The sequence below is a fragment of the Neisseria basseii genome, from assembly GCF_962707005.1.
In the GTDB taxonomy this organism is placed as follows: domain Bacteria; phylum Pseudomonadota; class Gammaproteobacteria; order Burkholderiales; family Neisseriaceae; genus Neisseria; species Neisseria bergeri.
Genome location: NZ_CAUIXH010000011.1, coordinates 1 through 57,541, shown reverse-complemented (window position 1 = coordinate 57,541; position 57,541 = coordinate 1). Strand labels below are relative to the sequence as shown.

Sequence of the window (57,541 nt, the reverse complement as noted above, 5' to 3'; positions counted from 1 at the left end):
GTTCGGGCATCCGATATGAGCGGGTATTTGCCGATATCGCCGTCGACAATGGCGTTGAATATCAGCAGGATGGCGGCGTAGCTGGCATAGAGCAGGGGGTAACGCCCGTAGCTGAGCAGGCAGGAGCAGACGACGAAGGGCAGGATCAGGATGCCGAAGCCGGAGTCGATGCCGCCGAACAGATAGGTCAGCACGCCGATCATCGTGATGTCCGCCACCGCGCTGAAACGCGGCATTTTCAGCGACTGCCATTGCCAATGCGGATGGATGATGGAAAAGAAAATCAGCCAGCAGGCAATGGCGAGCCAAACATAAAACGCCCACGCCGTCCACGAAGCGTGCAGGTTCGCACGGCTGCCGGTTTCCAGCCCGAGGATGTGCATAATCATCAGCGGGAAAACGATGGCGACGCGGATGATGTTGATCAGATTGGGAATCCGGTCTTTGAGTTTTTCAAGTTCGCGGGGGTTGGAAATCACCATAATATGTGCGGAACCGGGTTTATTTGGGGGAAGAAAGCTGTTTCAGGCTGCCCGATATGGGCAATAGTCTGCCTTTTTTGCCGCGTTTTGCCTCAATCAGGGTGACGGGGATGCGGTCTTTGTGCGCCGCGCCGCGCCTGCCTTCGCTTTCAATCAGGATTTCCGGCTCGGAAGAAACGGCGGTATGCGTCATCGATTCGCCGGTGTTTAATCCGATGATTTGCAGCCCTTTGCCTTTCGCCATAATTTTCAATTCGCCGATGGGGAAGGCGAGGGCGCGGTTTTGACTGGTGGCGGCAATGATTTTGCAGTCGGGGTTGATGAACGAGGAGGCATAGACGGCAACGGGCGGCAGGACGGTTTCGCCGCTGTCTGCGGTCATCACCACTTTGCCCGCTTTCACGCGTCCGACCATATCGGCCAACTTGGTAATAAAGCCGTAGCCGCCGCTGCCTGAGAGCAGGTAGTGCTGTTCGGGCTGGCCGGTGAGCATGGCGACGGGTTTGGCGCCGTTTTGCAGCTCGATTAAGGATGAAACCGGTACGCCGTCGCCGCGTCCGCCGGGGATTTCGGCGGCATCGAGCGTGTAGGTTCTACCCAATGAGTCGAGAATGACGACGGGCAAAACGGTGCGGCCTTCAAGGGTTTGTTTGAGGCGGTCGCCTTCTTTGAACGCGGTCTGGCTCAAATCGAGGTTGTGTCCGGCACGGCTGCGTATCCAGCCTTTTTCCGACAGAATCAGCGTGATGGGTTCATCGGCGGTGGTTTGCGTCAGAACAGCGCGTCCGGCTTCTTCCACCAGCGTGCGGCGCGCGTCGCCGAACTGCTTCATGTCCGCCTGCATCTCTTTGATAATCAGCTTGCGTTTTTCGTTTTCGTCGCCCAAAAGGATATTCAGACGGCCTTGTTCCTCGCGCAACTCGTTCAATTCTTTTTCGAGTTTGAAACCTTCCAAACGCGCCAACTGGCGCAGGCGGATTTCCAAAATATCTTCCGCTTGGATTTCGGTCAGCCCGAACGCCGCCATCAAATCGGCTTTCGGGTCGTCCGATTCGCGGATGACTTTAATCACTTCGTCGATGTGCAGAAAGACTTTCAGACGGCCTTCAAGGATGTGCAGCCGTTTTTCCACTTGGTTCAAACGGAATTTCAGACGACGTGTTACGGTCACGACGCGGAAATCCAGCCATTCCTGCAAAATCGTTTTCAGGTTTTTCTGCGCGGGACGGTTGTCCAGCCCCATCATCACCAAGTTCATGGACACATTGCCTTCCAGCGAAGTTTGCGCCATCAGCGTGTTGATGAAGGTATCGGTATCGATGCGGCTGGATTTCGGCTCGAACACCAGACGCACGGGATGTTCGCCGTCGGACTCGTCGCGCACGCGGTCGATTAAATCCAGCATCAGCTTTTTGGTGTTGAGCTGGTCTTGGTTGAGCTGCTTTTTGCCCGCTTTCGGTTTCGGGTTGGTTTGCTCTTCGATTTCGGCAAGGATTTTGGCGGAATTGGCGTTCGGCGGCAGTTCGGTCACAATCACGCGCCATTGTCCGCGCGCCAGCTTCTCGATTTCGTAACGCGCACGCACGCGCACGCTGCCTTTGCCGGTTTCGTAAATCCGGCACAATTCGTCCGCAGGCGTGATGATTTGACCGCCGCCGGCAAAATCGGGCGCGGGAATATATTGCATCAGGTCGGCGGTTTCCAGCGTCGGCTTTTTCAACAGCGCAATCGCCGCCTGCGTCACTTCGTTTAAATTGTGTGATGGGATTTCGGTCGCCATGCCCACCGCGATGCCCGACGCGCCGTTGAGCAACACCATAGGCAGGCGGGCGGGCAGGTGCAGCGGTTCGTCAAACGCGCCGTCGTAGTTCGGCACGAAATCCACCGTCCCCTGATTGATTTCGGACAACAGCAATTCCGCAATCGGCGTGAGCCGCGCTTCGGTGTAACGCATCGCCGCCGCCCCATCGCCGTCGCGCGAACCGAAGTTGCCGATGCCGTCGATTAAGGGATAGCGCAAGGTAAAATCCTGCGCCATGCGCACCATCGCTTCATAGGCGGAACTGTCGCCGTGCGGGTGGTATTTACCCAAAATCTCGCCGACCACGCGCGCCGATTTCACCGGCTTTGCCCCCGCCGTCAAACCCATATCGTGCATGGCAAACAAAATGCGCCGCTGCACGGGCTTCTGGCCGTCTGAAACTTCAGGCAGCGCGCGGCCTTTGACCACGCTCATGGCGTATTCGAGATAGGCGCGTTCGGCGTATTGACCGAGTATCAGCGTATTGGAATCGGTATGTGGGGCGTGCGCTTGCGTGTTCATTGTGTATGCGGAATGTAAAACAAAGGGCATTATTGTAAATCAAAACGGCAAACCATAGTGGGCGCGTGTCTGAATCTGAATCAAATACGGGAAATGTGAAAATATGTTATAAATACCGTTTTCCCACTTTCACACATTGGAGACGATATGGAACTGGTATTTATCCGCCACGGACAAAGCGAATGGAACGCGAAAAACCTGTTTACAGGCTGGCGCGACGTGAAGCTGAGCGAGCAGGGGCTTGCCGAGGCCGCCGCCGCCGGTAAAAAACTGAAAGAAAACGGCTATGAGTTCGACATCGCCTTCACATCCGTCCTGACCCGCGCGATCAAGACCTGCAACATCGTTTTGGAAGAATCCGACCAACTGTTCGTGCCGCAAATCAAAACGTGGCGGCTGAACGAACGCCACTACGGCCGGCTGCAAGGTCTGGACAAAAAACAAACCGCCGAAAAATACGGCGACGAGCAAGTCCGCATCTGGCGGCGCAGCTACGACACCCTGCCGCCGCTTTTGGACAAAGACGACGCGTTTTCCGCACACAAAGACCGCCGCTATGCCCATCTGGCTGCCGATGTCGTACCCGACGGCGAAAACCTGAAAGTAACGCTGAATCGCGTATTGCCGTTTTGGGAAGACCAAATCGCCCCCGCGATTTTGAGCGGCAAACGCGTCTTGGTAGCGGCGCACGGCAACTCCTTGCGCGCGCTGGCAAAACACATCGAGGGCATTTCCGACGAAGACATTATGGGCTTGGAAATCCCGACCGGTCAGCCGCTGGTGTACAAATTGGATGACAATCTGAGAGTCATCGAAAAATTCTACCTGTAAGGGTTTGAAATAAAAAATGCCGTCTGAAGGCTTGGGCGTTCAGACGGCATTTTTGACGGTACCGAAACCGAACGCCCTAGATTCCCGCCTGCGCGGGAATGACGAGATTTTAAGTTACGGTAAGTTATCAGAAAAACAGAAACTTCTCCGCCGTCATTTCTGTGAAATCGGGAATCCGGACACCCGAAACCGTAGGAATTTATTCGAAACAACAGCAACCTCCGCCGTCATTCCCGCGAAGGCGGGAATCTAGAACCTCTTAATTTTCAGACAACCTTTGAATATTGCCGCTGCCCCGCATCCTAGATTCCCGCCTGCGAGAGAATGACGATTCATCAGTTTCCCGAAATTCCAACATAACCGAAATCCGACGGTAACCATAGGGTGGGCTTCAGTCCGCCAATTAATAATCGGAAATGAAGAAACGGAGGGTTGAAGCCCATCCTACGCAACTGCGTGCGGAAAAAATGCCGTCTGAAGGCTTGGGCGTTCAGACGGCATTTTGCTTCGGCAGAGGGATTACGCCAGTTTGGCTTTTACCCATTCTTCCGCGCTTGCCAGCATTTCGGGCAATTTGCCGGCATCCGTACCGCCGGCTTGCGCCAAGTCGGGACGACCGCCGCCTTTGCCGCCGACTTGTTCGGCTGCAAATTTAACCAGATCGCCTGCTTTGACTTTGCCAGTCAACGGTTTGGATACGCCTGCGCACAGGGAAACTTTGCCGTCGTTGACTGCGGCGAGCAATACGATGGCTTGTTCTGATTTGCCGGTTAAGTCGGTAACGATTTCGCGCAGGGCGGCTGCGTCGGCTTCGATTTGGGCGGCAACGAGTTTGGCTGCGCCCAGGTCTTTTGCATCGTCCAAGAGTTTTGCGCCTGCGTGGACGGCAAGTTCGGCTTTGGCGCGTGCCAATTCTTTTTCCAATGCTTTGGCGTGTGCCGCGCCTGCTTGGATTTTTGCTAGTACGTCTTTTTCGGTTTGGGCTTTGGTTTCGGCAATAATGTCTTTCACCAAACGTTCTTGCTCTTGCGCCCATTTGAGTGCGTTCAGGCCGGTGATGGCTTCGATACGGCGTACGCCTGCGGCAATACCGCCTTCGCTGATGATTTTGAAGAGGCCGATGTCGCCGGTGCGTGAAACGTGTGTACCGCCGCACAATTCGGTAGAGAAACCGCCCATTTGCAATACGCGCACTTCGTCGCCGTATTTTTCGCCGAAAAGCATCATGGCGCCGGTTTTTTGGGCGTCTTCCATGCTCATAATGGCGGCGTTGACGGCAACGTTCGCCAAAATGGCTTCGTTGACGCGGCGTTCGACTTCGGCGATTTCTTCGGCAGTTACCGCTTGGGGATGGGAAATGTCGAAACGGGTGGATTCGGCGGTAACCAAAGAGCCTTTTTGTTCGACGTGTCCGCCCAATACATCGCGCAGGGCTTTGTGCATCAGGTGGGTCGCGCTGTGGTTGCGCATATTGGCATTGCGGATTTCGTCGTCCACTTTGGCGGTAACGCTGTCGCCGACTTTCAGACGGCCTGAGGTTTGTACACCGAATTGTCCGAATACGGCCGCTTTGATTTTTTGGGTATCGCGTACTTCAAAGCGATTTTCGCCTGCGAAGATATAGCCGACATCGCCGACTTGGCCGCCGGATTCTGCATAGAACGGGGTAAAGTCGATAACGACTGCGCCGCTGTCGCCTTCGTTCAATTCATTGACTTGTTCGCCGTCTTTGTAGAGGGCGAGGACTTTGGATTCGGTTTGGCGTTCGCTATAACCTTTAAACTCGGTGTCTTGACCGTCGTAAGGCAGTTGGGCGTTGGCTTTGAAGCTTTGTGCGGCGCGTGCGCGTGCACGTTGGGCTTCCATTTCGCGCTCAAAGCCTGCTTCGTCCAGTTCGATATTGCGTTCGCGGCAGATGTCGGCGGTCAAATCGTATGGGAAACCGTAGGTATCGTAGAGTTTGAAGATGATTTCGCCGTCGAGTGTTTTGCCGCCTTTGGCCAGTGCATTTTCCAACAAAGCCATACCAGTTTCCAGAGTTTGGGCAAAACGGCTTTCTTCGTTTTTCAACGCTTCTTCGATTTGGGCCTGTTTTTCTTTCAATTCAGGGTAGGCACTGCCCATCTCTTTGACCAAATCGGCAACGAGTTTGTGGAAGAACGGTTTGCTTTGACCCAGTTTGTAACCGTGGCGCACGGCGCGGCGGATAATGCGGCGCAATACGTAGCCGCGGCCTTCGTTGGAAGGCAATACGCCGTCTGCAATCAGGAAGGAGCAGGAGCGGATGTGGTCGGCGATGACTTTCAGGCTGGGTTCTTCCATGCTGAAAGCTGCGCCGGTTTCGCGGGCAACGGCTTTGAGCAGGTCTTGGAACAAGTCGATTTCGTAGTTGCTGTGGACGTGCTGCATCACGGCGGCCATGCGTTCCAAACCCATGCCGGTATCGACGGAAGGCTTAGGCAGCGGATTCATATTGCCTTGTTCGTCGCGGTTGAACTGCATAAATACGCAGTTCCAAATTTCAATCCAGCGGTCGCCGTCTTCTTCAGGACTGCCCGGAATGCCGCCCCAGATTTCTTCGCCGTGGTCGTAGAAAATTTCGGAGCAGGGTCCGCAGGGTCCGGTGTCGCCCATTTGCCAGAAGTTGTCAGACGCGTATTTCGCGCCTTTGTTGTCGCCGATGCGGACGATGCGCTCGGACGGCATACCGATTTCGTTTAACCAGATGTTGTAGGCTTCGTCGTCTTCTGCGTAAACGGTCGCCAACAGTTTGTCTTTGGGGATGTTCAACCATTCAGGGGAAGTCAGGAATTCCCAAGCGAAGTGGATCGCGTCGCGCTTGAAGTAGTCGCCGAAGGAGAAGTTGCCCATCATTTCAAAGAAGGTGTGGTGGCGGGCGGTGTAGCCGACGTTTTCCAAGTCGTTGTGCTTGCCGCCTGCGCGTACGCATTTTTGCGCGGTAGTGGCACGGCTGTACGGGCGTTTGTCGAAACCTAAAAATACGTCTTTAAACTGGTTCATGCCCGCGTTGGTAAACAGCAGGGTCGGGTCGTCGTGCGGCACGAGGCTGGAGGAGCGGACGACGGTGTGGCCTTTGGTTTCGAAAAATTTTAGGAATTTTTGGCGCAGTTCGGAAGTTTTCATAATTTTTTCAATGTCTCTCAAATGTCTTGTCATGGTAAAAGCAGGGAAAACGAACGGCGGTATCTTACCGCAAATCCCTGTTTCTAGCTATGGAAACGGCGGCTTTCAGACGGCATTGCGGGATTTTGAATGCCGTCTGAAGCCCTGTTACCAATATCGGCTATAATGGCCGCTTTCTCCAACCCGATATGCAAGGAATGATAATGGCCAAACATCTGCCACTCGCCGTCCTGACTGCTTTGCTGCTTGCAGCGTGCGGCGGTTCGGACAAACCGCCTGCCGAAAAACCGGCACCGGCGGAAAACCAAAACGTATTGAAAATTTACAACTGGTCGGAATACGTCGATCCGGAAACCGTTGCCGATTTTGAAAAGAAAAACGGCATCAAGGTTACTTATGATGTGTACGACAGCGATGAAACGCTGGAAAGCAAGGTGCTGACAGGCAAATCTGGTTACGACATTGTCGCGCCGTCCAATGCGTTTGTGGGTAGGCAGATTAAGGCAGGTGCGTATCAGAAAATCGATAAGTCGCTGATTCCCAATTATAAACACCTCAATCCCGAAATGATGAGGCTGATGGACGGGGTCGATCCCGGCCACGAATACGCCGTGCCGTTTTATTGGGGGACAAATACCTTCGCCATCAATACCGAACGCGTGAAAAAGGCTTTGGGTACGGACAAGCTGCCGGACAACCAGTGGGATTTGGTGTTTAACCCCGAATACACGTCCAAACTCAAACAATGCGGTATCAGTTATTTAGACAGCGCGGCGGAAATTTATCCTATGGTGTTGAACTACATGGGTAAAAATCCAAACAGCAGCGAAACGGCGGATATTAAGGCGGCAACTGCCTTGCTTAAGAAAAACCGTCCGTACATCAAGCGTTTTACCTCGTCCGGCTTTATCGATGATTTGGCACGCGGCGATACCTGCGTAACGATTGGCTTCGGCGGCGATTTGAACATTGCCAAACGCCGTGCCGAAGAAGCAGGCGGCAAGGAAAAAATCCGCGTGATGATGCCGAAAGAGGGCGTGGGGATTTGGGTGGATTCTTTCGTGATTCCGAAAGATGCGAAAAACGTCGCCAACGCGCACAAATACATCAACGACTTCCTCGACCCGGAAGTGTCGGCGAAAAACGGCAATTTCGTTACCTACGCGCCTTCGAGCAAGCCGGCGCGCGATTTGATGGAGGACGAATTTAAAAACGACAATACGATTTTCCCGAGCGGGGAAGATTTGAAAAACAGCTTTATTATGATTCCCATCCGGCCGGCGGCATTGAAGTTTATGGTGCGCCAGTGGCAGGATGTGAAGGCGGGGAAATAAAGCCCGATATGCCGTCTGAAGGATGTTCGGACGGCATTTTTATCTTTGGCGGAACAGGGCTTGCAGCCGCTGTTTGAAGGCAATGGGGCGGATGCTGCTCAAAATGCCGCTGAAGATGATGATGCACATACCGAGTATTTCCTGCCAAAAAAGCTGTTCGCCCAGAAAAAATGCGGCAGACAGGGCGGAAAAGACGACGGTCATATAGGAAAGCGAGGCAACCGTGAATTTGTCGCCGACTTTGTAGGCGCGCGTCATCGACAGTTGGGCAATCAGCGCGGACACGCCGATGCCCGACAGATAAACCGCCGACTGCCAAGACAGCATATGCCAGCCGGTCAGCGTCGCCCAAACCGAAGACATCGCCACGCCGGTTGCGGAAAGGTAAAACACGACGCGCCAGCCGGGTTCGCCCGCCAAAGACAGTTCGCGCACTTTCAAATACGCCCAGCCGGACATCGCGCCGCCCGTCAGCCCGGCGAGTGCCGCCAGTTCCTGACCGCTGCGGAACGATGGATTAAGCAGCAATACCACGCCGGCAAAACCAAGGAGCAGCACCGCCTGCGTGTAAACGGAAATCCGTTCTTTCAAAATCAGGAAGGAAAATACCGCCAAAAAAATCGACGAGGTGTAGCTTAGGGTTACGCCGGTTGCCAAAGGCAGATGCGTTACCGCGTAGAACAGCAGCAGCATCGCCCCCGTCCCGACCATACTGCGGTTTAAGTGGTTTTTCCAATGGGGCGTGCGGAAGGTGTCGCGCCGCAATACGGCGGCACAACCGAGCGCAACGGTTGAAAACAGCATACGCCAAAAGACCAATTCGCCGCTGCCGAGGGCAAATTTTGCCGCCGCATCTTTAATCAACAGGTTCATTATGGTAAAGCAGGCCGCCGCCACCAGCATCCAGCCGGAACCCAAAACGTCTTTTTTTTCGATATCCATAAACGGTCGTTGCGATAAGGACGGTCAGATTGTAAACCTTGCGGCAAGGCTTGTGGAATGTGTTTTTGCCTGCTTCTGATGCCGAAATTTTATTTTTCTTGCCGAACAATTTGTTTTTTCAAGGCAAACTTGATTATAATGGCGGGCATGAAAAAATACCTTATCCCTCTTTCCATTGCGGCAGTCCTTTCCGGCTGTCAGTCTGTTTATGTACCCACATTGACGGAAATCCCCGTGAATCCTGTCAATACCGTCAAAACGGAAGCACCCGCAAAAGGTTTCCATCTCGCGCCTTCGCATTGGACGGATGTTTCCAAAATCCGTGATGAGGCGACGCGCCTGAGCTATCAGGTGAGTATCGGTAAAATGACCAAGGTTCAGGCCGCGCAATATCTGAACAATTTCAGAAAACGCCTGGTCGGACGCAATGCCGTCGATGACAGTATGTATGAAATCTACCTGCGTTCGGCGGTAGACAGCCAGCGCGGCGAAATCAATACGGAACAGTCCAAGCTGTATATCCAGAATGCCTTGCGCGGCTGGCAGCAGCGTTGGAAAAATATGGATGCCAAACCCAATAATCCCGCATTTACCAATTTCCTCTTGGAAGTGATGAAGATGCAGCCGTTAAAATGATACGGTACGCAAATGCCGTCTGAAAGTATTTTCAGACGGCATTTGTGTTTCAAGGTTCAGATATTTTATTGTTGCCCGCCTTCTTTCCGGTATTGACCCGGCGAAACGTGATATTGCCGTTTGAATGCTTTGCCAAAGTGTGTTTCCGACTGAAAGCCTACCGACAGTGCGACCGACAAAACCGAATCCGGGGTTTTCTTCAGCAGCAACGCGCCTTTTTGCAGGCGGATATGGTTCACAAAGGCGTGCGGGCTGAGTCCGACTTGGCTTTTGAAACGGCGCATCAGTTGCGCACGCGACATATTGGCGGCCACCACCATTTTGTCGACATTCCATTCGTCTTCCGGTTTGTCTATCACCTTTTGGATTAAATGTCCCAAACGTTTGTCCTGCCAACCTTTCAATACGCCCGAGAGTTCGACATCATTATCCTGTTCGAGATAGGCGCGCAGGATAAGTACCAGCAGGACGGACGACAATGCGTTGACCACGGAAACCGTCCCCGTCAAAGGTTTTTCGCTTTCCAGTTGCAGCATTGAAACCACATACTGCAAACTCGGATGGGCAATGTTCAGAAAAACGGTTTCAGGCAGGCCGTTCATCAAATCGGCGTGGGTGTCGTAGCGGAAACGGGCGCAAAACAGGCTCATATCCAGCCCGTTGCCGCACTGTTTGACCGTGAACGCGCCGTTTTGTCGTATATCCGGTTGTAAACTTTCTCCGTATTTTCCGTCGTGGCTCAACACATGACCCAAGCCGCGCGGGAAAAATACAATATCGCCCGTGCCGACCGGACGCGGGGAAGTTTCGCCGTCTATGCAGATGTAGCCGCTGCCCGCCGTAACAATATGCACCAGTCCTTCGCGTTGCAAGGTTTCATGCCGTACCGACCATTGTCCGCCCAAAAGGCACTGCACATCGACACTGCCCGTCAATTGGGCAAGTTCTACCAGTTTGTCCAGAATGTCCATAAATCTTTTTGAACCATAAAATGAGATGATTAAACGAGAAACACAACTGAATAATTGCGATAATACGCACATCGAAAACAGATACGCAAGCGCGTATCAGGGTTAAATGTAAGATAAAGGAAAAGAAAATGTTTAAAGATTGGAAAGAACATACCGCACTGGTTAAAAAATCATTCGGCGAGCTGGGCAAATCCCATCCGAAAATGCTGCAAGCCTACGGCGCACTGGAACAGGCCGCCGCTGCCGAAGCACTCGATGCCAAAACGCGCGAGCTGATTGCCATCGCCGTTGCCATTACCACCCGTTGCGAAAGCTGCATCAGCGTTCATGCCGCCGCCGCAGCCAAAGCCGGTGCGACCGAAAGCGAAATCGCCGGCGCATTGGCAACCGCCATCGCCCTGAATGCGGGTGCCGCTTACACTTATGCCCTGCGTGCATTGGAAGCGGTTGAAACACAAAAATAATCCGTTTCGGATTGAAATGCCGTCTGAAAATATTTCAGACGGCATTTTGTCTGATATGCTTCCCGATATTTTGCAGACAACATATGCAGCCGTTTTTTCAGACGGCATTTGAGAAACAGGGAACAAGTATGAAATATCACCGCTTGGCATTGTTTGCCGCCATAAGCTGCCTGCTGTTGTCCGCCGTTTTTATTGCACCTTACCGGACGGCATTTCACGAACAAGAAAAAATATTCGAATATGCGGATTTGACCGTTACCGCACCCAACCGCAGCGGACGGGCAATCAAACTGGAGGCGGACGGGCGGCAGTACCGGCTTTCCTGCTACGGGTTCGACGATTTGTGCACAGGCGGCAATATCGGCAGAGTCATCAGGGCACGGCAGGTTAAGATTGTTTTAAGCGACACCGTCGGAAAAGGTTTTTTAAACGGCGTTCTGTTGGAATACCGCAACAGTGGCAGTGTCTATAGCAATAAAGATTTTGCCCGCACGGAAGACCGCCTTGTCGAAGTGTTGGCACAACCTGCCGTTTTCAGCCTGAAACTGGGTATTTTGCTTTTATTGCCCGCCATTTTCCTGCGTTTGAAAAGAATGTGAAAACAGATTGGCGGGGCGGGGGAATGCCTATGCGGCAATTTTACGTTTTGGGTTATGAGGATAACCGTTATAATCATAATTTTACAGTCCGCACAGAGAAAACCGATGCCTTGGAATCTCCCCATCTTCCTCACATGGTTGAGGGTCTTGCTCATTCCCGTACTGATTGTCCTTTTCTACCTGCCGTTCTCATGGTTTTCGGAAGAGGCAGTTAATGTTGCCGCCGCCGTCATTTTTGCCGTTGCCGCCTTGACCGACTGGTTTGACGGATTTTTGGCAAGGTTGTGGAAACAGACCTCGGATTTCGGCGCATTCCTCGACCCCGTCGCCGACAAACTGATGGTTGCCGTTTCGTTGCTGCTGCTGGTCAAACTCGATCGGACCTATGTCTTGTTCGCGATGATTATCATCGGCAGGGAAATTACCATTTCCGCATTGCGCGAATGGATGGCGCAAATGGGAAAAAGGAGCAGCGTTGCCGTCGCCACCATCGGCAAGTTCAAAACCGCCGCGCAAATGCTGGCGATTTTCTTTTTGCTGCTGAATATTCCCGATTTTCACGGATTTAATCTTGTTGTTATCGGCAACATATTGATGTTTATCGCATCTTTGCTGACGGTTTGGTCGATGCTGTATTACCTGAAAATGGCGTGGAAAGAAATTGCCTGAAAAAAACATAAAAATAGCTTGACGGTAAAAATATAATCCATAATAATTGCGTCTTCTTCGATGTCGGAGAATGATATAGGGCGGGAATAGCTCAGTTGGTAGAGCGCAACCTTGCCAAGGTTGAGGTCGCGAGTTCGAGACTCGTTTCCCGCTCCAAAAATTTCATTCTTCCGTAATCATTGCGGGAATAGCTCAGTTGGTAGAGCGCAACCTTGCCAAGGTTGAGGTCGCGAGTTCGAGACTCGTTTCCCGCTCCAAGTTTTATTTCAAACGTATCAACGCGGGAATAGCTCAGTTGGTAGAGCGCAACCTTGCCAAGGTTGAGGTCGCGAGTTCGAGACTCGTTTCCCGCTCCAAAAACCGATATGTTTGAACGCGCGGGAATAGCTCAGTTGGTAGAGCGCAACCTTGCCAAGGTTGAGGTCGCGAGTTCGAGACTCGTTTCCCGCTCCAAGTTTTTAGATAAGCCAGTTTTAGGCGAGATAGCAAAGTGGTTATGCAGCGGATTGCAAATCCGTCTACGCCGGTTCGATTCCGACTCTCGCCTCCATTATCGTACTATGGCGGGGTGGCAGAGTGTTTATGCTATGAGGAGTGCAATCTTCATATAGGCCGGTTAAAATCCGCGCCCCCGCCTCCACCTTTCACAAATGCCCGGGTGGTGAAATAGGTAGACACAACGGACTTAAAATCCGTCGGGACTAAACATCCCGTGCCGGTTCGATTCCGGCTCCGGGCACCAAGCTGAAAATAACAATACCGCTCCAAGCGGTTATTTTTTTATCTGTCGGACGGGGATGGACAATATTGATATGTTCATGCCTGAACAAGAGGAAATCCAATCAATGTGGAAAGAAATTTTACTGAATTACGGTATTTTCCTGCTCGAACTGCTTACCGTGTTCGGCGCAATTGCGCTGATTGTGTTGGCTATCGTACAGAGTAAGAAACAGTCGGAAAGCGGTAGTGTCGTACTGACGGATTTTTCGGAAAATTATAAAAAACAGCGGCAATCGTTTGAAGCATTCTTTTTAAGCGAGGAAGAGGCAAAACATCAGGAAAAAGAAGAAAAGAAAAAGGAAAAGGCGGAAGCCAAAGCAGAGAAAAAGCGTTTGAAGGAGGGTGGGGAGAAATCTGCCGAAACGCAAAAATCCCGCCTTTTTGTGTTGGATTTTGACGGCGATTTGTATGCACACGCCGTAGAATCCTTGCGTCATGAGATTACGGCGGTGCTTTTGATTGCCAAGCCTGAAGATGAGGTTCTGCTCAGATTGGAAAGTCCGGGCGGTGTCGTTCACGGTTACGGTTTGGCGGCTTCGCAGCTTAGGCGTTTGCGCGAACACAATATTCCTCTGACCGTCGCCGTCGATAAGGTGGCGGCGAGCGGCGGCTATATGATGGCGTGTGTGGCGGATAAAATTGTTTCCGCTCCGTTTGCGATTGTCGGTTCGGTGGGTGTGGTGGCGGAAGTGCCGAATATCCACCGCCTGTTGAAAAAACATGATATCGATGTGGATGTGATGACGGCGGGCGAATTTAAGCGCACGGTTACTTTTATGGGTGAAAATACGGAAAAGGGCAAACAGAAATTCCGGCAGGAACTGGAGGAAACGCATCAGTTGTTCAAGCAGTTTGTCAGCGAGAACCGCCCCGGGTTGGATATTGAAAAAATAGCGACGGGCGAGCATTGGTTCGGCCGGCAGGCGTTGGCGTTGAACTTGATTGACGAGATTTCGACCAGTGATGATTTGTTGTTGAAAGCGTTTGAAAACAAACAGGTTATCGAAGTGAAATATCAGGAGAAGCAAAGTCTGATCCAGCGCATTGGTTTGCAGGCGGAAGCTTCTGTTGAAAAGTTGTTTGCCAAACTTGTCAACCGGCGGGCGGATGTGATGTAGTTTGCCGAACGGATGGAAATGCCGTCTGAAGCGTGTTCAGACGGCATTTTTCAAGTTCCGGCTTTGATGTTCCGTTCCGACCACTCTATCCGTTGTCCGATGTCTTTCAAATTGGAATATTGTTCGACCAATCGCGGCACGTCGTCCAAACTCATGGCAAACATCCACAGATAAGTGCTGACCGAATAAATATGCCCCGCGCTGCCGTAGCCTTTGAGCGTCATCATCACAAAAGCAAAGCCGAATAAAATACCCATCGCCGCGCCGACGCAGAGATAGCCGAAGGCTTCGCGGTTGGAAATCAGCACACGCAGGCGCGCAACCAGTCCATAATGGCGGTACAGCTGCCGCCGGTCGCCTTTTCGGATAAAGTGGTTGTCGCGTTCCAAGCTGTTGTTCAGGCGAAAATACAGGTTTTCGCTGATGGTGGCAAAACGTGGCAAAAGCCATAAAAACAACGCAAGTATGCATACCGCCAACACGCCGACCCAAAATTCCAGCACCAGCAGCATGATGCACGCGCCGAATATGGATACGACGGATGTCGCGGCAATCGGTAGGTGTTCTTCAAAAAAGCTGACAAACTCACGCGACAGGGCAACCCGCGTAGTTACCGCTGAATGCGGGACTTGCCGCTGCCGCTGTTCCAACACGACCGGCACGGCGATTTCGGTATAAATCCGCGTAAACGTGCGCGTATCGGCAATCCGCCGCGCCGCACCGACCAGCCACATTAAAAGCACAACCAAAGCGTACAGCAACGCTTGCCACACCTTCCCCGCAATTACGGCATTAATTGCCCAACCGCCAAACACTGGATACACCAGCATCAAAAGGTTTTCCAGTCCGACCAGAGAAAATGTGCCGAGCAGACGCTTGCGGTGGGTTTGGGCTATGTGTTTCAACATTTTCCACATATTTGTCCCCCTATTTTTTATTTTCTGAGATTGTTTTTTCCATCACTTCCGCCAGTGCATCCAAATCGGCAAACAGCCGGGTTGTGCACTTGTCGCCGAATGTGGTAAATACTTTGTCGCTGAATTCCTGCGCGCTTTCTGTTAAAGGTGCGGCATGGGCTTTGCCTTTTTCGGTCAGCGACAGCAACCGTTCGCGCCGGTCCTGTTCGCTTTCCTGCCATTCAATCAACCCTTGTCCGGCAAGGGTTTTGCATACGCCTGAAACGGTCTGTTTGGGCAGACTCCACTCTTCGCCGATATGCTTTTGCGTGCGGCTGCCTTCGGTTGCCAGGGTATAAAGTACGGCAAAGAGGTTGTAATTCAGATCCTGCTGCCCGATCCATTTGTCGAAGACATTGCAAATCAGGTTGATACGGGTTCCAAGTTGGTCGAGTTGGTTCATAATTGGTCTTGATATTGACTAAATTTGTGCGGACTATAGTCATAATCGGGACTGATTTCAAGCGTGGGGCAATAAAAATGCCGTCTGAAACGCTTTCGGGCTTCAGACGGCATTGTGTTTGGAAAAGGCAATCAGCGTTCTGCCAATTTCAGGTAAACGCCGGAAACGTCCTGTTCGCCGTAGCCGGCTTCGACTGCTTTGCGGTAGCTGGCAGCAACGGTTTCGACGGCGGGCAGGGTGTTGCCTGCCTGTTCAAGCTCTTTGATGGCGAGGTTGAGGTCTTTGGAAGCGTGTTTGAGGGCGAAGGCGGGCGGAAATTCGCGGTTTGCCCACAGGGATTTTTTGGTTTGGAACATGGGCGAGTCCATTGCCGAGCCGCCGATGGCTTCGACGATGTCGTCGGTATCGATGCCGAACTGCCGCGCCATCAGCATCGCTTCGCTGTACGCTTCGCCGAAAATGCCCAAGAGCGAGTTCAAGACGAGTTTCGCGCCCGAGCCTTTGCCCACTTCGCCGAAGTGGAAGGTTTTTTTGCCGACGAGGGAAAATATTTTTTGCAGCGGGTTTAAAACGGCTTCGCTGCCGCCGAACAGAATGAGCAGCGTGCCGTTGGTGGCGGGCCCGACCGATCCGGAAACGGGTGCTTCGGCAAACTGTCCGCCTGCGGCTTTGACAAGTGCTTTGACGGCGATGTTTTCGGTCGGGGAGATGGTGCTCATATTGACGATGATTTTGCCGGACAATCCGTCGCGGACTCCGTTCAGGATGTCGCACACGGCGGCATAGTCGGATACCATTAGGAAAATAACGGGATAGTCGCGGACAAGTTCGATGGTACTGCCATAGACCTTTGCACCTTTGGCGGCAAGGGAATCAGTTTTCTCGGGCGAGCGGTTGTATATGCCGACTTCGATATTGCCGTCCAAAAGGCGCGTTACCATAGGCAGGCCCATTTGCCCTAAGCCTATCCAGCCGATTTGTGCGTATGTTTCTGCGGACATGATGTTTACTCCTTTTCTGTTTGTAGTGTAGTGTAATCTTATCTGTTCCGATACCGTCTGAAAAGCCTGCGGGTATTTCAGACGGTATGGTTTTTTATGCGGTCAGCGTGCCTTTGGTCGAGGGGGTTTGCCCAGCCATGCGCGGGTCGTGTTCGACTGCCATACGCAGGGCGCGCCCGAAGGCTTTGAATACGGTTTCCGCCTGATGGTGGGCGTTTTTGCCGCTGAGGTTGTCGATGTGCAGGGTCATCATACTGTGGTTGACGATGCCGTGGAAAAATTCTTCAAACAAATCGACATCGAATTTCCCAATCAGGGCGCGGGTAAATTCGATGTTGTACACGAGTCCGGGGCGGCCGGAAAGGTCGATGACGACGCGGCTGAGGGCTTCGTCGAGCGGGACGTAGGAATGTCCGTAACGGCGGATGCCTTTTTTGTCGCCGAGCGCCTGCCGGAGTGCCTGTCCGAGTGTGATGCCGATGTCTTCGACGGTGTGGTGGTCGTCGATGTGCAGGTCGCCTTTGCAGCTGATGTCGATGTCGATCATGCCGTGGCGGGCGATTTGGTCGATCATGTGTTCGAGGAAGGGTACGCCGGTATCCAGCCTGCTTTTGCCGCTGCCGTCGAGGTTGATGGAGACGGTAATTTGGGTTTCGCAGGTATTGCGGTTGACGGTAACGGCGCGGCAGCCGGCAGCAGATGCGGTTTCGGCAATTTGGATTTCGGCAGTTCCGGTGCTTTCTGCGGAGGTTTCGGGAACAGTGCGTTCGCTGTGTTTTCTGTCGAGCCAGCCTTTGGGTTTGCCGGTGTGTTTTTCGAGTTTTGCCATCAGGCTGGGACGGATGCCGCGCGCGTCGGGGTCTTCTGCCTGCTTTTCAAGGCGTTGTTTGAGTTTGTAAAGTGCGACGGGGGTACGGTAGCCGCAGAGTTTGGCGAGCTTGGGCAGCGAACCTGCTTCTTGGGCGAGGGTCAGGAAGTTGTGCAGTTGGCGTTGTGTTTTAGTCAAATTCATAGGAAATCCGTTGGTTGGCAGTAAAGTTGGCGGATGACGTTGAGAACGGCATCGTTTTGTGCGGGGCTGCCTACGGTAATACGCAGGCAGTGTTCCAAAAGCGGGTGCGAGCCGTGCAGTTTTTTGACGAGGATGCGGTTTTGTTTGAATGTGTCAAACAACAAATCGGCATCGGGTACACGTATGGTAATGAAGTTTGCCTGACTTGGAAAGGCGTTCAGACGGCATATTTTGCCTAATTCGGCGAACATCCGTTTGCGTTCGTTTTTCAGGCTGTCGATGTTGGCAGAGATGATGCCGTAGTGTTGCAGGGCGAGTTTGGCGGTGGTCAGGCTCAGTTGGTTCATATTGTAGGGCGGCAGGATTTTTTGCAGTTCGCCGATGACTTCGGGACAGCCTGCCGCATAGCCGATACGCAGTCCGGCAAAACCGATTTTGCTGACGGTACGCATGACGATGAGGTTGGGAATGCTGCCTGCCTGCGGCAGGAAGCTGTCGCCGTTGAATGCGCCGTAGGCTTCGTCGATGACGACGATGCCGTCTGAAGCTTCGATGACGGCTTCGATTTCGGCACGCGTGAAACATACGCCGGTGGGGTTGTTGGGGTAGGCGATAAAGGTCAGGGCAGGGCGGTGCTTCCTGACGGCTTCGAGGACGGCGGGCAGGTTGAGGGTGAAATCTCCGTTCAGTGGAACGCCGACATAATCCATGACGTACAGCGCGGCGTTGTGGCGGTACATGACGAAACTGGGTTCGGCTGCCAACATTGCCGCGCCCGGTTTGGCGGTCAGCATCGTGATGAACTGTATCAGTTCGTCCGAACCGTTGCCCAGCGCGATGTCGGCGCAGTCGGGAATGTCGAACGCCGAACGCAATGCTTCCTGTAAACCGCTGCCGGAGGGATTGGGGTAAAGATGGATGGGCGCGGCAGCAAGCCGTGCCTGCCATTCCTGCAACAGCGTTTCATGTCCGGCAAAAGGGTGGACGGGGCTTTCCATCGCATCGAGTTTGGCAAAACCGGGCGGAACATCGGCAATCTGATATGCCGACATAGCCCGTATGTCGTCGCGGATGAGGTGTCGGACGGATTTCATCGTGTTTCCTTAATAGTTGGAATATGCCTGTACGCCGTTTCGGCATTATTTCATACGGAACTCTGCCGCGCGGGCGTGGGCGGTCAGGCTTTCGCCGTGTGCCAGCACGCTGGCGGTTTCGCCTAATTTTTGCGCACCCTGTTCCGAAACCTGAATCAGGCTGGAACGTTTTTGGAAGTCGTAAGTACCCAGCGGCGAGGAAAAGCGGGCGGTGCGGCTGGTGGGCAGCACATGGTTTGGGCCGGCGCAGTAGTCGCCGAGGCTTTCGCTAGTGTAGCGTCCCATGAAAATCGCGCCGGCGTGGCGGATTTTTTTCGCCCATTCCTGCGGGTTTTCGACTGACAATTCCAAGTGTTCGGGGGAAATGTAGTTGGCGATTTCGCAGGCTTCGTCCAAGTCTTTGGCGAGTATCATCGCGCCCCTGTTGCCGAGCGAGGCTTCGATGATGTCGCGGCGCGGCATGGTTTCGATCAGGCGGTTCATGGCGGCTTCTACTTCGTCGAGATACGTTTGCGACGTGCCGATGAGGATGGCTTGGGCAATTTCGTCGTGTTCGGCTTGGCTGAACAAATCCATCGCCACCCAATCGGCAGGTGTTGTGCCGTCGGCGATGACCAGGATTTCAGACGGCCCCGCCACCATGTCGATGCCGACCACGCCGAACACGCGGCGTTTGGCGGCGGCGACGAAGGCGTTGCCCGGACCGGTGATTTTATCGACTTGGGGGATAGTTTCCGTGCCGTAGGCGAGGGCGGCAACCGCCTGCGCGCCGCCGACGGTAAAGACTTTGGTTACGCCGGCGACGTATGCGGCGGCAAGTACGATGTCGTTGCGTTCGCCTTTCGGTGTCGGCACGACCATGATGATTTCTTTCACACCTGCGACGTGGGCTGGCATGGCGTTCATGATGACGGAACTCGGATAAGCCGCTTTGCCGCCGGGGACGTAAATGCCGACGCGGTCAAGCGGTGTGATTTGTTGCCCCAGCAGTGTGCCGTCTTCATCGGTGTAGCTCCACGATTCCATTTTTTGGCGTTGGTGGTAGCTTTCGACACGGCGGGCGGCGGTCTGTAATGCCGCCTGAACGTCGTTCGGAATGCGCTCGAACGCGGCTTTCAAATCGGCTTGCGTGAGTATTAAATCATCGATGCTTTTAGCGTTTGTCTGATCGAATTTGTTGGTGTATTCAATCAAAGCCGCATCGCCGCGCTTTTGCACGTCGGCGCAAATGTCGGCAACGATGTGTTCGGTTTCGGGGTTTTGCGCGGTCTCAAAAGCCAGCAGGGCTTTGAGTCCGGCTTGGAAATCGGGCGATTGGGTGTTGAGTTTTTTCATGATTTGTTCTCCTTGTGATTTGTTCCGAATGCCGTCTGAAAGCAGTTCGGAAAGCGTTTCGGTTTGATTTATACGGTTTTGGGGCGGATATAGGTTTTGTCCGAACCGTTGGCAAATTTCAAATCGGGCAGCGATTTTTGCCGCAATCCCAAAGTTTCCGCCGCATTGGTTTCGGGCAGGAAAGCAAAACGGTACGTCGTCAGCGTTTTGCCGTTTTTTACCGTTTCCACCGTTTCAAAACCTGCCACTTCATAGGCGCAGACGACGGCATTGCTTGCAGCCGTATCGATACCGACCAGATATTTCACTTTTTTAATCAAGTCTTTGGCTGCCGTCCAAGTACCACGTGCGCGTTCGGCGAGTATTTCGGCGGATTCGTTGCGTAAGACTGCGTCGGGCAGTTTGACCGCTAAAACCAAACCGTCGGGGTTCAGCACGTCCGTCTGCACGGCTTCAAAGCCGAAACGGCGTTCCCACTCTTCCGCGCTGATGCCCCAAGCCGAACCATCGGCGTGGTTTTTCAGTTTTTTGCCGCCGACGCTGCGGACAAACGCCACCACTGCCTGTTCTGCCGCACGCGCTTCGTTTTCGGTCAGATGGCTGTTCAGGATAAAGCGTCCGGTTTTCCGGCACTTGGATACCGCTTTCGCCGTCGGCGCGTCGAAATGGTCGAACTCGAAAATGCGGTTGCCGCAACCCGTACCGATGTGCAGCACCTTGCCCTTTTTCAAGTCGGTCAGACAATACACATAAAAACGGTTTTCGCCGCTGCCCAATGCAGACAGCGCAGCTTCGGAAAAGCCTTTGCTTGCCGTATCCATTCTGTTCTCCAAAATAATGTTCCGAAAACTGAAATGCCGTCTGAAACGTTTACGCCTGTGCGCCGACCGCGCTTTCAAAAGCACGGATAATCGGTTCGAGCAGCGCGTATTTCGTTTTCAGCGCAGCCTTGTTGACCACCAGGCGGCTGGAAATGTCGACGATGTGTTCGACTGCCTCCAAGCCGTTTGCCTTCAAGGTGTTGCCCGTCGAAACCAAGTCCACAATCGCATCGCTCAAGCCGACCAGCGGCGCAAGTTCCATCGAGCCGTACAGTTTGATAATGTCCACATGGACACCCTTGCCGGCAAAATGAGATGCCGCGATTTCAGGATACTTCGTGGCAATCTTCAGACGGCATCCGGGTTGCGAAGCTGCTTCGTAATCAAACCCTTTACGCACAGCAACCATCATGCGGCACTTGGCAATCTCCAAATCCAAAGGCCGGTAAAGCCCGGAGCCGCCGTGTTCGATCAGCACGTCTTTGCCCGCAATCCCGAAATCCGCCGCGCCGTAGCGCACATAAGTCGGCACATCGGTTGCGCGGACAATGACAAGGCGGATGTTTTCATGGTTCGTCCCGATAATCAGCTTGCGCGATTTTTCGGGCTCTTCAGTCGGAACAATGTCGGCAGCGGCAAGCAGCGGCAGCGTCTCCTCAAAAATGCGCCCTTTGGATAAGGCGATGGTCAAAGCATTATCCTGCATGGTTTGGATGTCCTTTGTCGGTTGAAACAATAATGCCGTCTGAACAGGCATCGGCGGTTCAGACGGCATACGGTTTTATCAGAGCAGGGTCCTTACATCGGCGGCAATCGTTTCCGGCTCGCTTCCGTAAGGCGAGAAAATGGCAACCTCACCGTTTTTGTCGATGAGATACGCACCGGAAGAGTGGTCGACCAAATAGTTTTCGCCGTCTTCTTTTTGATTGACTTTGGCAGAAACCACGCGGTATTGCTGCTTGATGACCGGCAGGCTTTGGCCGCCCGTTGCCGTCAGACCGATAAAGTCCGGATTGAACTGCTTGGCATATTTGCCGATGATTTCGGGCGTATCGCGCTCGGGGTCGATGCTGACGAACACCACTTTCACATCTTTAGCTCGATCGCCCAACTGCTTCAACGTGTCGCTATAAGTCAGCAGCTCGGTGGGGCAGACATCGGGACAGTGCGTATAGCCGAAAGACAGAATCACGACCTTGCCTTTCAAATCGCTCAGGCTGAAAGGCTTGCCTTCGCCGTCGGTCAGCGTGAAATCGCCGCCGATGTCTTCCTTACGCATATCCGTACCGCGTGTTTGCGGTTTTTCCGCATTTTCCGCAGCCGGCGCGGATGCACTTGAAGAAGCGGCTTGCGCCGCACTGTTGTCTTGAGGTTTGCAGGCGGCAAGCGAGGCAAGTGCGAAAACGCCCAGCAAAAAGGAACGCGGTACAGAAAACATGACAATCTCCCAAGAATAAATAGAAAAACCTGATTCGTACGGAATTTGAATATTTCCATCTTAACGCGTTTGGCAGATTTAATGTAGTATTTTTTACATTGTCCGTACGGCAGGAATTGCCGAATCATACAGAATGCTTTTGAGCGGAAAGCACAGTAAGATTAAAATAATAAAAATTCTATTTAAAATCAAAAACAAAATAAAAACAGACAAAATAATTTCAAAAAAAAGGTTTACAGAATCTCAAAAGCCATTATAATGGCGACTTCTTCACCAGCCCAGGTGGCGAAATTGGTAGACGCAGGGGACTCAAAATCCCCCGCCGCAAGGTGTGTCGGTTCGAGTCCGACCCTGGGCACCACAACCGCGTTATAGCGGTTATTTTTTTGTCTATTGCTATTTACTGAAATAGATAAGACTAAATACAATCAATATCTTAAGTCGTTGTTAGCCCTCTTGGTTCTGTCAATGCCGCCCAATACAGTCCGGTGCAATGAGCTATTTTCAGGAAGTATGGTTGGGAATATTTTTGATATATCAAAAATAAAATCAAGTTCAATCAATATCCCGAGTCTTTAATTGGGATGAGACCCTGTAAATTTTAAAATTCTTGATACCGAAGAAGGGTTTTTTCACATCTGCCCTCATGCAAACTGTCAACAATTCCCATCTTTCAAAAAAGGCGCTCCTGATTTTATTCTTTTAAAATCAATCAATAATTTCTCCGTCTTCAAAAAATATTAAAAGATGAAAGATTTTTCTTGATTGAACTGTCGGTTTGCGTTATCGTTTCTACTCTTTTTCACAAACTCTGTGTTCCTTTCCAATTGATTGGATAATCCGTCTGTTGCCGTGTTCTTTCAATGCGCGTACCCTAAATCGCTGCTTGGTGGGATTGCATTACAGGTGCTGTGGCAAAGCGGTTTGTCCCTATTGGTTTGAAACCGTATAAAAGAGGTCGTTATGCAGTTATCAGGCGCACAAATCATAGTGCAGAGTCTCAAAGCCGAAGGCGTCGAGTACGTTTTCGGTTATCCTGGCGGTGCGGTTATCGAAATCTACGATGCCCTGTTCCAACTCAATAAATTCAAACACATTCTTACCCGCCATGAGCAGGCGGCAGTACACGCGGCAGATGCGTATGCGCGCGTCAGCGGTAAGGTGGGCGTGGCATTGGTTACATCCGGCCCGGGCGTTACCAATGCGCTGACCGGTATTGCTACTGCCTATACGGATTCGATTCCGATGGTGGTCATCAGCGGACAGGTAGGCAATTCCCTGATTGGTACGGATGCGTTCCAAGAAGTTGATACGGTGGGCATTACCCGTCCGTGCGTCAAACACAATTTCCTGGTTACGGACATCAATGAGTTGGCGGAAACCATTAAAAAGGCATTCCAAATTGCCGCAAGCGGCCGGCCGGGCCCCGTGGTGGTCGATGTCCCGAAAGATGTTACGCAGGCGATGGCGAAATTCAGCTATCCTCAGGAAGACATTTTTATCCGTTCGTATCAACCGGTTGTTCAAGGGCATATCGGTCAGATTAAAAAGGCCGTGCAGATGTTGGCATCTGCCAAACGTCCGGTCGTCTATTTTGGCGGCGGCGTGGTGTTGGGTAATGCTTCTGAAGAGCTGACCCGATTTGTCCGAATGACGGGTGCTCCGTGCACGGGTACGCTGATGGGCTTGGGTGCTTATCCTTCCAGCGACCGCCAATTCCTCGGTATGCTCGGTATGCACGGTACTTACGAGGCAAACCTTGCCATGCAGAATGCGGATGTCGTTCTTGCCGTAGGTGCGCGTTTTGACGACCGTGTGGTTTCCGTACCGTCCAAATTTTTCGAGAAGGCGAAGAAGGTTATCCATATTGATGTCGATCCTTCCAGCATCGCCAAGCGCGTGAAGGTGGACATTCCGATTGTCGGCGACGTGAAAAACGTTTTGTCCGAGATGGTTGCGCTGTGGCAAAAACAAGAGTCCGTGCCGTCTGAAGATGCTTTGGGCAAATGGTGGAAAACCATAGAGGAATGGCGTTCCCGAGATTGCTTGTGGTTTGACAACGGCAGCGAAATTATCAAGCCCCAATATGTGATTCAGAAGCTTGCCGAGATTACCGGCAATTCGGCAATCATCACATCGGATGTAGGGCAGCATCAAATGTTTGCGGCTCAATATTATCCCTTCGAACGTCCGCGCCAATGGCTCAATTCCGGCGGTTTGGGTACGATGGGCGTGGGTCTGCCTTATGCGATTGGTGCAAAACTTGCCGCCCCGGATCAAGACGTATTCTGTATCACCGGCGACGGCTCGATTCAGATGAACATCCAAGAGCTGTCCACCTGTTTCCAATATCGGATTCCGGTTAACGTCATTACGCTGAACAACGGTTATCTCGGTATGGTACGCCAGTGGCAGGAAATATATTACGGCGGCCGAGAGTCGGAAACCTATTTCGATTCTTTGCCCGATTTCGCCAAACTTGCCGAGGCATACGGCCATATCGGTATCCGCGTGGACAAGAAGTCTGATGTGGAAGGTGCCTTGTTGGAAGCATTGAACCAAAAAGACAGGCTGGTGTTTATCGACTTCCTGACCGACCAGAAACAGAATGTGATGCCCATGGTCGGCAACGGCAAAGGTTTGGACGAAATGGTACTTCCGCCGCATATGCGTGCGGACGGAAAGGCGTAAGGAGAGGCAAATGCGACATATCTTATCTGTTCTGATCGAAAACGAATCAGGTGCGATGAGCCGCGTGGTCGGTTTGTTCTCCGCACGCGATTACAATATCGATTCTTTGGCGGTTGCGCCGACCGAAGACAAAACCCTGTCCCGTATGACCATCGTTACCCACGGCGACGAGCAGGTCATCGAACAAATCACCAAGCAACTCAACAAATTGATTGAAGTGATTAAAGTGGTCGATTTGAACGAAAGCCGTTTTGTCGAACGCGAACTGATGTTGGTAAAAGTCCGTGCCGCCGGCAAAGACCGCGACGAATTTTTACGCTTGACTGAAATCTACCGGGGCAGCATCATCGACGTAACCGACCGCAGCTATACGATTGAAATTACCGGCTCGACAGACAAGCTGGATTCCTTTTTGGAAACGGTCGGACGCGCCCAAATTTTGGAAACCGTACGTACAGGCGCGGCCGGCATCGGTCGCGGTGAGCGTATTTTGAAAATTTAACGCCGTAACCTTTCAGACGGCATGGTATTTGAATGCCGTCTGAAAAACGAACGGCAGGAGAGATTTATGTCGAACATTAAAATTGTCGCACTGGTTACCGTCAAACCGGAATACACGGAAACACTGGCAGCACAGTTTAAAGAACTGGTCAAAGCCAGTCGTGCAGAAGAGGGCAACATCAGCTACGATCTCCATCAGGAAATCGGCAAACCGAACCGTTTTGTTTTCGTGGAAAATTGGAAATCCCAAGCAGCTATTGACGAACATAACGCCAGCGCGCATTTCCAAGTCTTCGTCCAGTCCGTTGACGGCAAAACCGAAGCGTTGGAAATCGTATTGATGAATGAAGTTGCCGCTTAAGCGGCACACTCTGTTTAACCCGTCCGAAGCCGCTCAACATTATTAAGGCTTCGACAACCATTTATCTTAAAGGAAATCAAATGCAAGTCTATTACGATAAAGATGCCGATCTGTCCCTGATCAAAGGCAAAACCGTTGCCATCATCGGTTACGGTTCGCAAGGTCATGCTCATGCCGCCAACCTGAAAGATTCGGGTGTAAACGTGGTGATCGGTCTGCGCCAAGGTTCTTCTTGGAAAAAAGCTGAAGCAGCCGGCCATGTCGTCAAAACTGTTGCTGAAGCGACCAAAGAAGCCGATGTCGTTATGCTGCTGCTGCCTGACGAAACCATGCCTGCCGTCTATTACGCTGAAGTTGCAGCCAATCTGAAAGAAGGCGCAACGCTGGCATTTGCACACGGCTTCAACGTGCACTACAACCAAATCGTTCCGCGTGCCGACTTGGACGTGATTATGGTTGCCCCCAAAGGTCCGGGCCATACCGTACGCAGTGAATACAAACGCGGCGGCGGCGTGCCTTCTCTGATTGCCGTTTACCAAGACAATTCCGGCAAAGCCAAAGACATCGCCCTGTCTTATGCGGCTGCCAACGGCGGCACCAAAGGCGGTGTGATTGAAACCACTTTCCGCGAAGAAACCGAAACCGATCTGTTCGGCGAACAAGCCGTATTGTGCGGCGGCGTGGTCGAGTTGATTAAAGCAGGTTTTGAAACCCTGACCGAAGCCGGTTACGCGCCTGAAATGGCTTACTTCGAATGTCTGCACGAAATGAAGCTCATCGTTGATTTGATTTTCGAAGGCGGTATTGCCAACATGAACTACTCCATTTCCAACAATGCGGAGTACGGCGAATACGTTACCGGTCCTGAAGTGGTCAATGCTTCCAGCAAAGAAGCCATGCGCAATGCCCTGAAACGCATTCAAACCGGCGAATACGCGAAAATGTTTATCCAAGAGGGTAACGTCAACTACGCGTCTATGACTGCCCGCCGCCGTCTGAATGCCGACCACCAAGTTGAAAAAGTCGGCGCACAACTGCGTGCTATGATGCCTTGGATTACTGCCAACAAATTGGTTGACCAAGACAAAAACTGATTGTTTTCAAACGGAACTGCCTACACATCGTGTAGGCAGTTTTTTATATGGATGCCGTCTGAACATCGTGTTCAGACGACATCTGTGTTGCGGATGAATTTAAACAGGTACAGTTCTGTCAGTCGCCCAGAGCCGCGACCATTACCGCTTTAATCGTGTGCATACGGTTTTCCGCTTGGTCGAACACGATGCTGGCAGGGCTTTCGAATACTTCTTCCGTTACTTCCACGCCGTTTAAGCCGAAGGTTTCGTAAATCCATTCGCCGACTTTGGTTTCTCGGTTGTGGAAGGCGGGCAGGCAGTGCATGAATTTGACCTGCGGATTGCCCGATGCCGCCATCAGCTCGGGGGTAACGCGGTAATCTTTCAGCAAATCGATGCGTTCCTGCCATACTTCTTTCGGCTCGCCCATGCTGACCCATACGTCGGTATGAATGAAACCGACACCTTTGACGGCCTCTTGCGGGTTTTCGGTCAGGGTAATTTTTGCGCCGGTTTCTTTGGCGGTGGCGTGTGCGGCGGCAATAATGCCTTCAGACGGCCACAGGCTTTGCGGTGCGCCGATACGCACGTCCATCCCCAATTTTGCCCCTAAAATCAGCAGGGAATTGCCCATGTTGTAACGCGCGTCGCCGACATAGGCAAACGCGGTTTGGTTCAAAGGTTTGCCGCTGTGTTCGCGCATGGTCAGCGCGTCGGCGAGCATTTGAGTGGGGTGGAACTCGTTGGTCAGCCCGTTGAATACGGGTACGCCCGCATATTTCGCCAATTCTTCAACAACTTCCTGACCGAAGCCGCGATATTCGATGGCATCGTACATCCTGCCCAAGACGCGCGCCGTGTCTTTGATGCTTTCTTTGTGCCCGATTTGGCTGGCGGACGGTTCCAGATAGGTTGCGCCCGCGCCTTGATCGCGTGCGGCAACTTCAAACGCACAGCGTGTCCGAGTAGAGGTTTTTTCAAAAATCAGGGCGATGTTTTTCCCTTTCATCCGCTGCACTTCGCCCCCTGCCTTTTTAGCGGCTTTCAATTCGGCGGCAAGGTCGAGGTAGGCGGTGATTTCTTCCGGCGTGAAGTCTAAGAGTTTCAAGAAGTGGCGGTTTTTCAGGTTCATATTATCTCTGCCTTGTATGGCGGATGGGGAGGATTGCATTATACTGCCCGTTAAAAGGGGAGATTGGCAGAATATTATAATGCCGTCTGAAAAACTTTCAGACGGCATGGTTGCCACCCCCTTATCTCGGGGTCGCTCCGGTTAAACATTCACGGTCTCGGCTACTTCGTTGTAGCTGTCGATTTCGTTGAAGTTCATATAGCGGTAGATTTTATCGCCCTGTTCGTTGATGATGCCGATATTGGCTTGATATTCTTCAACGGTTGGGATTTTACCCAGTTTGGAGCAGATTGCCGCCAATTCCGCCGAACCGAGGTAAACAAAGGTGTTTTTGCCCAAGCGGTTCGGGAAGTTGCGGGTGGAGGTGGACATAACGGTCGCACCTTCGCGTACTTGCGCCTGATTACCCATACATAAGGAGCAACCCGGCATTTCCATACGCGCGCCGGCACGTCCGAGTACGCCGTAGTGTCCTTCGTCGGACAATTGTTTCGCGTCCATTTTGGTCGGCGGCGCAATCCACAGGCGGACGGGGGTGTCTGCCTTGCCTTCCAGAAGTTTGGAGGCGGCGCGGAAGTGGCCGATGTTGGTCATGCACGAACCGATGAACACTTCGTCGATTTTGGTGCCGGAGCGTTCGGACATAAAGCATACGTCATCCGGGTCGTTCGGGCAGGCGATAATCGGCTCTTTGATGTCGTCCATGTTGATTTCGATCACGGCAGCGTATTCGGCATCTTTATCCGCTTCGAGCAACTCGGGATTTGCCAGCCATTTTTCCATGGCTTTGATGCGGCGTTCCAAAGTGCGCGGGTCTTGATAGCCGTCGGCAATCATGTTTTTCATCAACACGACGTTGGATTTCATGTACTCGATAATCGGCTCTTTGTTGAGCTTCACGGTACAGCCGGCGGCGGAGCGTTCGGCGGATGCATCGGTCAATTCAAAGGCTTGTTCCACTTTCAAATTGGGCAGGCCTTCGATTTCGAGGATGCGGCCGGAGAAGATGTTTTTCTTACCGGCTTTGGCAACAGTCAGCAAGCCTTGTTTAATCGCGTAAAGCGGAATGGCGTTTACCAAGTCGCGTAGGGTTACGCCCGGTTGCAATTTGCCGCTGAAGCGTACCAATACGGACTCGGGCATATCGAGCGGCATCACTCCGGTGGCTGCGGCAAAAGCGACTAAGCCGGAACCGGCTGGGAAGGAAATACCGATGGGGAAGCGGGTGTGGCTGTCGCCGCCTGTACCGACTGTATCAGGCAACAGCAGGCGGTTGAGCCATGAGTGGATCACGCCGTCGCCCGGACGCAGAGCCACGCCGCCACGGGTAGAAATGAAGGCGGGCAGTTCTTTATGGGTTTTCACATCGACAGGTTTCGGATAAGCAGCGGTGTGACAGAAAGACTGCATCACCATATCGGCGGAGAAGCCCAAACAAGCCAAGTCTTTCAACTCGTCGCGGGTCATCGGGCCGGTAGTGTCTTGCGAGCCGACTGTCGTCATGCGCGGTTCGCAGTAAGTACCCGGACGTACGCCTTGTCTTTCGGGCAAACCGCAGGCGCGACCGACCATTTTTTGTGCCAAGGTGAAACCGGCTTTGCTTTCGGCAGGTGCTTGAGGCAGACGGAATGCAGTAGAGGCAGGCAGTTTCAGGGCTTCGCGCGCTTTGGCGGTCAGACCTCGGCCGATAATCAGGTTGATACGGCCGCCGGCTTGCACTTCGTCCAGCAATACTTGGGATTTCAGGCTGAATTCGGCAACGGTTTCGCCGTTTTTCACGATTTTGCCTTCATAAGGCAGGATATCGACGACATCGCCCATTTTCAGTGCGGAAACATCGACCTCAATCGGCAGCGCGCCGGAGTCTTCTTGAGTATTGAAGAAAATCGGCGCGATTTTGCCGCCCAAGCACACGCCGCCGAAGCGTTTGTTCGGCACGAACGGAATGTCTTCGCCGGTATGCCAAATGACGGAGTTGGTCGCGGATTTGCGTGAAGAGCCGGTACCGACCACGTCGCCGACATAGGCAACCGGATGACCTTTGGCTTTGAGTTCTTCCAGCAGTTTAATCGGACCGATTTCGCCCGGTTTGTCGGGGTTGATGCCGTCGCGCGGGTTTTTCAGCATCGCCAGCGCGTGCAGCGGAATATCGGGACGGCTCCACGCGTCGGGCGCGGGAGAGAGGTCGTCCGTATTAGTTTCGCCGTCAACTTTGAAGACGGTAACGGTGATTTTTTCAGGAACTTTGGCACGAGAAGTAAACCATTCGGCATCTGCCCAAGATTGCAATACTTCTTGCGCGTATTTGTTGCCTTTTTCGGCTTTTTCTTGAACATCGTGGAAAGAGTCGAACATCAGCAAAGTGTGTTTCAAACCATTTGCAGCAATAGGCGCGAGTTTGTCGTCGTCCAAGAGTTCGATTAAGGCGTGAATATTGTAACCGCCGAGCATCGTGCCCAACAGTTCGGTCGCATATTCGGGGGAAATCAAGGGGCTGGATGCGCTGCCTTCGGCAAGGGCTGCCAAGAATGAGGCTTTGACTTTGGCGGCATCGTCCACACCGGGCGGTACGCGGTGGGCAAGCAGTTCGACCAAGGATTCGCCTTCGCCTGCGGGCGGATTTTTCAGCAGCTCGACCAGATCGGCGGTTTGCTGCGCGTTTAAAGGGAGGGCGGGAATGCCGAGGGCGGCGCGCTCGGCGGCGGCTTTACGATAGGCTTCTAACATCTCTTTGTTCCTTTTTCTGTTTTTCTTTTGTCCGGTTGCAAATGATTTGCGTTAAATATTGTAAACAATATTTGCACCGCTATCATAGACTAGTTTTAACAAAAATGGAACTGTTATGACAGGCTATGTAATAGGGAACGGCTATCTGCCTGCGGGAATATGATAATAAAAACTAATGCCGTCTGAAGAGAGGTTCAGACGGCATTTGTTCAACGTTTTTCCTGTTTGCGTATCAGCCAAACAGCGAGCAAGGTGAAGACTATGGTAGGCAGTGCGCCGGCGAGGAAGGGCGGGACGCCGTAGAGTTGGCTGGTAAACCCGAAGAGCCTGCCGGCAAAGTGGAACAGCAAACCGAGGCAGATACCGCCGAAGAGTTTCAAGCCCATATTGCCGTGGCGCGTGGTTTGCGGCGTAAAGGCGAAGGCAACGAGCGCCATGACCCATGCGGCGACGGGGTAAACCAATTTGCGCCACCAGGCGATGGCGTAGATCTGGGTGTTTTGGTTGTTGTTTTCGAGGTGGCTGATGTAGGTGGTCAGTTCGCCGACGGACATTTGGTCGGGTTTGACGAGCAATACGTCCATCAGGTTACGTTTGACGGCGATCGGCCAGTTTTCTTCGGCTGAGGTCGAGACTTCGACTTTGTCTTCGCTAAGCGTGCTGCGGCGGATGTTTTTCAACTGCCAACTGCCGTCGTTGTTTAAAACGGCGGATTCGGCTTCCGTTGCCTGCGTCAGCTCGTTTTTGTCGTTGCGCACCCAAATTTTAATGCCCAGCAGGGTATGGTCGGGCAGCATTTCGCGCACGTTGATGATGCTGTTTTTTTCTTTGAGCCAAAGCCCGGTATTGCCGGTGCTGATTTTGCCGTTGATGGCGGCGGATTTGATGTTTTCGGCTTTTTGGCTGAGGGTGGGGGCAATCCATTCGCCGAGCGCGGCGGTGGCGATGGCGAAAATCAGTCCGAACTGCGACAGGATCAGCAGCAGTTTTTTGGTGCTCATGCCGCTTGCTTTTATGACGGTCAGTTCGCTGCCGGCAGCAAGCTGGCTGAGGGAGACGAGTCCGCCGATGAGGACGGCGAGGGGCATGAGTTCGTAGGCGCGCGCGGGCATCTGCATGAGGACGTATTGCGCCATGGTTGCGCCGTTATAGCTGCCTTTGCCCAAGTCGCCGACTTCGTTGATGATCTCGAAAAAGCTGTACAGGGCGAGGAAGGCCAGGAGGGCGTAAACCGCCATAACCGCCATTTGGCGGATGATGTAACGTGAAATCAGGTTCATTTTCCGCCTTTCAATGTCAGACTTTTGCCAACCGCCCGCCAGAAGGGCTGGCTGGGCATACTGCGGACGCGCAGGAGTACGACGGCGATGGCGAACATGATGATGTGCATGGGCAGCAGTCCGAGCCAGAAATGGATTTTGCCATCTTCCACGGCATTGCGCAGGAAGGTCAGTCCGTTTTGGTAAATCAGGAAAAGCCCGATGGCGACGAGGATGTTGTAGGTGTGGCCGCTGCGCGGGTTGAAATAGGAAAGCGGCACGGCAAGCAGGCAGAGCAGGAGGACGCTGACGGTCAGCGAGATACGCCACATCAATTCCGCCTGGTGTTGGGGGTTGCTGCTGCCAATCAGTTGGGCGGTCGGGATGGTACGGCGGTGTGAAACAGGGTCGATGAGTTTGGGCGTGGTGCTGATAATCAGGCTGAGGTGTTGGAAAGAAACGCGGTTGTAATCGGCTTTTCCGGGCGTGCCGCTGTAACGGTAGCCGTTGCGCAGGTCGAGCGTGCGCTTGTTGTCGTTCAGTGAGAAATTGCCTTCTTTGGCGAAGATAATGTTGTCGTTGCCGTTTTTATCCTGTTCGCGCAGGAACAGATTTTTCATGATACCCGATTCGGTGTCGAAGGTTTCGACGAAGTAAACCCTGCCGTTGCGCTTGCCCAGGCTGTTGAACTCGCCCGCTTCCACCATGGACAATTCTTGCTTCTGCTTGAGGATTTCCGCGTATTCGCGGCTGCGCAGTTCTGCCCACGGCATCACCCAAAGTTGCATGACGGCAATCAGGATGGCAAACGGTACGGCAAACTGCATGACGGGGCGTATCCATTGTTTCAATGCCAATCCGCAGGAGAGCCAGACCGACATTTCGCTGTCGCGCCAGTAGCGGGTCAACACGGTCAGCGTGCTGATGAATGCGGTCAGAACCAGCAACAGCGGGGTCATCCCGATAATCCAAAAGCCGACCAACGCCGCCACGGCATCGATGGCGACACGCCCGTCGGCGGCGCGCCCGAGCAGGTTGATTGCCTGTGTGGAAACCAATACCGCCAAGAGGACGACGAAAATGCCGACGGCGGTAAAGGAAAGTTCTTTAATCAGGTTTCTTTGGTAAATCATGGGTTCCGGCTTCGGCTGGCAACAGGCGGCGGTATCGGTAAGGTTTCGGACAGGCTTTCAAATGGGGTACAATCAGACCGTCTTTTCAGACGGCATTTGAACGGATGCCGTCTGAATTTCCCGATAAACCGTCTCAATCAGGAGAATAAACGTGGAATTTAGCACAAAAACCGAAATCTTGCAGGAACAGCAGGCAGGCGCGCTGCTGTTTGTCTGCGCCGACAAAGCACCAGAGCACAACACCGCCGCACATGCGCTCTTCTCTGCTTTGGAAGAGGGTCAGAATTTTGCCGACACCAAAATCCCGACGGACAACGGTTTGCAGGCAGTCGCCGTATGCCGTCTGAAAAGCACCGGCCGCGCCGCGCTGAACAAGGCCGCCGCCGAAGCTGCGAAATGGGCGCAAAATCAGGAAACGGTCAATGTGGACGTTCACGCCTTTAATGAGGCGCAAGCAGTAGCCGTTGCCGAAGCGTTTGCGATTGCGTTCGGCAATGCCGCCTACCGTTTCGACCGCTACAAAAAAGAAGCCAAGCCCGCCAAATTTGAAACTGCCGTGTTCCACAGCGCACACGAAACCGCCGTTAAAGAAGCCTTGCGCGTCGCCGAAGCGCAAGTTTACGGACAAAGCCTCTGCCGCGACTTGGGTAATGCCGCGCCGAACGAATGCACGCCTGAATTCCTCGCGCGTACCGCCAAAGCCGAAGCCGAAAAATTGGGCGCACACGCCAAAATCATCGAAAAAGACTATATCAAAGAAAACATGGGTTCGTTCTGGTCGGTTGCCAAAGGCAGCGTGGAAGACCCCTATCTGATTGAATTGAGCTACTTCGGCGCAGCCGACAAAGAAGCCGCCCCCGTCGTCTTGGTCGGCAAAGGCATCACCTTCGACACCGGCGGTATCTCTCTTAAGCCCGGTTTGAACATGGATGAAATGAAGTTTGACATGTGCGGCGCGGCAACCGTCATCAGCACCTTCTGCGCCGCCGTCAAACTGCAACTGCCGATCAACCTCGTCGCCGTCGTTGCCACCTGCGAAAACATGCCTTCCGGCGCGGCAAACAAACCGGGCGATGTCGTGAAAAGCATGAAAGGCCTGACGATTGAAGTGTTGAACACCGATGCCGAAGGCCGTCTGATTTTGTGCGATGCGCTCACTTACGCCGAACAGTTCAAACCTAAAGCCGTCATCGATGTCGCCACCCTGACCGGCGCGTGCATCATCGCCTTGGGTCATGACGTCAGCGGCGTGATGGGCAACGATCAGGATTTGGTCGACAGCCTGCTCGCCGCTTCCCGCAACGTGGACGACAAAGCATGGCAACTGCCGCTCTTTGAAACCTATAAAGACCAGCTCAAATCCAATTTTGCCGACATCCCCAACATCGGCACACCCGGCGCAGGCACGATTACCGCCGCCACCTTCCTGTCTTACTTCACCGAAGATTACCCGTGGGCACACCTCGACATCGCGGGTACGGCGTGGAAATCCGGTGCGGAAAAAGGCGCGACCGGCCGCCCCGTTCCCTTGCTGCTGAACTATCTGCGGAATCTTTAATTTTGCCAAAATGCCGTCTGAAGCCTTTCAGACGGCATCATCCTATCAAATGTTCAAACAATATGCCGAAAGTTACCTTTTACACGCACGTTGCCCAAGTTCCGATTTTCACCTGCCGCCTGATTGCCCGTGCGATTCGGGACGGCGGCAGGATACTGGTGTGGTCCGATTCGTTCGGGCGGCTTCAGGAATTGGACAAAATGCTTTGGCAATACGAAGCCGAGAATTTCATTCCGCACGAAATTTGGGAGGCGGGGTGTCCGATGCCGGAGGATACGCCGGTTTTGCTGGCGGCAGGCGGCAGCATTCCCGAAATTGCGGAAGATATGACGGTTCTTAATTTATCGGATGATTTTTGGGACACCGCTCCGGTCTTGCCCGCACGCGTTTTGGAAATCGTCGGCAACAGCCTGGAAGAACTCGCCGACGCGCGCGAACGCTTTGCCGCCTACCGCCGAAGCGGTTTTGCCATCGAACATCACGGCATGGAGGGCAAGGCATGAAATGCCGTCTGAAATGCCACATTTACAAAATTTAAACAGGCTTGATTCTATTTGATTAAAATTTCCTTATCGGTTGAACCCCGCCACTTGGACATCTGTCCTTCGGGGCGGTAGAATCAGACCTTATTTGGGAAGGTTCAATCCCTTCCAAAACAGGACAGCACACAGATTGACGCTTTATGTGTCGTCCTGTGTGTTGAAACATTCAAACTCGGCTATAATCCCATTTTTCCGACCTTATCGACAGCGAAGATCCATCATGAACACAATTTTCAAAATCAGCGCACTGACCCTTTCCGCCGCTTTGGCACTTTCCGCCTGCGGCAAAAAAGAAGCCGCCCCCGCATCTGCATCCGAACCTGCCGCCGCTTCTGCCGCGCAGGGCGACACCTCTTCAATCGGCAGCACGATGCAGCAGGCAAGCTACGCGATGGGCGTGGACATCGGACGCTCCCTGAAACAAATGAAGGAACAGGGCGCGGAAATCGATTTGAAAGTCTTTACCGAAGCCATGCAGGCAGTGTATGACGGCAAAGAAATCAAAATGACCGAAGAGCAGGCTCAGGAAGTCATGATGAAATTCCTTCAGGAACAACAGGCAAAAGCCGTAGAAAAACACAAGGCGGACGCGAAGGCCAATAAAGAAAAAGGCGAAGCCTTCCTGAAGGAAAATGCCGCCAAAGAAGGAGTGAAAACCACCGCTTCCGGCCTGCAATACAAAATCACCAAACAGGGCGAAGGCAAACAGCCGACCAAAGACGACATCGTTACCGTGGAATACGAAGGCCGCCTGATTGACGGTACCGTATTCGACAGCAGCAAAGCCAACGGCGGTCCGGCAACCTTCCCGTTAAGCCAAGTGATTCCGGGTTGGACCGAAGGTGTCCAACTCCTGAAAGAAGGCGGCGAAGCCACGTTCTACATCCCGTCCAACCTTGCCTACCGCGAACAGGGTGCGGGCGAAAAAATCGGTCCGAATTCCACTTTGGTATTTGATGTGAAACTGGTTAAGGTTGGTGCACCCGAAAATGCGTCTGCCCAACAGCCGGCTCAAGTCGAGATCAAAAAAGTAAATTAAGTCCGAACCCTTGCCCGAAACAGGTTTTCGGGCATTTTTACGGCAAATGCCGTCTGAAACCACCAAACAGCGGTTCAGACGGCATCCCTTTCAAAAGCGCACCATTATGAAAAACATCGTTATCCTGATTTCCGGACGCGGCAGCAACATGCAAGCTATCGTCAATGCTGCCGTTCCAAATGTCCATATCGCTGCCGTGTTAAGCAACAGCGAAACGGCGGAAGGACTGAAATGGGCGGCCGGTCAGGGTATTCCGACCGACAGCCTGAATCATAAAAACTTTGCGTCCCGGCTTGCCTTCGATACCGCCATGATGGAAAAAATCGACGCATATCAACCTGACTTGGTGGTTTTGGCAGGTTTTATGCGGATTCTGACCCCCGAGTTTTGCGCCCATTACGAAGGCAGGCTGATGAACATTCACCCGTCCATCCTTCCTTCGTTTACCGGGCTTCATACGCACGAACGCGCTTTGGAGGCAGGTTGCCGCGTTGCCGGCTGTACTATTCATTTTGTTACGGCCGAGCTGGATTGCGGCCCGATTGTATCGCAAGGGATTGTGCCGATACTTGATGGTGATACGGCAGACGATATTGCCGCACGGGTTTTAGCTGTCGAGCATAAACTTTATCCGAAAGCCGTTGCTGATTTTGCCGCCGGCCGCTTGAGTATCGAGGGCAACCGTGTGAAGAAAAAGGAAAGTGCGGATGCCGCTTGTTTCTTGCTGGCATGAACCGAACGGGAGCAAATGATGAAGCCTCTTAAAAATATATTTTCAGCCGTCATTTTATCTGCCGCATTACCGTATGCGTATGCGGCAGAGCTGCCTCAGTCTGCCACGCTGCACTATTCGGGCAGTTACGGCATTCCTGCCACTATGGTGTTTACGCGCAGCGGCAACGGCTACAAAATCGTTTCAACGATCAAAGTACCTTTGTACAATATCCGTTTCGAATCAGGAGGTACGGTTAGCGGCAACACACTGCATCCTGCCTACTACAAAGATATACGTGGCGGAAAACTATATGCGGAAGCCAAGTTCGCCGACGGTAGCGTAACTTACGGCAAAGCGGGCGAGAGCAAAACCGAGCCAAGCCCCAAGGCTATGGATTTGTTCACGCTTGCCTGGCAGTTGGCGGCAAATGACGCGAAACTCCCTCCGAGGCTGAAAATCACCAACGGTAAAAAACTTTATTCCGTCGGCGGTTTGAATAAGGCGGGTACGGGAAAATACAGCATAGGCGGTGCGGAAACCGAGGTTGTCAAATATCAGGTGCGGCGCGGCGACGATACAGTAACGTATTTCTTCGCACCGTCCCTGAACAATATTCCGGCACAAATCGGCTATACCGACGACGGCAAAACCTATACGCTGAAGCTCAAATCGGTGCAGATCAACGGCCAGGCCGCCAAACCGTAAACCAGTTTTCGGGCGGTTTTTTGCCGTTTTGTCCATATTTCTGTATAAGCCGCTTGAAATTGTTTGCAACAACGCCATATGCAGGGCGGTTTTAATGTGATTATCCGGAGGGAAAAACGATGCAGGTTACATCAAAATGGATAGACGGAATGTGCTTTGTCGGCACAGCGGAAGGCGGGCACAGTGTCGTTATGGAAGGTGCGGCGGCAGAGGGTGCGGTCAAGCGGGGACCCAGCCCGATGGAGATGCTGCTGTTGGGCGTGGCGGGTTGTTCGAGTATCGATGTGGTGATGATTGCCGAAAAACAGCGTCAGAAAGTTATTGATTGCCAGGCGACGGTAACGGCGAAACGGGCAGACGATGCGCCGCGCGTGTTTACTGAAATCCACATCCATTTCAAGGTAATCGGGCATGATTTGAAAGAATCGGCCATTGAACGCGCCGTTCAGATGTCTGCCGAAAAATACTGTTCGGCCTCGATTATGTTGGGCAAGGCGGCGAAAATTACCCACAGTTTTGAAATTGCCGGGGTGGATAAATAGGCATCGGGCGGCATTATGGGGAAACTACCGATGCCGTCTGAAGGAGGGGGGGGGCGGCAGGCAAGCCGGAGGCGCATAAAAAAGCAGATATATTCGGACTGCACCTCCCGAATATATCTGCCTGCTGTTTCCTCTTTATTCAGCCTTTATAATACTTGGACTTGTCGGGGTATTGTGCAGGCTTGATTCCGGATTGTCAACAATTTTTGGTCAAATTTTAAATGCCGCGTTTTAAAATGATACCCGCCTGCTTCTGCGGGCGGGCGGAAGGCGGGAATCCCGTTATTTTAAGCCATATATTAATTTATTGAATTATAGTGGATTAAATTTAAACCAGTACGGCGTTGCCTCGCCTTGCCGTACTATCTGTACTGTCTGCGGCTTCGTCGCCTTGTCCTGATTTAAATTTAATCCACTATAAAATAAATTTGTGTAATACTTTAATTTCTCCGACACGATTTGAAACACAGCCGTCTTAAAACATCTTAAAAAACTTGAAAGCGTAAAAATACGGAAAACATCATGAACTTTGAAAACGACGACATTATCCATGCGCCGACCACGTCTTCCCTGATTCTCGAAGAGCGGCACGATTCGGAACTGTTCCGTGTTTACGCCCTGATTTTGGACGGCATTACCGATCAGGTGCTGCTGCCCGGCAAAAAGCTGACCGAATCCGAACTTTGCCGTCAGATGGTGTGTTCGCGCAACACCGTCCGCGGCGCGCTGTCGCTTTTGGCGCACGACAAGATTGTCGATTTGCAACCCAACAGGGGCGCGTTCGTCCATGTTCCCGATTTGAAAGAAATGCAGGATGTGTTCAATGCGCGCATCGAAATGGAGACGATGATTTTGAATATCCTCGCCGACCTGCCGGATTTGGAAACGCGCCTCAAGCCGCTTTATGCGATGATAAGGCGCGAAGAAGAGGCTTCTGGCAGAGGAGACCGCGTCGGCTGGAACCGCCTGTCCAATGCCTTCCACGTCGAACTGGCGCGCCTGGTGGGCAACGATGTGCTGTTCGACATTATGAACACGCTGTGCGCGCGGTCTTCCCTGATTGTCGCCGTGGCGGGCGTGCATCGCGAGGAAAAACACGCCATCAATACGCACACGCATTCCGAACACCGCGAAATCCTCGACCTGCTGCTGGCAGGCAGGCGCAACCGCGTGGTCAAAATCCTGCGCCGCCATTTGGGCAACTGTATGGAACGCTTGGAAAAGACTTTGGAAGATTGAATGCCTGATGGAGAGAAAACCGTCTGAATCAGATGTTCAGGCGGTTTTTTAATGGCGAACCTGATGCCGTCTGAAATATGGATGCGGGTATCTGCAATTTTCAGACGGCAATTTTTAAACCGCATATATCATGCGGCAATAAAGGAGGTCAGGAGATGGACAGCCTGATGACATTGATTTCGGTTTTGATACCGATGTTTGCCGGATTTTTTATCCGTGTTCCCAAGCCTTACCTGCCCGCTTTGGATAAGGTGCTATCGGTCTTGGTGTATGCTGTGCTGCTGCTGATCGGCGTATCGTTGTCGCGCGTGGAGGATTTGGGTTCGCGGTTGGACGATATGGCGTTGACGGTTCTGTGGCTGTTTGTTTGTACGGTCGGGGCGAACCTGCTTGTCTTGGCAGTTTTAGGAAAGTTATTCCCGTGGCGGATAAAGGGGAAAGGGAAGGGCGTTTCGGTCGGCGTGTCGGGCAGTGTGGGGCAGCTCGGATGCGTGCTGCTCGGATTCTCATTCGGCAAACTGATGCGCGATATTTGGATGCCGTCTGAAAACGCGGGTATGTACTGTCTGATGCTGCTGGTGTTCCTCATCGGCGTACAGCTCAAAAGCAGCGGCGTATCGTTGCGGCAGGTTTTGGTCAACCGCAGGGGTATTCGGTTGTCGGTCTGGTTTATGCTTTCATCTCTTTCAGGCGGGCTGCTGTTTGCCGCATCGGCAGACGGTGTGTCGTGGGTGAAAGGTTTGGCGATGGCTTCCGGCTTCGGTTGGTATTCCCTCTCGGGTTTGGTGATGACCGAGGCTTACGGCGCGGTATGGGGCAGTATCGCGCTTTTGAACGATTTGGCACGAGAACTGTTCGCGCTGGCATTTATTCCGCTGCTGATGAAGCGTTTTCCCGATGCGGCAGTGGGGGTCGGCGGCGCGACCAGTATGGATTTCACATTGCCCGTGATTCGGGGTGCGGGCGGCTTGGAAGCCGTACCGGTAGCGGTCAGCTTCGGCGTGGTGGTCAATATCGCCGCTCCGTTTCTGATGGTGGTGTTTTCCGCTTTGGGCTGAACGCGGTAAAATCGGCATCCCGATGCAAGGAGGCAGAAAACGATGAAACCGAAAATCCAAAGGCACGGAGAGATTTTAAGCCTTGTCCGCCGGCATCAGTTTATGTCGGTGGACGAGCTTGCCGCCGCATTGGACGTTACCCCGCAGACGATACGCCGCGACATCCGCGAATTGGAGGATGCCGGCAGCCTGAAACGCCACCACGGCGGCGCATCCTCGGGCGGAAACTTGCCGGAGGGGCTGCCTGCCAGCCGCCAAATTCAATGTCAAAACGAAAAAAACGCCATTGCCCGGCTGATTGCGGAACATATTCCCGACGAGTCATCGCTGTTTGTCAGTATCGGCACGACGATGGAAGCCGTGGCATCGGAGCTGGTGAGACGGCGCGGCAGCCTGCGGATTATTACCAACAATATCCACGTCGCCTCCATCGTTTCGGCGCGGACGGATTACACGGTCATCATCACTTCCGGAGTCGTCCGCCCTTTGGACGGCGGCATTACCGGCGTGGCAACCGTCGATTTTATCAACCAGTTCAAAGTCGATTATGCCGTGATGAGCACACACGGTGTGGAAAGCGACGGTTCGCTTTTGGATTACGATTACAAGGAAGTCAGCGTCATGCAGGCGATGATTGCCAACGCGCGCGTCCGCTTTCTCGGCGTGGATCACAGCAAATTCCGCAGCAACGCACTGGTCAGGCTCGGCGACATTACGGCATTTGACAAAGTATTTACCGACCGGCTGCCCGATACCGCGATGCAGAAGATGCTGAAAGAGGCGGGGGTGGAATGCCTGATTGCGGATGCCGTCTGAACGCTATGTCAAAGCGCGCAAGTCGGGTACAATAAACACATTCTCAAACCGCTTCAGACGGCATCCCGATAATATTTATGCCGTCTGAAACCATCCATTTGAAGAAAACCATGCTCAATAAAGACCAATTCGCGGACAACCACTTCATCCGCACCATCATCGAAGAAGACCTCAAAAGCGGCAAACACGAAGCCATCCAAACCCGCTTCCCGCCAGAACCCAACGGCTACCTGCACATCGGCCACGCCAAATCCATCTGCCTGAACTTCGGTTTGGCATATATTTACGACGGCTTGTGCAACCTGCGTTTTGATGATACCAATCCTGAAAAAGAAAACGACGAATACGTCAACGCCATCAAAGAAGACGTCGAGTGGCTCGGTTTCCATTGGGCGGGCGAGCCGCGTTTTGCTTCCAACTATTTCGACCAGCTTTACGACTACGCCGTCGGTTTAATCCAAGACGGCAAAGCGTATGTCGATGATTTGACGCCCGAAGAAATGCGCGAATACCGCGGTACGCTGACCGAAGCAGGCAAAAACAGCCCTTACCGCGACCGCAGCATCGAAGAAAACCTCGACCTGTTCACACGCATGAAAAACGGCGAGTTCCCCGACGGCAGCAAAACCCTGCGCCTGAAAATCGACATGGCATCAGGCAACATCAATATGCGCGATCCGGTCATTTACCGTATCCGCCGCGCCCATCACCACAACACCGGCGACAAATGGTGCATCTACCCGATGTACGACTACACGCACTGCATTTCCGATGCCATCGAAGGCATCACGCATTCCTTGTGTACGCTCGAATTTGAAGCACACCGTCCGTTGTACGACTGGGTGTTGGACAACATCCCCGCGCCGCACGCCACCCGTCCGCGCCAATACGAGTTTTCCCGTTTGGAGCTTTTGTACACCATTACCTCCAAACGGAAATTGAATCAGTTGGTTGTGGAAAAACACGTTTCCGGCTGGGACGACCCGCGTATGCCGACCATTTCCGGTATGCGCCGCCGCGGCTACACACCCGAAGGCCTGCGCCTGTTTGCCAAACGCGCCGGTATTTCCAAATCTGAAAACATCGTTGACATGAGCGTGTTGGAGGGTGCGATTCGCGAAGAGCTGGAAAACTCCGCCCCGCGCCTGATGGCGGTGTTGAACCCGCTCAAAGTAACCCTGACCAACTTTGAAGCCGGTAAAACCCAAAGCCGCTATGCCGCGTTCCATCCGAACCACGAGGAAATGGGCGAGCGCGAAATCCCCGTGTCCCAAACCATCTACATCGAAGCCGACGACTTTGCCGAAAATCCGCCCAAAGGCTTCAAACGCCTGATTCCCGGCGGCGAAGTGCGTTTGCGCCACGGTTATGTCATCAAGTGTGATGAGGTAGTAAAAGACGAGGCAGGCAATGTGCTTGAACTCAAATGCAGCATCGACCACGACACCTTGGGCAAAAATCCAGAAGGCCGTAAAGTCAAAGGCGTGATTCACTGGGTATCCGCCGAACACGCCGCCGAAATCAAAGTCCGCTTGTACGACCGCCTCTTTACCGTCGAGCGTCCCGATGCCGTGCGTGGCGAAGATGGCGAGTACCTGCCGTTTACCGATTTCCTTAATCCTGAATCCATCAAGGAAATCACCGCCTACGCCGAACCTGTCGCAAAAGATTTGCCGGCAGAAAGCCGTTGGCAGTTCGAGCGCATCGGCTACTTCGTAACCGACCGCAAAGACCACGGCAAAGACACGCCGGTGTTTAATCGCACGGTCACGCTGAAAGACTCTTGGCAGCCTAAGTAAAACCCCATACTTGCCGTCTGAATATTGTTCGGACGGCATTTCTCCTTTATCCGCGAAATGCGGCACATTCGGCACACCGGAAAGGAAATATGATGAAAGTCCTCTTTATCGCCGACCCGATGGCAAGTTTCAAAACCTATAAAGACACCACCTACGCGATGATGCGCGAAATGGCAAAACGCGGCTGGCGGCTGTTTCATACCTTGAGCAGCGGATTGTCGGTTAAAAACGGTCTGGTGGTTGCTGATGCGTCTGCTTTTGAGTTTCTCGGCGCACAAGACGACCACGACAAAAACTGGTTTGCCGCCGCCGACAAAGTTCAGACGGCATTGGAAGCATTTGATGCCGTGATTATGCGTACCGATCCGCCGTTCGATATGCAATATCTCTACGCCACCCAATTACTAACGCTGGCGGAGCAGCAGGGCGCGAAGGTCTTTAACAGCGGACAGGCGATGCGCGACTTCAATGAAAAACTGGCGATTTTGAACTTCAGCCGCTTTACCGCGCCTACGCTGGTTACGACCCGTTCCGCCGATGTCCGCGCATTTTTGAAAGAACACGGCGACATCATCGTCAAACCGCTGGACGGTATGGGCGGTATGGGTATTTTCCGCCTGACCGAAAAAGACCCCAACATCGGCAGCATCCTCGAAACCCTGATGCGGCTTGATTCCCGCACCATTATGGCGCAACGCTACATTCCCGAAATCGTCCACGGCGACAAACGCATCCTGATTATCGGCGGCGAAGTCGTCCCCTATGCTTTGGCGCGTATCCCGCAAAACGGCGAAACACGCGGCAACCTTGCGGCAGGCGGGCGCGGCGTGGCGCAGGAATTGGGCGGACGCGACCGCGAAATCGCCGAAACGCTCGCCCCCGAACTCAAACGGCGCGGCATCCTGCTGGCCGGTTTGGACGTTATCGGCAGCAACCTGACCGAAGTCAACGTAACCAGCCCGACCGGATTCCAAGAAATTATGAAACAAAAAGGTTTCGATGTGGCGGCAATGTTTGCCGATGCCGTTGCTGCGTGGTCGGTACATTAAAAACGCGATGCCGTCTGAAAGTCTTTTGCTTCACAACCGCCTGGTTTGATCGGGCAGGCAGGGTTTTCCCTCAGCCGGCAGGGATGCGCTTAATACCGTACGGACACCCCGCCGCCCCGTTTTCAGGCGGCATATATTGAGGACATTTTGAAAGGATACCGATGGAACCTTCCTCCTACGCGGCAGAAAAAAAAGGAAAAGGCGGCATCAGGCGCGTCATCAACGCATTCGGCTATTCGATAGACGGCATCGCCGCCGCCTACCGTTACGAAGCGGCATTCCGTCAGGTTTTGTGGCTGAACGCGCTGCTGGTGTGCGCGGCATTTTTCTGGGTTTCCGAAACCGCCGTCCGCCTGCCGTTGATTATCGCGTCTTTTGTGTCGGTCATTGTCGAACTGTTCAACACCGCCGTCGAAGCCGCCGTCGATCATACTTCGACCGAAAAACACGAGCTGGCCAAACGCGCCAAAGACGCAGGTTCTGCCGCACAATTGTTCGCGATGCTGATGTTGGCGGCGGTTTGGCTGTCCGCCCTGTTCGGGTAAAACGCTTGCAGCAGGATTTGTAATCCTTTAGGATTAGTATGTAGTATTTATTATTCGCTTAATCTATATCAAATTTCCGAACGGTATTTGTTTGTAAGATGAGCGCATCCTCGTTTGACATTTAAGGAGTAGAAAGATGAAAAAACTATTGGCAGCCGTGATGATGGCAGGTTTGGCAGGCGCGGTTTCCGCCGCCGGAGTCCACGTCGAGGACGGCTGGGCGCGCACCACTGTCGAAGGTATGAAAATGGGCGGCGCGTTCATGAAAATTCACAACGACGAAGCCAAACAAGACTTTTTGCTCGGCGGAAGCAGCCCCGTTGCCGACCGCGTCGAAGTGCATACCCATATCAATGATAACGGCGTGATGCGTATGCGCGAAGTCGAAGGCGGCGTGCCTTTGGAGGCGAAATCCGTTACCGAACTCAAACCCGGCAGCTATCACGTGATGTTTATGGGTTTGAAAAAACAACTGAAAGAGGGCGACAAGATTCCCGTTACCCTGAAATTTAAAAACGCCAAAGCGCAAACCGTCCAACTGGAAGTCAAAACCGCGCCGATGCCGGCAATGGACCACGGTCATCACCACGGCGAAGCGCATCAACACTGATTGTCTGATATATCCGAATGCCGTCTGAAAAAGCCAGGGCTTTCAGACGGCATTTTTATGACCGCCTTTAAAATGTGTTAAAATCCGCCTTTAAAAACCGCCGTTTCCAAGCCATCCTGCGTATGAGTACGACATCAAACCCCTCCAATATCATCGTCGGGCTCTCCGGCGGTGTCGATTCTTCCGTAACCGCCGCCCTGCTCAAGCAGCAGGGTTATCAAGTGCGCGGTGTATTCATGCAAAACTGGGAGGACGACGACAACGACGAATATTGCAGCATCAAACAGGATTCGTTCGATGCCATCGCCGTTGCCGATATTGTCGGCATCGATATCGACATCGTTAATTTCGCCGTGCAATATAAAGACAAAGTCTTTGCTTATTTTCTTCAGGAATACAGTGCGGGGCGCACGCCGAATCCCGATGTGTTGTGCAATGCCGAAATCAAATTCAAATGCTTTTTGGACTACGCCGTAGGGCAGGGCGCGGATACCATCGCCACCGGACACTATGCGCGCAAAGAAGTCTGCAACGGCGTGCATTACCTGCTCAAAGGTTTGGATCGAAACAAAGACCAAAGCTATTTCCTCTACCGCCTCAAGCCTTTCCAACTCGAACGCGCGATTTTCCCGTTGGGCGGTTTGGAAAAACCCGAAGTCCGCCGCCTTGCCGCCGAGTTCAAACTGCCAACCGCCGCCAAAAAAGACAGCACGGGCATCTGCTTCATCGGCGAACGCCCGTTTCGCGAGTTCCTGCAGAAATACCTGCCGACCGACAACGGCAAAATGGTGACACCCGAAGGGAAAACCGTCGGCGAACACGTCGGGCTGATGTTTTACACATTGGGTCAGCGCAAAGGTTTGGGCATTGGCGGCGCGGGCGAACCGTGGTTTGTTGCGGCTAAAGATTTGACGAAAAACGAACTGATTGTCGTGCAAGGACACGACCATCCGCTGCTCTATACCCGCAGCCTTGTGATGAACGATTTGAGTTTCACGCTGCCCGAGCGTCCGAAAGAAGGGCACTACACCTGCAAAACGCGTTACCGTATGGCGGACGCGCCTTGCGAATTGCGCTATTTGGATGATGAAACCGCCGAGCTGGTGTTTGACGAACCGCAATGGGCGGTTACGCCGGGCCAGTCCGCCGTGCTGTACGACGGCGACATCTGCTTGGGCGGCGGCATCATCCAATCAACCGACAAACCCGTCATCATCACACGATAAAACTTATGCCGTCTGAAACGGTTTTCAGACGGCATTGTTCCGCTCAATTCCACTTTGACGCTACTCCATCATTTCTGACTACCTCGGCACGCCCATAGAGGCGTATGACGAGGAAGGACAGCGTGTTTGGGCTCGAGAGCTAGACATCTAGGGGTTGGTTAAATATATTGTTTATCAAGCACCAGAACTCGATGCAACTGGGAATCCTACAGGAAAAATCTACACTGGTAGAACGAGTGGGGCTGATGAGATGTCAGTGCGTCAAATTTTATCTAAAAGGAAAAGAGGGCATCACCGAAAAAACAGAAGCATCATATTGAGAATTGGGAAACTCAAACAAGCGAAGAGATCGAAACTGGACTACTCGATGATAATTTATCAAATAAATCACATTAAAAATAATCAATATGGATAATCAATATGGATAAGGGTGTAAAAAAATACGGAAAAATCTATGAAATCTCGCTCCCAAATGGGGAATTTACTTACATATGTAGGGTGAGGCAATACGAGTTTGGTATTTTTGATTATCTCTCGGAAAAGACAGCCAATATGGATGAGCTTCTTTCTGTTGGGTTTAAGACTTATAAATCCTGTATAGAAACAGCCATAAGAAAGAAGATTTGGAAACTGATAGGGCAAGTTGATTTAGAGAAAGAAAATATAATATATCCAGATTTAGCGATTTTCTTATCATACAATAAAGAACTTTTTATTAGACAATCAAGAGTAATGAGAAACGGAAATCCTTTGGTGGTTTCTCAAAAAGATTATATAGACTTACTAAAGCGAGGGTATATATTTGGTTTCTTTGACGATTACAAAATCTTTGAACTCTGGCTGTCTAGTAATATGGAAAATTATCCAGAAAGTGAAGGCATATTTCCTTTGCCATCTCAGTATTTATAGGGGCAACGGCCTATGTCGCTGGAAAATGAAACTATTGAAAGACCGATACCTATGGAAAAAATCTGGTTAGACAGTTATGAACAGGGCGTGAATGCCGAAATCGACATTACGCAATACAATTCCATCAGCGATGTATTCCGCCAAAGCGTGGAAAAATTTGCCAGGCTGCCCGCTTTTCAAAATATGGGCAAAACGCTCACTTATGCCGAAACCGGCAAACTGGCGACCGATTTCGCCTCTTATCTGCAAAACATCCTGAAGCTGCCGCGCGGCGAGCGTGTTGCCATTATGATGCCGAACGTATTGCAATACCCGATTGCCCTTTTCGGCATTTTGCAGGCAGGTTTGGTGGCGGTGAACACCAATCCGCTTTATACGCCGCGCGAGTTGGAGCATCAGTTGAAAGACAGCGGCGCGACCACCATCATCGTTTTGGAAAATTTTGCCAACACGCTGGAGCTGGTGCTGCCGCGCACGCAGATCAAACACGTCATCGTCGCCTCCGTCGGCGAAATGTTCGGGCTGCTTAAAGGTTCGCTGATCAATTTCATCATCCGAAAAATCAAGAAAATGGTGCCCGAATACCGTATTCGGGAAACCATTTCCTTTCAGACGGCATTGAAAGAAGGAGCGAAGCACGTTTTCCAACCTGTCGCATTAAACCGCGAAGATACCGCGCTGTTGCAATACACGGGCGGCACGACAGGCGTTGCCAAAGGGGCGGTGCTGAGTCACGGCAACATCTGCGCCAATATGCTTCAGGCAAAAGAATGGATTAAAAACCAGTTGCGTGAGGGAAAAGAAACCGTTATCGCCGCCTTGCCGTTGTACCACATCTTCGCCCTGACGGTGAATCTGATGATTTTTGCCAATGCCGGCTCGAAAATCATCCTGATTACCAACCCGCGCGATATGAAAGGCTTTATCGGCGAACTGAAAAAACAGCAGGTTAACGTATTTATCGGCGTGAACACGCTGTTTAACGTGATGGTCAACCGGCCCGATTTTGCTGAAGTCGATTTTTCAGGATTGCGGCTGACTTTGGGCGGCGGTATGGCGACCCAAAAAGCCGTTGCCGAAAAATGGAAAAAAATCACCGGTACGCCTATTGTCGAAGCCTACGGTTTGACCGAAGCCAGCCCTGGCGTGTGCTGCAACCCCTTAAACATCGAATCATACAGCGGCAGCATCGGTTTGCCCGTCTCGTCCACCGAAGTAGAATTGCGCGACGCAAACGGCAAAGAAGTCCCCGTTGGGCAGCCGGGCGAATTGTGGGTAAAAGGCCCTCAAGTGATGCAAGGCTACTGGAATCGCCCCGAAGAAACCGCTAAAGCCATAGACGCGCGCGGCTTTTTGGAAACCGGCGATATTGCCGTGATGGACGAAAAAGGCTGGTTGAAGCTGGTCGATCGTAAGAAAGACCTCGTCGTTGTTTCCGGATTCAATGTTTATCCGAACGAAATCGAGGAAGTCATCGCGCATCACGGCAAAGTGATGGAAGTCGCCTGTATCGGCGTACCCGACGAAAAAACCGGCGAGGCACTCAAAGTATTCGTCGTCAAAAAAGACCCGTCATTGACCAAAGAAGAACTTATCGCCTTTTGCCGCACCGAATTAACCGCATATAAAGTACCGAAAAATATCGAATTCCGCGACGAGTTGCCCAAGTCCAACGTCGGCAAAATCCTGCGCCGCGAGTTGCGCCAAAGTACCGGGAAATAAAGAAAAGATGCCGTCTGAAAACAGCCGTCCACCGTTCAGACGGCATCCGCCTGTTTGCCAGAACCGCGCGCTTCAAGTTAAAATCGCACATTCCAACATGGGTATTCCATCATGACCAAATTCATTTTCGTAACCGGCGGCGTTGTCTCCTCACTGGGTAAAGGTATCGCCGCCGCTTCTATTGCCGCCATCCTCGAATCGCGCGGCTTGAACGTTACCATGCTCAAGCTCGATCCTTATATCAACGTCGATCCCGGCACGATGAGCCCGTTCCAACACGGCGAAGTGTTCGTCACCGACGACGGCGCGGAAACCGACCTCGACTTGGGACACTACGAACGTTTCATCGATTCCACGATGACCCGCCGCAACAGCTTCAGCACGGGGCAGGTGTACGAAAACGTTATCGCCAAAGAACGCCGCGGCGACTATCTCGGCGGCACGGTTCAAGTCATCCCGCACATTACCGACGAAATCAAACGCCGCATCCACGAAGGCGCGGCAGGTTACGATGTGGCGATTGTCGAAATCGGCGGCACGGTCGGTGACATCGAATCGCTGCCGTTTTTGGAAGCCATCCGCCAGATGCGAAGCCAGTTGGGACGCAACAACACCCTGTTCGCCCACTTGAGCTACGTCCCCTACATCGCCGCCGCAGGCGAAATCAAAACCAAGCCGACCCAGCACACCGTTAAAGAAATGTTGAGCATCGGCTTGCAGCCCGACATCCTGATTTGCCGCATGGACAGGAAAATGCCTGCGGACGAACGCCGCAAAATCGCCTTGTTCTGCAACGTGGAAGAGCGCGCGATTGTCGGCAGCTACGACGTGGACAGCATCTACGAATGCCCCGAAATGCTGCACGACCAAGGCATCGACAACATCATTACCGAGCAGTTGCAGCTTAACGTACAGCAGGCGGATTTGACCGCGTGGAAAAAAATCGTCCACGCCATCCAAAACCCGAAACACACCGTCAAAATCGCCATGGTCGGCAAATACGTCGATTTGACCGAGTCCTACAAATCGCTGATCGAAGCCTTGAAACACGCAGGCATTCACACCGAAACCGACGTACAAATTACCTTTGTCGACAGCGAAAGTATCGAGAAAAACAACGGCGACGTTTCTATGCTCAAAGATATGGATGCCATCCTCGTTCCCGGCGGTTTCGGTTCGCGCGGTGTGGAAGGCAAAATCGCCGCTGTGCGCTATGCCCGTGAAAACAACGTGCCATACTTGGGCATCTGCCTCGGTATGCAGATTGCACTGATTGAATACGCCCGCGACGTGGCAGGTTTGAAAGGTGCGAATTCCACTGAGTTCGACCTCAAATGCGCCGCCCCCGTCGTTGCCCTGATTGACGAATGGCAAACTGCCGACGGCAGCGTCGAAACCCGCGACGAATCCGCCGATTTGGGCGGCACGATGCGTTTGGGCGCGCAAGAAGTCGAATTGAAAGCAGGCTGCCTCGCCGCCAAAATCTACGGCAGCAAACACATCCGCGAACGCCACCGCCACCGCTACGAAGTCAACAACAACTATGTTCCTCAGTTGGAAAAAGCAGGCTTGGTCATCGGCGGCGTATCCGCCGGACGCGAACGCTTGGTCGAAACCATCGAACTGCCGAACCACCCTTGGTTCTTCGCCTGTCAGTTCCACCCTGAGTTCACCTCCAACCCGCGCAAAGGCCATCCTTTGTTCACCGCGTTTGTCAAAGCCGCATTGAACAATAAAAAAGGGTGATAAAGCGTTACTTGATAATCAAAATGCCGTCTGAAAGCCTGACAAAGACTTTCAGACGAGCTCATTCCACAGATTTTCGATTTTTCAACACCTCAAACCATTTCGTATGGCTTGTTCGTTAAATTTTGCGCGTTTTAAATTTGGAGAATCGATGTGAATTTCGACTATATAATAGCCCATGTCCGCCAAGACGCATCAGGAAATTGGCATCCCCATCCCCTGCAAGACCACCTGCAAAAAGTCGCCCAACTCGCCAAGCGTTTTGCAGGGCGTTACGGGGCGTTGTTTGCCGAATATGCGGGGCTTTTGCACGATTTGGGGAAATTTCAGGAAGCTTTTCAGAAATATATCCGTAATGCATCCGGTTTTGAAAAAGAAAATGCCCATTTGGAAGATGTCGAATCTACCAAGTTGCGCAAAATTCCGCATTCCACTGCCGGTGCCAAATATGCAGTAGATCACCTCAATCCGTTTTTTGGGCATTTGCTGGCGTATTTGATTGCCGGGCATCATGCCGGGCTGGCAGATTGGTATGACAAAGGCAGCCTGAAACGCCGTCTGCAACAGGCGGATGACGAGTTGGCGGCATCTTTGTCAGGCTTGGTGGAAAGCAGTTTGTCCGAAGATTTTTTCCCGTTATCAGATGATGATCTGAAGCGGGATTTTTTTGCATTTTGGAAAGAAGGGGCAAAGCTGGAGGAATTACATATTTGGCTGCGTTTTCTCTTTTCCTGTTTGGTGGATGCCGATTTCTTGGATACCGAAGCCTTTATGAACGGCTACGCCGATGCGGATGCCGCGCAGGCAGCCGGATTGCGCCCGAAATTTCTCGGTTTGGATGAGTTGCACCGAAGATATGAGCAATATATGGCGCAACTTTTAGAAAAAGCAGATAAAAACTCATCTTTAAACCAAGAACGCCATGCCATTTTGCAGCAATGTTTTTCTGCCGCAGAAACGGACCGCACTTTGTTTTCTTTAACCGTGCCGACCGGTGGCGGTAAAACTTTAGCGAGCTTGGGGTTCGCTTTGAAACACGCACTGAAATTTGGCAAAAAACGTATTATCTATGCTATTCCTTTCACCAGTATTATCGAGCAGAACGCCAATGTTTTCTGCAAAGCATTAGGCGATGATGTGGTTTTAGAACACCACAGCAATTTAGAAGTGAAAGAAGATAAGGAAACAGCGAAAACTCGTCTTGCTACGGAAAATTGGGACGCGCCGCTGGTTGTTACCACTAACGTGCAACTGTTTGAAAGCCTGTTTGCGGCGAAAACCAGCCGTTGCCGTAAGATTCACAATATTGCCGATAGTGTGGTGATTTTGGATGAAGCCCAGCAGCTTCCGCGTGATTTCCAAAAGCCGATTACCGATATGATGCGGGTGTTGGCTCGCGATTACGGCGTTACCTTTGTGCTGTGCACGGCAACTCAGCCTGAACTTGGCAAAAATATCGACGCATTCGGCCGCACCATTTTGGAAGGCCTGCCGGACGTGCGCGAGATTGTGGCAGACAAAATTGCCTTATCGGAAAAACTGCGCCGCGTCTGCATCAAAATGCCGCTGCCAAACGACGAAGCGCAAAGCTGGCAGGAAATTGCCGATGAAATCGCCGCGCGTCCGTGTGTTTTGGCGGTAGTCAATACGCGAAAACACGCCCAAAAACTCTTTACCGCCCTGCCTTCTAACGGAATCAAGCTACATTTGTCTGCCAATATGTGCGCCACACACCGCAGCGAAGTCATTGCGTTGGTTCGCCGATATTTGGCACTGTATAGCGCAGGCAGCCTGCACAAGCCTTTATGGCTGGTCAGCACGCAGTTGATTGAAGCCGGTGTGGATTTGGATTTCCCTTGCGTTTATCGGGCGATGGCAGGGCTGGACAGCATTGCCCAGGCGGCGGGGCGGTGCAACCGTGAAGGCAAACTGCCGCAGTTGGGCGAAGTGGTCGTGTTCCGTGCTGAAGAAGGCGCGCCCAGCGGTAGCCTGAAACAGGGGCAGGACATTACCGAAGAGATGCTGAAAGTAGGGCTGCTCGGCGACCCGCTTTCCCCGTCGGCATTTGCCGAATATTTCCGCCGGTTCAACGGCAAAGGCGATGTGGACAAACACAACATTACAAGACTCTTGACGGCAGAATCATCCAATGAAAATCCGCTGGCAATCAAATTTCGCACTGCTGCCGAACGCTTCCGCCTGATTGATAACCAAGGCGTAGCACTGGTCGTGCCGTTTATCCCGTTAGCTTATTCGGCAGCAGACGACAGTCCGCAAATTGTCAAAGCAAACGAGCTGGACGATTTTTTCAGACGACATTTGGACGGCGTGGAAGTTTCAGAATGGCAGGATGTTTTAGACAAACAACACTTTCCTCAGCCGGCCGACAATTCCTTTGGGCAAACTGACTGCCCGCCGCTGCCTGAGCCGTTTGAAAGTTGGTTCAAATTTTTAGAAAACGATCCACTCAAACACAAATGGGTTTACCGCAAATTACAACGCTACACGATTACCGTGTATGAACACGAACTGAAAAAGTTGCCTGAACATGCCGTTTTTTCCAGAGCGGGATTGCTGGTGTTAGATAAGGGCTATTACAAAGCCGTGCTTGGCGCGAATTTTGATGATATGGCTTGGCTGCCTGAAAATTCGGTTTTATGAAAAATGCCCCTATTTCTAGGGGCATTTTGCCATTTTTAACATGGCATTATAGTTTCAACACACAGCCGCCCAGAAGCGACTGACCGCTAATAATCCATTTAATCAATTGTATGGAAAGAGGTTTAGCGTAGGCATATTTTACAGTTTATTGAAAAAATAAGCGAATCACACTTGACATGAGTAGCATGGTAATATTAATATGGCTTTATAGAATTATTAATGAGGAGTCGATATGAGTTTCATTTTAGAAATTAGCGGTGAGCTGGCGTGCTTTACCAGGCCTGAGCTCAAGGTGGAACGGGTTAGTTATCCCGTAATTACACCATCAGCAGCACGAAATATCCTAATGGCAATCTTGTGGAAACCCGCCATTCGATGGCAGATACAGAAGCTCGAGATTCTCAAACCGATTCAGTGGACGAATATCCGCCGTAACGAAGTGGGAATCAAAATGAGTGAACGCAGCGGCTCGCTCTATATTGAAGACAACCGCCAGCAGCGCGCATCCATGCTGCTGAAAGACGTTGCCTATCGCATCCACGCCGATTTTGACATGACAAGTGAAGCAGGCGAGGGCGACAACTACGTCAAATTTGCCGAAATGTTCAAACGGCGCGCAAAAAAAGGGCAGTATTTTCATCAGCCTTATTTGGGTTGCCGAGAGTTTCCCTGCCATTTCAGGCTGCTTGAAAAGGTTGAAGACGGTTTGCCGCGCGAAGACATCACCCAAGATTTCGGCTTTATGCTGTACGACATGGATTTCAGCAAATCCGACCCGCGCGATTCCAATAACGTCGAACCCATGTTTTACCAATGCAAAGCGATAAATGGCGTAATTACCGTGCCCCCAGCTAATAGCGAGGAGGTGAAACGATGATTCTGCACGCACTCACCCAATACTACCAACGCAAAGCCGAAAGCGATGGTGGTGTTGCCCCGGAAGGGTTTGAAAACAAAGAAATCCCGTTCATTATTGTTATAGACAAACAGGGTAATTTTATTCAGCTGGAAGATACCCGTGAGCTGAAAGGTAAGAAGAAAGTTGGCCGCACTTTTTTGGTGCCGAAAGGTTTAGGCAGGAGCGGTTCAAAATCCTACGAAGTAAGCAACATTTTGTGGGATCACTACGGTTATGTGCTTGCCTATGCCGGAGAAAAAGGGCAGGAGCAGGCGGATAGACAGCATGCCAGCTTTACCTCCAAAGTAAACGAATTGAAACAGGCGCTGCCCGATGATGCAGGTGTTGCCGCCGTTGCCGCCTTTTTGGCTTCTGCGGCAGAAAAAAGCAAAGCCATGCAGGCTGCAAATTGGGTGGAATGTGCCAAAGTCAAAGGCTGTAATCTCAGCTTCCGCTTGGTGGACGAGGCAGTAGATTTGGTTTGTCAATCAAAGGCGGTTCAGGCATATGTGAGTCAAGCTAATCAGGCACAATCCGATAACATCCCCAAAGGCATTTGCCTGGTAACGGGCAAACTTGCGCCGATTGCGCGGCTACATAACCCCGTGAAAGGTGTGAACGCCAAGCCCGCCCCGTTTACATCGGTAAATCTGTCGGCTTTTGAATCATACGGCAAAGAGCAGGGCTTTATCTTTCCTGTGGGTGAACAAGTCATGTTTGAATACACCACAGCCTTAAACACCCTGCTTGCCGGTGAAAACCGCTTCCGTATCGGCGATGTAACAGCCATCTGTTGGAGTGCGAAACCGACTCCGTTGGAAGAGTATCTTGCTTCGCTGATTAGCGGCGGCGGCAAAGACAATCCCGATGCCCATATTGATGCGGTCAAATCACTTTATAAAAGCTTGTACAACGGCAAATATACAGAACCTGACGGCAAAGAAAAATTCTACCTTTTAGGTCTATCGCCCAATTCCGCGCGGATTGTCGTCCGCTTTTGGCATGAAACCACTGTTGCCGCCTTATCCGAAAGCATTGCGGCGTGGTATGACGATTTGCAGATGGTACGTGGCGAAAACTCGCCATACCCCGAATATATGCCGCTACCACGCCTGCTGGGCAATTTGGTGTTGGACGGCAAAATGGAAAATCTGCCATCTGACCTGATTGCCCAAATAACCGATGCCGCACTTAACAACCGCGTTTTACCCGTCAGCCTGTTGCAGGCTGCTTTGCGGCGCAACAAGGCGGAACAGAAAATTACCTATGGCAGGGCAAGTCTGCTTAAAGCCTATATCAATCGCGCAATCCGCGCGGGTCGTCTGAAAAACATGAAGGAGCTAACGATGAGCTTAGATAGAAACCGTCAAGACATCGGCTATGTGCTGGGGCGGCTGTTTGCCGTGCTGGAAAAAACACAGGCCGAAGCCAATCCCGGCTTGAACGCCACCATTGCCGACCGCTATTTCGGTTCGGCAAGCAGTACGCCGATTGCCGTATTCGGCACACTGATGCGCTTGTTGCCGCACCATTTGACTAAACTGGAATTTGAAGGACGTGCCGTGCAACTGCAATGGGAAATCCGCCAGATTTTGGAACATTGTCAGAGATTTCCCAACCATTTGAATTTGGAACAGCAAGGCCTATTCGCCATCGGTTATTACCACGAAACCCAATTCCTGTTTACCAAAGACGCATTGAAAAATCTGTTTAACGAAGCGAAAACTGCATAAGGAGCAAATGCCATGACTATTGAAAAACGCTACGACTTTGTCTTTTTATTTGACGTGCAAGACGGAAATCCCAACGGCGACCCCGACGCAGGCAATCTGCCGCGTATCGATCCACAAACTGGGGAAGGTCTGGTAACCGATGTTTGCCTGAAACGCAAAGTCCGCAACTTTATCCAAATGACCCAAAATGACGAGCATCACGATATCTTTATTCGTGAAAAAATTATTCTTAATGATTTGATTGCTGAAGCCCATCAGCAAGATGAAGTAAAAGATAAGCCTAAAGGTAAAGAAAGAACAGAAAGCGCCCGTCAATATATGTGCAAACGCTACTATGATATTCGCACTTTTGGCGCAGTTTTAACGACAGGTGAAAATGCAGGTCAAGTTCGAGGACCTGTGCAATTAACTTTTTCCCGTTCCATTGAGCCGATAGTAACGCTTGAACATAGCATTACTCGTTCTGCTCCAGCCAAAGAAGTTGAAATTCTGAACCCTGATGACAGTGAAGAAGAAAAAGCTAAAAAAGAGCGTGGTCGTATGGGGCGCAAATTCACCGTACCTTACGGCTTATACCGCTGCCACGGCTTTATTTCTGCCCATTTCGCCAAACAAACAGGCTTTTCCGAAAACGATTTAGAGCTGCTTTGGCAGGCACTCGTCAATATGTTCGACCACGACCATTCCGCCGCACGCGGACAAATGAATGCACGCGGGCTTTATGTGTTTGAACACAGCAATAATCTGGGCGACACACCTGCCGACAGCCTCTTCAAACGTATTCAGGTTGCTAAAAAAGACGGAGTGGAAGTAGCAAGGAGTTTTGACGACTACCTTGTCAGCGTGGACGATCAAAATCTTGGCGAAACCAAGCTGCTGCGTAAATTAGGCTAAAAATGACCGCACTTTTAACCGAAACCCAAGGGGAAAATCAGGACACGCGCCTGATTCCCCTTTCCGCCCTGCAACACTACGCCTTTTGCCCGCGTCAATGCGCGCTGATTCACAACGAACAGGCTTGGGCGGAGAATTATTTGACCGCGCAAGGCAAGGCGCTGCATGAGCGGGTGGATTCGGGCGAGCCCGAAACGCGCAAGGGCGTGCGCTTTGAGCGGACAGTGCATGTATTGGCGGAGAAACTGGGTATCAGCGGCGTATTGGATTTGGTGGAAGTGGATACGAAAACAGGCCGTCTG

Annotated in this window: 51 protein-coding genes and 7 tRNA genes (1 of these 58 cut by a window edge); 40 read left to right on the top strand and 18 right to left on the bottom strand. The window is 52.2% G+C overall.

What is annotated here, in order from left to right; all coding sequences use genetic code 11:
- Together Q9I99_RS07120 and parC are read right to left on the bottom strand one after the other, a co-directional pair.
- Positions 1 to 482 carry the start of an ATP-binding protein gene (locus Q9I99_RS07120; RefSeq protein ID WP_301668503.1) on the bottom strand. 1,111 nt of this gene lie to the left of the window's left edge, so only the first 482 of its 1,593 coding nucleotides appear in the window; it begins with the start codon at positions 480 to 482; the stop codon falls past the left edge of the window.
- Between the two features lie 19 nt (positions 483 to 501).
- Positions 502 to 2,805 carry a DNA topoisomerase IV subunit A gene (gene parC / locus Q9I99_RS07115; protein WP_301668504.1) on the bottom strand — a complete coding sequence of 768 codons (2,304 nt, stop codon included), beginning with the start codon at positions 2,803 to 2,805 and terminating at the stop codon, positions 502 to 504.
- A gap of 147 nt (positions 2,806 to 2,952) precedes the next feature.
- Between parC and Q9I99_RS07110 the strand changes: the two genes are divergently transcribed.
- Positions 2,953 to 3,636: a 2,3-diphosphoglycerate-dependent phosphoglycerate mutase gene (locus Q9I99_RS07110; RefSeq protein WP_301668505.1), complete on the top strand. Its 684-nt coding sequence runs from the start codon at positions 2,953 to 2,955 to the stop codon at positions 3,634 to 3,636.
- Positions 3,637 to 4,155: 519 nt separating this feature from the next.
- Here the strand turns inward: Q9I99_RS07110 and alaS are convergent.
- Positions 4,156 to 6,780: an alanine--tRNA ligase gene (alaS, locus tag Q9I99_RS07105; RefSeq protein WP_301668506.1), complete on the bottom strand. Its 2,625-nt coding sequence runs from the start codon at positions 6,778 to 6,780 to the stop codon at positions 4,156 to 4,158.
- Between the two features lie 203 nt (positions 6,781 to 6,983).
- On the opposite strand from alaS, the gene Q9I99_RS07100 reads away from it, so the two are divergent.
- Positions 6,984 to 8,114, top strand: coding sequence for a polyamine ABC transporter substrate-binding protein (locus Q9I99_RS07100; RefSeq protein WP_301668507.1), 1,131 nt, complete (start codon positions 6,984 to 6,986; stop codon positions 8,112 to 8,114).
- 39 nt (positions 8,115 to 8,153) lie between these two features.
- Here Q9I99_RS07100 and Q9I99_RS07095 read toward each other — a convergent pair whose 3' ends face one another.
- The gene (locus tag Q9I99_RS07095; protein ID WP_301668508.1) at positions 8,154 to 9,056 is read right to left on the bottom strand and encodes a DMT family transporter; all 903 of its coding nucleotides are present in this window, start codon (positions 9,054 to 9,056) and stop codon (positions 8,154 to 8,156) included.
- Positions 9,057 to 9,203: 147 nt separating this feature from the next.
- Here Q9I99_RS07095 and Q9I99_RS07090 point away from each other — a divergent pair, with 147 nt between their 5' ends.
- A complete protein-coding gene (locus Q9I99_RS07090) occupies positions 9,204 to 9,692 on the top strand; it encodes a membrane lipoprotein lipid attachment site-containing protein (RefSeq protein ID WP_372338044.1) in 489 nt (162 codons plus the stop codon).
- 65 nt (positions 9,693 to 9,757) lie between these two features.
- On the opposite strand, the gene mtrA is transcribed toward Q9I99_RS07090, so the two are convergent.
- The gene (gene mtrA, locus Q9I99_RS07085; RefSeq protein WP_301668511.1) at positions 9,758 to 10,663 is read right to left on the bottom strand and encodes an efflux transporter MtrCDE transcriptional activator MtrA; all 906 of its coding nucleotides are present in this window, start codon (positions 10,661 to 10,663) and stop codon (positions 9,758 to 9,760) included.
- Positions 10,664 to 10,791: 128 nt separating this feature from the next.
- Between mtrA and Q9I99_RS07080 the strand changes: the two genes are divergently transcribed.
- From Q9I99_RS07080 to sohB, 10 genes are all read left to right on the top strand, one after another.
- Positions 10,792 to 11,127, top strand: a complete 336-nt coding sequence (locus Q9I99_RS07080) for a carboxymuconolactone decarboxylase family protein (protein ID WP_118811801.1) — start codon at positions 10,792 to 10,794, stop codon at positions 11,125 to 11,127.
- Positions 11,128 to 11,255: 128 nt separating this feature from the next.
- The gene (locus Q9I99_RS07075; protein ID WP_301668512.1) at positions 11,256 to 11,726 is read left to right on the top strand and encodes a hypothetical protein; all 471 of its coding nucleotides are present in this window, start codon (positions 11,256 to 11,258) and stop codon (positions 11,724 to 11,726) included.
- Between the two features lie 105 nt (positions 11,727 to 11,831).
- Positions 11,832 to 12,395, top strand: coding sequence for a CDP-diacylglycerol--glycerol-3-phosphate 3-phosphatidyltransferase (pgsA, locus tag Q9I99_RS07070; RefSeq protein WP_301668513.1), 564 nt, complete (start codon positions 11,832 to 11,834; stop codon positions 12,393 to 12,395).
- 80 nt (positions 12,396 to 12,475) lie between these two features.
- A tRNA-Gly gene (locus Q9I99_RS07065) sits at positions 12,476 to 12,551 on the top strand.
- Between the two features lie 25 nt (positions 12,552 to 12,576).
- Positions 12,577 to 12,652 (top strand) — tRNA-Gly (locus Q9I99_RS07060).
- Between the two features lie 23 nt (positions 12,653 to 12,675).
- A tRNA-Gly gene (locus tag Q9I99_RS07055) sits at positions 12,676 to 12,751 on the top strand.
- A 21-nt stretch (positions 12,752 to 12,772) separates the two neighbouring features.
- Positions 12,773 to 12,848: transfer RNA gene (locus Q9I99_RS07050), tRNA-Gly, on the top strand.
- Between the two features lie 23 nt (positions 12,849 to 12,871).
- Positions 12,872 to 12,945, top strand: a tRNA-Cys gene (locus Q9I99_RS07045).
- A 102-nt stretch (positions 12,946 to 13,047) separates the two neighbouring features.
- Positions 13,048 to 13,137, top strand: a tRNA-Leu gene (locus Q9I99_RS07040).
- A 103-nt stretch (positions 13,138 to 13,240) separates the two neighbouring features.
- Positions 13,241 to 14,293 carry a protease SohB gene (gene sohB, locus Q9I99_RS07035; RefSeq protein WP_301668514.1) on the top strand — a complete coding sequence of 351 codons (1,053 nt, stop codon included), beginning with the start codon at positions 13,241 to 13,243 and terminating at the stop codon, positions 14,291 to 14,293.
- Between the two features lie 50 nt (positions 14,294 to 14,343).
- Here sohB and Q9I99_RS07030 read toward each other — a convergent pair whose 3' ends face one another.
- From Q9I99_RS07030 to Q9I99_RS06990, 9 genes are all read right to left on the bottom strand, one after another.
- Entirely contained in the window at positions 14,344 to 15,210 is an 867-nt protein-coding gene (locus Q9I99_RS07030; RefSeq protein ID WP_301668515.1) for an ABC transporter six-transmembrane domain-containing protein, read from the bottom strand.
- 10 nt (positions 15,211 to 15,220) lie between these two features.
- Positions 15,221 to 15,652, bottom strand: coding sequence for a MarR family winged helix-turn-helix transcriptional regulator (locus Q9I99_RS07025; protein WP_301668517.1), 432 nt, complete (start codon positions 15,650 to 15,652; stop codon positions 15,221 to 15,223).
- A 131-nt stretch (positions 15,653 to 15,783) separates the two neighbouring features.
- Complete coding sequence (locus Q9I99_RS07020; RefSeq protein WP_301668519.1) at positions 15,784 to 16,653, bottom strand: NAD(P)-dependent oxidoreductase; 870 nt, start codon at positions 16,651 to 16,653, stop codon at positions 15,784 to 15,786.
- A 94-nt stretch (positions 16,654 to 16,747) separates the two neighbouring features.
- Positions 16,748 to 17,665, bottom strand: coding sequence for an imidazoleglycerol-phosphate dehydratase HisB (hisB, locus tag Q9I99_RS07015; RefSeq protein ID WP_301668520.1), 918 nt, complete (start codon positions 17,663 to 17,665; stop codon positions 16,748 to 16,750).
- Positions 17,662 to 18,759, bottom strand: a complete 1,098-nt coding sequence (hisC, locus tag Q9I99_RS07010; RefSeq protein WP_301668521.1) for a histidinol-phosphate transaminase — start codon at positions 18,757 to 18,759, stop codon at positions 17,662 to 17,664. The genes hisB and hisC overlap by 4 nt, the downstream gene beginning before the upstream one ends.
- A 45-nt stretch (positions 18,760 to 18,804) precedes the next feature.
- Positions 18,805 to 20,094: a histidinol dehydrogenase gene (gene hisD / locus Q9I99_RS07005; protein WP_301668523.1), complete on the bottom strand. Its 1,290-nt coding sequence runs from the start codon at positions 20,092 to 20,094 to the stop codon at positions 18,805 to 18,807.
- Between the two features lie 68 nt (positions 20,095 to 20,162).
- The gene (locus tag Q9I99_RS07000) at positions 20,163 to 20,927 is read right to left on the bottom strand and encodes an endonuclease (RefSeq protein ID WP_301668524.1); all 765 of its coding nucleotides are present in this window, start codon (positions 20,925 to 20,927) and stop codon (positions 20,163 to 20,165) included.
- Positions 20,928 to 20,964: 37 nt separating this feature from the next.
- On the bottom strand, positions 20,965 to 21,621 hold the full coding sequence (gene hisG, locus Q9I99_RS06995; protein WP_301668555.1) for an ATP phosphoribosyltransferase: 657 nt from the start codon (positions 21,619 to 21,621) through the stop codon (positions 20,965 to 20,967).
- 78 nt (positions 21,622 to 21,699) lie between these two features.
- Positions 21,700 to 22,353 (bottom strand): SCO family protein, encoded by a 654-nt coding sequence (locus Q9I99_RS06990; RefSeq protein WP_301668525.1) that lies wholly within the window; start codon positions 22,351 to 22,353, stop codon positions 21,700 to 21,702.
- Between the two features lie 276 nt (positions 22,354 to 22,629).
- On the opposite strand from Q9I99_RS06990, the gene Q9I99_RS06985 reads away from it, so the two are divergent.
- The 5 genes from Q9I99_RS06985 (at position 22,630) to ilvC (ending at position 27,000) form a co-directional block, all read left to right on the top strand.
- Positions 22,630 to 22,714, top strand: a tRNA-Leu gene (locus tag Q9I99_RS06985).
- A 602-nt stretch (positions 22,715 to 23,316) separates the two neighbouring features.
- Complete coding sequence (gene ilvB, locus Q9I99_RS06980) at positions 23,317 to 25,044, top strand: biosynthetic-type acetolactate synthase large subunit (protein WP_301668526.1); 1,728 nt, start codon at positions 23,317 to 23,319, stop codon at positions 25,042 to 25,044.
- Positions 25,045 to 25,054: 10 nt separating this feature from the next.
- A complete protein-coding gene (gene ilvN / locus Q9I99_RS06975; protein WP_002212817.1) occupies positions 25,055 to 25,546 on the top strand; it encodes an acetolactate synthase small subunit in 492 nt (163 codons plus the stop codon).
- 66 nt (positions 25,547 to 25,612) lie between these two features.
- Entirely contained in the window at positions 25,613 to 25,906 is a 294-nt protein-coding gene (locus tag Q9I99_RS06970; RefSeq protein WP_301668531.1) for a putative quinol monooxygenase, read from the top strand.
- A gap of 80 nt (positions 25,907 to 25,986) precedes the next feature.
- Positions 25,987 to 27,000 carry a ketol-acid reductoisomerase gene (gene ilvC / locus Q9I99_RS06965; RefSeq protein WP_127245248.1) on the top strand — a complete coding sequence of 338 codons (1,014 nt, stop codon included), beginning with the start codon at positions 25,987 to 25,989 and terminating at the stop codon, positions 26,998 to 27,000.
- 118 nt (positions 27,001 to 27,118) lie between these two features.
- Here the strand turns inward: ilvC and Q9I99_RS06960 are convergent, their stop codons facing one another.
- From Q9I99_RS06960 to lptF, 4 genes are all read right to left on the bottom strand, one after another.
- On the bottom strand, positions 27,119 to 28,114 hold the full coding sequence (locus Q9I99_RS06960; protein ID WP_301668557.1) for an ornithine carbamoyltransferase: 996 nt from the start codon (positions 28,112 to 28,114) through the stop codon (positions 27,119 to 27,121).
- A gap of 141 nt (positions 28,115 to 28,255) precedes the next feature.
- Positions 28,256 to 30,841 (bottom strand): bifunctional aconitate hydratase 2/2-methylisocitrate dehydratase, encoded by a 2,586-nt coding sequence (gene acnB / locus Q9I99_RS06955; protein WP_301668532.1) that lies wholly within the window; start codon positions 30,839 to 30,841, stop codon positions 28,256 to 28,258.
- A gap of 209 nt (positions 30,842 to 31,050) precedes the next feature.
- Positions 31,051 to 32,121: an LPS export ABC transporter permease LptG gene (lptG, locus tag Q9I99_RS06950; protein ID WP_301668533.1), complete on the bottom strand. Its 1,071-nt coding sequence runs from the start codon at positions 32,119 to 32,121 to the stop codon at positions 31,051 to 31,053.
- Entirely contained in the window at positions 32,118 to 33,233 is a 1,116-nt protein-coding gene (gene lptF, locus Q9I99_RS06945; protein ID WP_301668534.1) for an LPS export ABC transporter permease LptF, read from the bottom strand. Before lptF ends, lptG begins: the two co-directional genes overlap by 4 nt.
- 151 nt (positions 33,234 to 33,384) lie before the next feature.
- Here lptF and Q9I99_RS06940 point away from each other — a divergent pair, with 151 nt between their 5' ends.
- The 22 genes from Q9I99_RS06940 to Q9I99_RS06830 all read left to right on the top strand — a co-directional run.
- Entirely contained in the window at positions 33,385 to 34,791 is a 1,407-nt protein-coding gene (locus tag Q9I99_RS06940) for a leucyl aminopeptidase (RefSeq protein WP_301668535.1), read from the top strand.
- Between the two features lie 62 nt (positions 34,792 to 34,853).
- Positions 34,854 to 35,294 (top strand): DNA polymerase III subunit chi, encoded by a 441-nt coding sequence (locus tag Q9I99_RS06935; protein ID WP_301668537.1) that lies wholly within the window; start codon positions 34,854 to 34,856, stop codon positions 35,292 to 35,294.
- Positions 35,295 to 35,553: 259 nt separating this feature from the next.
- Complete coding sequence (locus Q9I99_RS06930; RefSeq protein ID WP_301668539.1) at positions 35,554 to 36,372, top strand: FKBP-type peptidyl-prolyl cis-trans isomerase; 819 nt, start codon at positions 35,554 to 35,556, stop codon at positions 36,370 to 36,372.
- Between the two features lie 106 nt (positions 36,373 to 36,478).
- The gene (gene purN, locus Q9I99_RS06925) at positions 36,479 to 37,105 is read left to right on the top strand and encodes a phosphoribosylglycinamide formyltransferase (RefSeq protein ID WP_301668558.1); all 627 of its coding nucleotides are present in this window, start codon (positions 36,479 to 36,481) and stop codon (positions 37,103 to 37,105) included.
- A gap of 15 nt (positions 37,106 to 37,120) precedes the next feature.
- Positions 37,121 to 37,792 (top strand): DUF3108 domain-containing protein, encoded by a 672-nt coding sequence (locus Q9I99_RS06920; RefSeq protein ID WP_301668540.1) that lies wholly within the window; start codon positions 37,121 to 37,123, stop codon positions 37,790 to 37,792.
- A 119-nt stretch (positions 37,793 to 37,911) separates the two neighbouring features.
- Positions 37,912 to 38,334, top strand: coding sequence for an OsmC family protein (locus Q9I99_RS06915; protein WP_301668541.1), 423 nt, complete (start codon positions 37,912 to 37,914; stop codon positions 38,332 to 38,334).
- A gap of 522 nt (positions 38,335 to 38,856) precedes the next feature.
- Positions 38,857 to 39,573, top strand: coding sequence for a GntR family transcriptional regulator (locus Q9I99_RS06905; RefSeq protein ID WP_002212831.1), 717 nt, complete (start codon positions 38,857 to 38,859; stop codon positions 39,571 to 39,573).
- Between the two features lie 155 nt (positions 39,574 to 39,728).
- The gene (locus Q9I99_RS06900) at positions 39,729 to 40,631 is read left to right on the top strand and encodes a LysO family transporter (protein WP_301668542.1); all 903 of its coding nucleotides are present in this window, start codon (positions 39,729 to 39,731) and stop codon (positions 40,629 to 40,631) included.
- A 42-nt stretch (positions 40,632 to 40,673) separates the two neighbouring features.
- Complete coding sequence (locus tag Q9I99_RS06895) at positions 40,674 to 41,447, top strand: DeoR/GlpR family DNA-binding transcription regulator (protein WP_118997296.1); 774 nt, start codon at positions 40,674 to 40,676, stop codon at positions 41,445 to 41,447.
- 110 nt (positions 41,448 to 41,557) lie between these two features.
- Complete coding sequence (locus Q9I99_RS06890; protein ID WP_301668560.1) at positions 41,558 to 43,246, top strand: glutamine--tRNA ligase/YqeY domain fusion protein; 1,689 nt, start codon at positions 41,558 to 41,560, stop codon at positions 43,244 to 43,246.
- A gap of 92 nt (positions 43,247 to 43,338) precedes the next feature.
- The gene (gene gshB, locus Q9I99_RS06885) at positions 43,339 to 44,295 is read left to right on the top strand and encodes a glutathione synthase (protein WP_301668561.1); all 957 of its coding nucleotides are present in this window, start codon (positions 43,339 to 43,341) and stop codon (positions 44,293 to 44,295) included.
- Between the two features lie 161 nt (positions 44,296 to 44,456).
- The gene (locus Q9I99_RS06880; RefSeq protein WP_002235063.1) at positions 44,457 to 44,840 is read left to right on the top strand and encodes a diacylglycerol kinase; all 384 of its coding nucleotides are present in this window, start codon (positions 44,457 to 44,459) and stop codon (positions 44,838 to 44,840) included.
- 136 nt (positions 44,841 to 44,976) lie between these two features.
- Positions 44,977 to 45,450, top strand: coding sequence for a copper chaperone PCu(A)C (locus tag Q9I99_RS06875; protein ID WP_301668544.1), 474 nt, complete (start codon positions 44,977 to 44,979; stop codon positions 45,448 to 45,450).
- Between the two features lie 122 nt (positions 45,451 to 45,572).
- Positions 45,573 to 46,676: a tRNA 2-thiouridine(34) synthase MnmA gene (gene mnmA, locus Q9I99_RS06870; protein ID WP_301668562.1), complete on the top strand. Its 1,104-nt coding sequence runs from the start codon at positions 45,573 to 45,575 to the stop codon at positions 46,674 to 46,676.
- 420 nt (positions 46,677 to 47,096) lie between these two features.
- Complete coding sequence (locus tag Q9I99_RS06865; protein ID WP_301668545.1) at positions 47,097 to 47,585, top strand: Imm26 family immunity protein; 489 nt, start codon at positions 47,097 to 47,099, stop codon at positions 47,583 to 47,585.
- Between the two features lie 51 nt (positions 47,586 to 47,636).
- Positions 47,637 to 49,307, top strand: coding sequence for an AMP-binding protein (locus Q9I99_RS06860; protein ID WP_301668546.1), 1,671 nt, complete (start codon positions 47,637 to 47,639; stop codon positions 49,305 to 49,307).
- Between the two features lie 111 nt (positions 49,308 to 49,418).
- Positions 49,419 to 51,053, top strand: coding sequence for a CTP synthase (gene pyrG, locus Q9I99_RS06855; RefSeq protein WP_301668547.1), 1,635 nt, complete (start codon positions 49,419 to 49,421; stop codon positions 51,051 to 51,053).
- A gap of 153 nt (positions 51,054 to 51,206) precedes the next feature.
- Positions 51,207 to 53,714, top strand: coding sequence for a CRISPR-associated helicase Cas3' (gene cas3 / locus Q9I99_RS06850; protein WP_301668548.1), 2,508 nt, complete (start codon positions 51,207 to 51,209; stop codon positions 53,712 to 53,714).
- Between the two features lie 232 nt (positions 53,715 to 53,946).
- Positions 53,947 to 54,591, top strand: coding sequence for a type I-C CRISPR-associated protein Cas5c (cas5c, locus tag Q9I99_RS06845; RefSeq protein ID WP_301668549.1), 645 nt, complete (start codon positions 53,947 to 53,949; stop codon positions 54,589 to 54,591).
- The gene (gene cas8c / locus Q9I99_RS06840; protein ID WP_301668550.1) at positions 54,588 to 56,345 is read left to right on the top strand and encodes a type I-C CRISPR-associated protein Cas8c/Csd1; all 1,758 of its coding nucleotides are present in this window, start codon (positions 54,588 to 54,590) and stop codon (positions 56,343 to 56,345) included. Before cas5c ends, cas8c begins: the two co-directional genes overlap by 4 nt.
- A gap of 12 nt (positions 56,346 to 56,357) precedes the next feature.
- A complete protein-coding gene (gene cas7c / locus Q9I99_RS06835; protein ID WP_301668553.1) occupies positions 56,358 to 57,239 on the top strand; it encodes a type I-C CRISPR-associated protein Cas7/Csd2 in 882 nt (293 codons plus the stop codon).
- A gap of 2 nt (positions 57,240 to 57,241) precedes the next feature.
- The coding region (locus tag Q9I99_RS06830) for a CRISPR-associated protein Cas4 (RefSeq protein WP_301668554.1) at positions 57,242 to 57,541 on the top strand (300 nt) is incomplete at its 3' end.

What these genes read in the sequence shown, in the direction of transcription:
- purN (WP_301668558.1), top strand. Translation starts at nt 36,479, where the DNA reads ATGAAAAACATCGTTATCCTGATTTCCGGACGCGGCAGCAACATGCAA.
- Q9I99_RS07100 (WP_301668507.1), top strand. Translation starts at nt 6,984, where the DNA reads ATGGCCAAACATCTGCCACTCGCCGTCCTGACTGCTTTGCTGCTTGCA.
- hisG (WP_301668555.1), bottom strand. Translation starts at nt 21,621, where the DNA reads ATGCAGGATAATGCTTTGACCATCGCCTTATCCAAAGGGCGCATTTTT.
- alaS (WP_301668506.1), bottom strand. Translation starts at nt 6,780, where the DNA reads ATGAAAACTTCCGAACTGCGCCAAAAATTCCTAAAATTTTTCGAAACC.
- gshB (WP_301668561.1), top strand. Translation starts at nt 43,339, where the DNA reads ATGAAAGTCCTCTTTATCGCCGACCCGATGGCAAGTTTCAAAACCTAT.
- Q9I99_RS06880 (WP_002235063.1), top strand. Translation starts at nt 44,457, where the DNA reads ATGGAACCTTCCTCCTACGCGGCAGAAAAAAAAGGAAAAGGCGGCATC.
- mnmA (WP_301668562.1), top strand. Translation starts at nt 45,573, where the DNA reads ATGAGTACGACATCAAACCCCTCCAATATCATCGTCGGGCTCTCCGGC.
- Q9I99_RS07075 (WP_301668512.1), top strand. Translation starts at nt 11,256, where the DNA reads ATGAAATATCACCGCTTGGCATTGTTTGCCGCCATAAGCTGCCTGCTG.
- Q9I99_RS07080 (WP_118811801.1), top strand. Translation starts at nt 10,792, where the DNA reads ATGTTTAAAGATTGGAAAGAACATACCGCACTGGTTAAAAAATCATTC.
- ilvC (WP_127245248.1), top strand. Translation starts at nt 25,987, where the DNA reads ATGCAAGTCTATTACGATAAAGATGCCGATCTGTCCCTGATCAAAGGC.
- Q9I99_RS06895 (WP_118997296.1), top strand. Translation starts at nt 40,674, where the DNA reads ATGAAACCGAAAATCCAAAGGCACGGAGAGATTTTAAGCCTTGTCCGC.
- Q9I99_RS06915 (WP_301668541.1), top strand. Translation starts at nt 37,912, where the DNA reads ATGCAGGTTACATCAAAATGGATAGACGGAATGTGCTTTGTCGGCACA.
- Q9I99_RS06890 (WP_301668560.1), top strand. Translation starts at nt 41,558, where the DNA reads ATGCTCAATAAAGACCAATTCGCGGACAACCACTTCATCCGCACCATC.
- lptG (WP_301668533.1), bottom strand. Translation starts at nt 32,121, where the DNA reads ATGAACCTGATTTCACGTTACATCATCCGCCAAATGGCGGTTATGGCG.
- acnB (WP_301668532.1), bottom strand. Translation starts at nt 30,841, where the DNA reads ATGTTAGAAGCCTATCGTAAAGCCGCCGCCGAGCGCGCCGCCCTCGGC.
- Q9I99_RS06970 (WP_301668531.1), top strand. Translation starts at nt 25,613, where the DNA reads ATGTCGAACATTAAAATTGTCGCACTGGTTACCGTCAAACCGGAATAC.
- pyrG (WP_301668547.1), top strand. Translation starts at nt 49,419, where the DNA reads ATGACCAAATTCATTTTCGTAACCGGCGGCGTTGTCTCCTCACTGGGT.
- Q9I99_RS06860 (WP_301668546.1), top strand. Translation starts at nt 47,637, where the DNA reads ATGGAAAAAATCTGGTTAGACAGTTATGAACAGGGCGTGAATGCCGAA.
- Q9I99_RS07020 (WP_301668519.1), bottom strand. Translation starts at nt 16,653, where the DNA reads ATGTCCGCAGAAACATACGCACAAATCGGCTGGATAGGCTTAGGGCAA.
- parC (WP_301668504.1), bottom strand. Translation starts at nt 2,805, where the DNA reads ATGAACACGCAAGCGCACGCCCCACATACCGATTCCAATACGCTGATA.
- Q9I99_RS06930 (WP_301668539.1), top strand. Translation starts at nt 35,554, where the DNA reads ATGAACACAATTTTCAAAATCAGCGCACTGACCCTTTCCGCCGCTTTG.
- cas8c (WP_301668550.1), top strand. Translation starts at nt 54,588, where the DNA reads ATGATTCTGCACGCACTCACCCAATACTACCAACGCAAAGCCGAAAGC.
- Q9I99_RS06990 (WP_301668525.1), bottom strand. Translation starts at nt 22,353, where the DNA reads ATGTTTTCTGTACCGCGTTCCTTTTTGCTGGGCGTTTTCGCACTTGCC.
- Q9I99_RS07110 (WP_301668505.1), top strand. Translation starts at nt 2,953, where the DNA reads ATGGAACTGGTATTTATCCGCCACGGACAAAGCGAATGGAACGCGAAA.
- Q9I99_RS06935 (WP_301668537.1), top strand. Translation starts at nt 34,854, where the DNA reads ATGCCGAAAGTTACCTTTTACACGCACGTTGCCCAAGTTCCGATTTTC.
- cas7c (WP_301668553.1), top strand. Translation starts at nt 56,358, where the DNA reads ATGACTATTGAAAAACGCTACGACTTTGTCTTTTTATTTGACGTGCAA.
- cas5c (WP_301668549.1), top strand. Translation starts at nt 53,947, where the DNA reads ATGAGTTTCATTTTAGAAATTAGCGGTGAGCTGGCGTGCTTTACCAGG.
- Q9I99_RS06875 (WP_301668544.1), top strand. Translation starts at nt 44,977, where the DNA reads ATGAAAAAACTATTGGCAGCCGTGATGATGGCAGGTTTGGCAGGCGCG.
- lptF (WP_301668534.1), bottom strand. Translation starts at nt 33,233, where the DNA reads ATGATTTACCAAAGAAACCTGATTAAAGAACTTTCCTTTACCGCCGTC.
- mtrA (WP_301668511.1), bottom strand. Translation starts at nt 10,663, where the DNA reads ATGGACATTCTGGACAAACTGGTAGAACTTGCCCAATTGACGGGCAGT.
- hisD (WP_301668523.1), bottom strand. Translation starts at nt 20,094, where the DNA reads ATGAAAAAACTCAACACCCAATCGCCCGATTTCCAAGCCGGACTCAAA.
- ilvN (WP_002212817.1), top strand. Translation starts at nt 25,055, where the DNA reads ATGCGACATATCTTATCTGTTCTGATCGAAAACGAATCAGGTGCGATG.
- Q9I99_RS06900 (WP_301668542.1), top strand. Translation starts at nt 39,729, where the DNA reads ATGGACAGCCTGATGACATTGATTTCGGTTTTGATACCGATGTTTGCC.
- sohB (WP_301668514.1), top strand. Translation starts at nt 13,241, where the DNA reads ATGTGGAAAGAAATTTTACTGAATTACGGTATTTTCCTGCTCGAACTG.
- hisC (WP_301668521.1), bottom strand. Translation starts at nt 18,759, where the DNA reads ATGAAATCCGTCCGACACCTCATCCGCGACGACATACGGGCTATGTCG.
- Q9I99_RS07095 (WP_301668508.1), bottom strand. Translation starts at nt 9,056, where the DNA reads ATGGATATCGAAAAAAAAGACGTTTTGGGTTCCGGCTGGATGCTGGTG.
- Q9I99_RS06905 (WP_002212831.1), top strand. Translation starts at nt 38,857, where the DNA reads ATGAACTTTGAAAACGACGACATTATCCATGCGCCGACCACGTCTTCC.
- hisB (WP_301668520.1), bottom strand. Translation starts at nt 17,665, where the DNA reads ATGAATTTGACTAAAACACAACGCCAACTGCACAACTTCCTGACCCTC.
- Q9I99_RS06960 (WP_301668557.1), bottom strand. Translation starts at nt 28,114, where the DNA reads ATGAACCTGAAAAACCGCCACTTCTTGAAACTCTTAGACTTCACGCCG.
- Q9I99_RS06920 (WP_301668540.1), top strand. Translation starts at nt 37,121, where the DNA reads ATGATGAAGCCTCTTAAAAATATATTTTCAGCCGTCATTTTATCTGCC.
- Q9I99_RS07090 (WP_372338044.1), top strand. Translation starts at nt 9,204, where the DNA reads ATGAAAAAATACCTTATCCCTCTTTCCATTGCGGCAGTCCTTTCCGGC.
- ilvB (WP_301668526.1), top strand. Translation starts at nt 23,317, where the DNA reads ATGCAGTTATCAGGCGCACAAATCATAGTGCAGAGTCTCAAAGCCGAA.
- Q9I99_RS07025 (WP_301668517.1), bottom strand. Translation starts at nt 15,652, where the DNA reads ATGAACCAACTCGACCAACTTGGAACCCGTATCAACCTGATTTGCAAT.
- Q9I99_RS07030 (WP_301668515.1), bottom strand. Translation starts at nt 15,210, where the DNA reads ATGTGGAAAATGTTGAAACACATAGCCCAAACCCACCGCAAGCGTCTG.
- pgsA (WP_301668513.1), top strand. Translation starts at nt 11,832, where the DNA reads ATGCCTTGGAATCTCCCCATCTTCCTCACATGGTTGAGGGTCTTGCTC.
- Q9I99_RS06865 (WP_301668545.1), top strand. Translation starts at nt 47,097, where the DNA reads ATGGATAAGGGTGTAAAAAAATACGGAAAAATCTATGAAATCTCGCTC.